The organism is Mesorhizobium sp. P3_A2 (assembly GCF_056403115.1).
The window spans coordinates 107821-161692 of record NZ_JBFUGC010000011.1; the positions used below are offsets into that span (position 1 = coordinate 107821).

The 53872-nt window shown below is 63.0% G+C and carries 57 protein-coding genes (1 of these 57 cut by a window edge); 33 read left to right on the plus strand and 24 right to left on the minus strand.

Features of this window, described 5'->3' with window-relative positions; translation table 11 throughout:
- Positions 1 to 131 precede the first annotated feature (131 nt).
- The gene (locus AC1DXM_RS24115; protein ID WP_477236846.1) at positions 132 to 989 is read right to left on the minus strand and encodes an alpha/beta fold hydrolase; all 858 of its coding nucleotides are present in this window, start codon (positions 987 to 989) and stop codon (positions 132 to 134) included.
- A 147-nt stretch (positions 990 to 1136) separates the two neighbouring features.
- Here AC1DXM_RS24115 and AC1DXM_RS24120 point away from each other — a divergent pair, with 147 nt between their 5' ends.
- Complete coding sequence (locus tag AC1DXM_RS24120; RefSeq protein ID WP_477236848.1) at positions 1137 to 1688, plus strand: methyltransferase family protein; 552 nt, start codon at positions 1137 to 1139, stop codon at positions 1686 to 1688.
- Positions 1689 to 1725: 37 nt separating this feature from the next.
- Entirely contained in the window at positions 1726 to 2121 is a 396-nt protein-coding gene (locus tag AC1DXM_RS24125; RefSeq protein WP_477236850.1) for a (R)-mandelonitrile lyase, read from the plus strand.
- Between the two features lie 124 nt (positions 2122 to 2245).
- Here AC1DXM_RS24125 and AC1DXM_RS24130 read toward each other — a convergent pair whose 3' ends face one another.
- A complete protein-coding gene (locus AC1DXM_RS24130; RefSeq protein ID WP_477236852.1) occupies positions 2246 to 3448 on the minus strand; it encodes a pyridoxal phosphate-dependent aminotransferase in 1203 nt (400 codons plus the stop codon).
- Positions 3449 to 3723: 275 nt separating this feature from the next.
- On the opposite strand from AC1DXM_RS24130, the gene AC1DXM_RS24135 reads away from it, so the two are divergent.
- Both AC1DXM_RS24135 and AC1DXM_RS24140 read left to right on the plus strand, forming a co-directional pair.
- Positions 3724 to 4617: an EAL domain-containing protein gene (locus AC1DXM_RS24135; protein WP_477236854.1), complete on the plus strand. Its 894-nt coding sequence runs from the start codon at positions 3724 to 3726 to the stop codon at positions 4615 to 4617.
- Positions 4614 to 5474 carry an EAL domain-containing protein gene (locus AC1DXM_RS24140; protein ID WP_477236856.1) on the plus strand — a complete coding sequence of 287 codons (861 nt, stop codon included), beginning with the start codon at positions 4614 to 4616 and terminating at the stop codon, positions 5472 to 5474. Before AC1DXM_RS24135 ends, AC1DXM_RS24140 begins: the two co-directional genes overlap by 4 nt.
- A 104-nt stretch (positions 5475 to 5578) precedes the next feature.
- On the opposite strand, the gene AC1DXM_RS24145 is transcribed toward AC1DXM_RS24140, so the two are convergent.
- Positions 5579 to 5779 carry a hypothetical protein gene (locus tag AC1DXM_RS24145; RefSeq protein ID WP_477236858.1) on the minus strand — a complete coding sequence of 67 codons (201 nt, stop codon included), beginning with the start codon at positions 5777 to 5779 and terminating at the stop codon, positions 5579 to 5581.
- Positions 5780 to 6025: 246 nt separating this feature from the next.
- Positions 6026 to 6238 (minus strand): cold-shock protein, encoded by a 213-nt coding sequence (locus AC1DXM_RS24150; protein WP_015316174.1) that lies wholly within the window; start codon positions 6236 to 6238, stop codon positions 6026 to 6028.
- Between the two features lie 275 nt (positions 6239 to 6513).
- Between AC1DXM_RS24150 and AC1DXM_RS24155 the strand changes: the two genes are divergently transcribed.
- Entirely contained in the window at positions 6514 to 6852 is a 339-nt protein-coding gene (locus AC1DXM_RS24155) for a hypothetical protein (RefSeq protein ID WP_477236861.1), read from the plus strand.
- A 169-nt stretch (positions 6853 to 7021) separates the two neighbouring features.
- On the opposite strand, the gene AC1DXM_RS24160 is transcribed toward AC1DXM_RS24155, so the two are convergent.
- Entirely contained in the window at positions 7022 to 7591 is a 570-nt protein-coding gene (locus tag AC1DXM_RS24160; protein WP_477236863.1) for a methylated-DNA--[protein]-cysteine S-methyltransferase, read from the minus strand.
- A gap of 178 nt (positions 7592 to 7769) precedes the next feature.
- Here AC1DXM_RS24160 and AC1DXM_RS24165 point away from each other — a divergent pair, with 178 nt between their 5' ends.
- Positions 7770 to 8699, plus strand: a complete 930-nt coding sequence (locus AC1DXM_RS24165) for a transglycosylase SLT domain-containing protein (protein WP_477236865.1) — start codon at positions 7770 to 7772, stop codon at positions 8697 to 8699.
- 5 nt (positions 8700 to 8704) lie between these two features.
- Positions 8705 to 9193: a GNAT family N-acetyltransferase gene (locus AC1DXM_RS24170; protein ID WP_477236867.1), complete on the plus strand. Its 489-nt coding sequence runs from the start codon at positions 8705 to 8707 to the stop codon at positions 9191 to 9193.
- Between the two features lie 287 nt (positions 9194 to 9480).
- Here the strand turns inward: AC1DXM_RS24170 and AC1DXM_RS24175 are convergent, their stop codons facing one another.
- Positions 9481 to 9825, minus strand: a complete 345-nt coding sequence (locus tag AC1DXM_RS24175) for a hypothetical protein (RefSeq protein WP_477236869.1) — start codon at positions 9823 to 9825, stop codon at positions 9481 to 9483.
- Positions 9826 to 9985: 160 nt separating this feature from the next.
- Between AC1DXM_RS24175 and AC1DXM_RS24180 the strand changes: the two genes are divergently transcribed.
- The 3 genes from AC1DXM_RS24180 to AC1DXM_RS24190 all read left to right on the plus strand — a co-directional run bounded on the left by AC1DXM_RS24180 (position 9986) and on the right by AC1DXM_RS24190 (position 11951).
- Positions 9986 to 10723 (plus strand): DUF899 family protein, encoded by a 738-nt coding sequence (locus AC1DXM_RS24180; protein WP_477236871.1) that lies wholly within the window; start codon positions 9986 to 9988, stop codon positions 10721 to 10723.
- A 304-nt stretch (positions 10724 to 11027) separates the two neighbouring features.
- Positions 11028 to 11492, plus strand: coding sequence for a cupin domain-containing protein (locus AC1DXM_RS24185; RefSeq protein WP_477236873.1), 465 nt, complete (start codon positions 11028 to 11030; stop codon positions 11490 to 11492).
- A gap of 66 nt (positions 11493 to 11558) precedes the next feature.
- On the plus strand, positions 11559 to 11951 hold the full coding sequence (locus tag AC1DXM_RS24190; protein WP_477236875.1) for a RidA family protein: 393 nt from the start codon (positions 11559 to 11561) through the stop codon (positions 11949 to 11951).
- A gap of 6 nt (positions 11952 to 11957) precedes the next feature.
- Here the strand turns inward: AC1DXM_RS24190 and AC1DXM_RS24195 are convergent, their stop codons facing one another.
- The 4 genes from AC1DXM_RS24195 to AC1DXM_RS24210 form a co-directional block, all read right to left on the minus strand.
- Entirely contained in the window at positions 11958 to 13724 is a 1767-nt protein-coding gene (locus AC1DXM_RS24195; RefSeq protein ID WP_477236877.1) for a GmrSD restriction endonuclease domain-containing protein, read from the minus strand.
- A 187-nt stretch (positions 13725 to 13911) separates the two neighbouring features.
- Positions 13912 to 17415 carry a carbamoyl-phosphate synthase large subunit gene (gene carB / locus AC1DXM_RS24200; protein WP_477236879.1) on the minus strand — a complete coding sequence of 1168 codons (3504 nt, stop codon included), beginning with the start codon at positions 17413 to 17415 and terminating at the stop codon, positions 13912 to 13914.
- A gap of 252 nt (positions 17416 to 17667) precedes the next feature.
- A complete protein-coding gene (locus tag AC1DXM_RS24205) occupies positions 17668 to 18465 on the minus strand; it encodes an SH3 domain-containing protein (protein WP_477236881.1) in 798 nt (265 codons plus the stop codon).
- A gap of 181 nt (positions 18466 to 18646) precedes the next feature.
- Positions 18647 to 19420 (minus strand): metallophosphoesterase family protein, encoded by a 774-nt coding sequence (locus AC1DXM_RS24210; protein WP_477236883.1) that lies wholly within the window; start codon positions 19418 to 19420, stop codon positions 18647 to 18649.
- A gap of 176 nt (positions 19421 to 19596) precedes the next feature.
- Here AC1DXM_RS24210 and AC1DXM_RS24215 point away from each other — a divergent pair, with 176 nt between their 5' ends.
- On the plus strand, positions 19597 to 20067 hold the full coding sequence (locus tag AC1DXM_RS24215; RefSeq protein WP_477236885.1) for a nucleoside deaminase: 471 nt from the start codon (positions 19597 to 19599) through the stop codon (positions 20065 to 20067).
- Positions 20068 to 20100: 33 nt separating this feature from the next.
- On the opposite strand, the gene AC1DXM_RS24220 is transcribed toward AC1DXM_RS24215, so the two are convergent.
- Positions 20101 to 20457: an ArsR/SmtB family transcription factor gene (locus tag AC1DXM_RS24220; protein ID WP_477236887.1), complete on the minus strand. Its 357-nt coding sequence runs from the start codon at positions 20455 to 20457 to the stop codon at positions 20101 to 20103.
- Between the two features lie 207 nt (positions 20458 to 20664).
- Here AC1DXM_RS24220 and AC1DXM_RS24225 point away from each other — a divergent pair, with 207 nt between their 5' ends.
- Positions 20665 to 21843, plus strand: coding sequence for an MFS transporter (locus tag AC1DXM_RS24225; protein ID WP_477236889.1), 1179 nt, complete (start codon positions 20665 to 20667; stop codon positions 21841 to 21843).
- Positions 21844 to 21876: 33 nt separating this feature from the next.
- Here the strand turns inward: AC1DXM_RS24225 and AC1DXM_RS24230 are convergent, their stop codons facing one another.
- Positions 21877 to 22341, minus strand: a complete 465-nt coding sequence (locus AC1DXM_RS24230) for a MarR family winged helix-turn-helix transcriptional regulator (protein WP_477236891.1) — start codon at positions 22339 to 22341, stop codon at positions 21877 to 21879.
- Between the two features lie 180 nt (positions 22342 to 22521).
- On the opposite strand from AC1DXM_RS24230, the gene AC1DXM_RS24235 reads away from it, so the two are divergent.
- Positions 22522 to 23316, plus strand: a complete 795-nt coding sequence (locus AC1DXM_RS24235; protein WP_477236893.1) for an SDR family NAD(P)-dependent oxidoreductase — start codon at positions 22522 to 22524, stop codon at positions 23314 to 23316.
- A gap of 156 nt (positions 23317 to 23472) precedes the next feature.
- Here the strand turns inward: AC1DXM_RS24235 and AC1DXM_RS24240 are convergent, their stop codons facing one another.
- Positions 23473 to 24072, minus strand: a complete 600-nt coding sequence (locus AC1DXM_RS24240; protein ID WP_477236895.1) for a LysE family translocator — start codon at positions 24070 to 24072, stop codon at positions 23473 to 23475.
- A gap of 87 nt (positions 24073 to 24159) precedes the next feature.
- Between AC1DXM_RS24240 and AC1DXM_RS24245 the strand changes: the two genes are divergently transcribed.
- Positions 24160 to 25038, plus strand: a complete 879-nt coding sequence (locus AC1DXM_RS24245; protein ID WP_477236897.1) for a LysR family transcriptional regulator — start codon at positions 24160 to 24162, stop codon at positions 25036 to 25038.
- Between the two features lie 59 nt (positions 25039 to 25097).
- On the opposite strand, the gene AC1DXM_RS24250 is transcribed toward AC1DXM_RS24245, so the two are convergent.
- The 3 genes from AC1DXM_RS24250 to AC1DXM_RS24260 form a co-directional block, all read right to left on the minus strand.
- Positions 25098 to 25748, minus strand: a complete 651-nt coding sequence (locus AC1DXM_RS24250; RefSeq protein WP_477236899.1) for a dihydrofolate reductase family protein — start codon at positions 25746 to 25748, stop codon at positions 25098 to 25100.
- Positions 25749 to 25865: 117 nt separating this feature from the next.
- Positions 25866 to 26726: a protein-L-isoaspartate O-methyltransferase family protein gene (locus AC1DXM_RS24255; protein WP_477236901.1), complete on the minus strand. Its 861-nt coding sequence runs from the start codon at positions 26724 to 26726 to the stop codon at positions 25866 to 25868.
- A gap of 179 nt (positions 26727 to 26905) precedes the next feature.
- Positions 26906 to 28264 carry an Nramp family divalent metal transporter gene (locus AC1DXM_RS24260; protein ID WP_477236903.1) on the minus strand — a complete coding sequence of 453 codons (1359 nt, stop codon included), beginning with the start codon at positions 28262 to 28264 and terminating at the stop codon, positions 26906 to 26908.
- A 241-nt stretch (positions 28265 to 28505) separates the two neighbouring features.
- Between AC1DXM_RS24260 and mntR the strand changes: the two genes are divergently transcribed.
- Together mntR and AC1DXM_RS24270 are read left to right on the plus strand one after the other, a co-directional pair.
- Entirely contained in the window at positions 28506 to 28961 is a 456-nt protein-coding gene (gene mntR, locus AC1DXM_RS24265; RefSeq protein WP_477236905.1) for a manganese-binding transcriptional regulator MntR, read from the plus strand.
- A gap of 99 nt (positions 28962 to 29060) precedes the next feature.
- On the plus strand, positions 29061 to 29249 hold the full coding sequence (locus AC1DXM_RS24270) for a hypothetical protein (RefSeq protein ID WP_477236907.1): 189 nt from the start codon (positions 29061 to 29063) through the stop codon (positions 29247 to 29249).
- 23 nt (positions 29250 to 29272) lie between these two features.
- Here the strand turns inward: AC1DXM_RS24270 and AC1DXM_RS24275 are convergent, their stop codons facing one another.
- The gene (locus tag AC1DXM_RS24275; RefSeq protein ID WP_477236909.1) at positions 29273 to 31342 is read right to left on the minus strand and encodes a hypothetical protein; all 2070 of its coding nucleotides are present in this window, start codon (positions 31340 to 31342) and stop codon (positions 29273 to 29275) included.
- A 186-nt stretch (positions 31343 to 31528) separates the two neighbouring features.
- Here AC1DXM_RS24275 and ypfJ point away from each other — a divergent pair, with 186 nt between their 5' ends.
- The 3 genes from ypfJ to AC1DXM_RS24290 all read left to right on the plus strand — a co-directional run bounded on the left by ypfJ (position 31529) and on the right by AC1DXM_RS24290 (position 34343).
- Positions 31529 to 32461: a KPN_02809 family neutral zinc metallopeptidase gene (gene ypfJ, locus AC1DXM_RS24280; protein ID WP_477236911.1), complete on the plus strand. Its 933-nt coding sequence runs from the start codon at positions 31529 to 31531 to the stop codon at positions 32459 to 32461.
- Positions 32462 to 32637: 176 nt separating this feature from the next.
- Positions 32638 to 33903: a TCR/Tet family MFS transporter gene (locus tag AC1DXM_RS24285; protein ID WP_477236913.1), complete on the plus strand. Its 1266-nt coding sequence runs from the start codon at positions 32638 to 32640 to the stop codon at positions 33901 to 33903.
- A complete protein-coding gene (locus AC1DXM_RS24290; RefSeq protein WP_477236915.1) occupies positions 33900 to 34343 on the plus strand; it encodes an aldo/keto reductase in 444 nt (147 codons plus the stop codon). The genes AC1DXM_RS24285 and AC1DXM_RS24290 overlap by 4 nt, the downstream gene beginning before the upstream one ends.
- 4 nt (positions 34344 to 34347) lie before the next feature.
- Here the strand turns inward: AC1DXM_RS24290 and carA are convergent, their stop codons facing one another.
- Positions 34348 to 35565, minus strand: a complete 1218-nt coding sequence (gene carA, locus AC1DXM_RS24295; RefSeq protein WP_477236917.1) for a glutamine-hydrolyzing carbamoyl-phosphate synthase small subunit — start codon at positions 35563 to 35565, stop codon at positions 34348 to 34350.
- Positions 35566 to 35874: 309 nt separating this feature from the next.
- On the opposite strand from carA, the gene AC1DXM_RS24300 reads away from it, so the two are divergent.
- From AC1DXM_RS24300 to AC1DXM_RS24310, 3 genes are all read left to right on the plus strand, one after another.
- On the plus strand, positions 35875 to 36324 hold the full coding sequence (locus AC1DXM_RS24300; RefSeq protein ID WP_477236919.1) for a GatB/YqeY domain-containing protein: 450 nt from the start codon (positions 35875 to 35877) through the stop codon (positions 36322 to 36324).
- Positions 36325 to 36541: 217 nt separating this feature from the next.
- Positions 36542 to 37261: a DNA helicase gene (locus AC1DXM_RS24305; RefSeq protein WP_477236921.1), complete on the plus strand. Its 720-nt coding sequence runs from the start codon at positions 36542 to 36544 to the stop codon at positions 37259 to 37261.
- Between the two features lie 42 nt (positions 37262 to 37303).
- On the plus strand, positions 37304 to 37861 hold the full coding sequence (locus AC1DXM_RS24310) for a GNAT family N-acetyltransferase (RefSeq protein WP_477236923.1): 558 nt from the start codon (positions 37304 to 37306) through the stop codon (positions 37859 to 37861).
- A gap of 16 nt (positions 37862 to 37877) precedes the next feature.
- Here AC1DXM_RS24310 and AC1DXM_RS24315 read toward each other — a convergent pair whose 3' ends face one another.
- Positions 37878 to 38264, minus strand: coding sequence for a DUF983 domain-containing protein (locus AC1DXM_RS24315; protein WP_477236925.1), 387 nt, complete (start codon positions 38262 to 38264; stop codon positions 37878 to 37880).
- A 133-nt stretch (positions 38265 to 38397) separates the two neighbouring features.
- Between AC1DXM_RS24315 and AC1DXM_RS24320 the strand changes: the two genes are divergently transcribed.
- Entirely contained in the window at positions 38398 to 39774 is a 1377-nt protein-coding gene (locus AC1DXM_RS24320) for an aminotransferase-like domain-containing protein (protein WP_477236927.1), read from the plus strand.
- 23 nt (positions 39775 to 39797) lie between these two features.
- Here the strand turns inward: AC1DXM_RS24320 and AC1DXM_RS24325 are convergent, their stop codons facing one another.
- The 3 genes from AC1DXM_RS24325 to AC1DXM_RS24335 all read right to left on the minus strand — a co-directional run bounded on the left by AC1DXM_RS24325 (position 39798) and on the right by AC1DXM_RS24335 (position 43076).
- The gene (locus AC1DXM_RS24325) at positions 39798 to 40979 is read right to left on the minus strand and encodes an MFS transporter (protein WP_477236929.1); all 1182 of its coding nucleotides are present in this window, start codon (positions 40977 to 40979) and stop codon (positions 39798 to 39800) included.
- 129 nt (positions 40980 to 41108) lie between these two features.
- Positions 41109 to 41318, minus strand: coding sequence for a DUF2061 domain-containing protein (locus AC1DXM_RS24330; protein ID WP_477236931.1), 210 nt, complete (start codon positions 41316 to 41318; stop codon positions 41109 to 41111).
- 93 nt (positions 41319 to 41411) lie between these two features.
- Positions 41412 to 43076, minus strand: coding sequence for a Na/Pi cotransporter family protein (locus tag AC1DXM_RS24335; RefSeq protein ID WP_477236933.1), 1665 nt, complete (start codon positions 43074 to 43076; stop codon positions 41412 to 41414).
- 290 nt (positions 43077 to 43366) lie between these two features.
- On the opposite strand from AC1DXM_RS24335, the gene dnaG reads away from it, so the two are divergent.
- The 7 genes from dnaG (at position 43367) to AC1DXM_RS24370 (ending at position 50857) form a co-directional block, all read left to right on the plus strand.
- A complete protein-coding gene (dnaG, locus tag AC1DXM_RS24340; protein WP_477236935.1) occupies positions 43367 to 45307 on the plus strand; it encodes a DNA primase in 1941 nt (646 codons plus the stop codon).
- 418 nt (positions 45308 to 45725) lie between these two features.
- On the plus strand, positions 45726 to 47753 hold the full coding sequence (gene rpoD, locus AC1DXM_RS24345) for an RNA polymerase sigma factor RpoD (protein WP_352589682.1): 2028 nt from the start codon (positions 45726 to 45728) through the stop codon (positions 47751 to 47753).
- A 337-nt stretch (positions 47754 to 48090) separates the two neighbouring features.
- Positions 48091 to 48384 (plus strand): GYD domain-containing protein, encoded by a 294-nt coding sequence (locus tag AC1DXM_RS24350; RefSeq protein WP_112563285.1) that lies wholly within the window; start codon positions 48091 to 48093, stop codon positions 48382 to 48384.
- Positions 48385 to 48479: 95 nt separating this feature from the next.
- A complete protein-coding gene (locus AC1DXM_RS24355; protein WP_477236938.1) occupies positions 48480 to 49109 on the plus strand; it encodes a sulfotransferase family 2 domain-containing protein in 630 nt (209 codons plus the stop codon).
- Between the two features lie 84 nt (positions 49110 to 49193).
- Complete coding sequence (locus AC1DXM_RS24360) at positions 49194 to 49574, plus strand: thiol-disulfide oxidoreductase DCC family protein (protein ID WP_477236940.1); 381 nt, start codon at positions 49194 to 49196, stop codon at positions 49572 to 49574.
- Positions 49575 to 49720: 146 nt separating this feature from the next.
- Positions 49721 to 50395, plus strand: coding sequence for a PadR family transcriptional regulator (locus tag AC1DXM_RS24365; RefSeq protein ID WP_477236942.1), 675 nt, complete (start codon positions 49721 to 49723; stop codon positions 50393 to 50395).
- Between the two features lie 165 nt (positions 50396 to 50560).
- Positions 50561 to 50857 (plus strand): HlyU family transcriptional regulator, encoded by a 297-nt coding sequence (locus AC1DXM_RS24370; protein WP_477236944.1) that lies wholly within the window; start codon positions 50561 to 50563, stop codon positions 50855 to 50857.
- Positions 50858 to 51000: 143 nt separating this feature from the next.
- Here AC1DXM_RS24370 and AC1DXM_RS24375 read toward each other — a convergent pair whose 3' ends face one another.
- Entirely contained in the window at positions 51001 to 51642 is a 642-nt protein-coding gene (locus AC1DXM_RS24375) for an FMN-dependent NADH-azoreductase (RefSeq protein WP_477236946.1), read from the minus strand.
- A gap of 109 nt (positions 51643 to 51751) precedes the next feature.
- On the opposite strand from AC1DXM_RS24375, the gene AC1DXM_RS24380 reads away from it, so the two are divergent.
- Positions 51752 to 52708, plus strand: a complete 957-nt coding sequence (locus AC1DXM_RS24380) for a LysR family transcriptional regulator (protein WP_477236948.1) — start codon at positions 51752 to 51754, stop codon at positions 52706 to 52708.
- Here the strand turns inward: AC1DXM_RS24380 and AC1DXM_RS24385 are convergent.
- Positions 52641 to 53267, minus strand: coding sequence for a TetR/AcrR family transcriptional regulator (locus tag AC1DXM_RS24385; RefSeq protein ID WP_477236950.1), 627 nt, complete (start codon positions 53265 to 53267; stop codon positions 52641 to 52643). The genes AC1DXM_RS24380 and AC1DXM_RS24385 overlap by 68 nt on opposite strands.
- 66 nt (positions 53268 to 53333) lie before the next feature.
- On the opposite strand from AC1DXM_RS24385, the gene AC1DXM_RS24390 reads away from it, so the two are divergent.
- Positions 53334 to 53756: a VOC family protein gene (locus tag AC1DXM_RS24390; protein ID WP_477236952.1), complete on the plus strand. Its 423-nt coding sequence runs from the start codon at positions 53334 to 53336 to the stop codon at positions 53754 to 53756.
- Positions 53757 to 53859: 103 nt separating this feature from the next.
- Positions 53860 to 53872 carry the 5' portion of an arginase family protein gene (locus AC1DXM_RS24395; protein WP_477236954.1) on the plus strand. 899 nt of this gene lie beyond the right edge of the window, so the window shows 13 of its 912 coding nt (coding positions 1-13); its start codon is at positions 53860 to 53862; its stop codon lies off the right edge, out of view.

Genomic DNA, 53872 nt, shown 5'->3' on the forward strand with positions numbered 1-53872 from the left:
TTTCATTTTGCCACCTGCCCAAACCCATCGTCCCACGGGTTAGGCGGCAGGGCAAGGAAAATAGAAATCGGCGTGCGCCGCCGTCAGGCGGAGAGGGCGAGAAGCGGGATTAGAAACATGTCGGGAAGTTTTCAGCGGCCCTGGCTTCGCCGCGCCGGCGTGGCTGCACTCTGCTTCACCACCGTTTCGGCGTAGCGCGACAACAGCGGGTTGAACAGGTTTGGGCGTTCCCAGAAAGGTGCATGGCCGGCGTCCGGGATGACATGGCACTGTTCCCATAGCGAGGCGTAGGCCACCGTCTCGAAGTAGCTCAGCCGCACCAGCGGATCATGCTCTCCATTGATCACCGCGACCGGGAACGGAGCGTGTTCCACCACCTGTTTCTGGTCGGCGCCCTTGCCGGCAAACATGCTGCGCGCCACGCCGGCGCGCAGCCTGCCGTCGGTGCGCCTTATGGCTTCACGGAATGACGGACTGGCGGTGTCGCCGAAGCAAAGCGCCTCAAAGCGCTCGATGTCGCGTTCGGAGTAGACCTTCTTGGAGGCGAGCAGCATGTCCCAATTGGCGTGAAAGCCGCGCAGCATGCCGAGCGGTCCTCTCGGCACCGGCGGTGCCCCGGTCAGAACCAGGCCGTTCACCGCATGGTGGAAGCTGGCAAGTTCGATCGCCACATGGCCGCCGAGCGACCAGCCGAAGATGATGGCGCGGTCGATGCCCAGGGCGTCGAGAAGGCGGGCGGTGGTCTGGGCCAGGCCGGTAATCGTGTAGGCGGTTGCCGGATCGCGGGCATCCGATGACTCGCCATGGCCGGGAAGGTCGAAGGCGATCAGCCGATGGGCATCGGCGAGCGGACTGTCGAACTGACGGGCAAACACGGCGCGCGAGGAACCTGAGCCATGGATCATGACGATGGGCATGCCGGATCCCGACGACTGGCTGAGGCGCAAATCGGCCTGCGGCGTGCGGATGGTGCGGTCAGTGATGCTCATGCTGGATTAGACCTTCAGATTGCCTGAAGGCCAACATCGCATCGCGGGCTCTATATGTTCTTTAAACATGTGGTTAAGAAAGGATTTCCAGAAATCGACCATCGGCGTGCCCACCGGCTCCATGGCAACCACCGCGGAATCCCGACAATGGAACCAGTTCTCGATCTTCTTGTCTCGATCTGCAGCATCGCGACGCTTGGCCAGTATGTCTGGTCGATGCGGGCGCATTTCCAACCGCAGGCCATGTCTCCAGGCGCCATGGCAATATCGGCGGCGGTCATCGCCACTGCGCTGTTCTTTCTCGCCATACTGTGGATCCAGTCGCAGCCGGTTTCGGCAAAGCTCACCGGACTTGCCGTCGAACTGGCGAGCTCTGCCCTGTTCTGGTGGGCGATTGCCACGTCGCGCAAGGCGCGGCTGCGCTTCGCCTTCGCGCCCGACGATCCGCACAGCCTGCTGACCGACGGCCCCTACGGCTATGTCCGCCACCCGTTCTATACGTCCTACATCATCTTCTGGATCGGATGGGGGATCGCGACGTGGTCGATCTGGGCGGTGGTGCCGGTCGCAGGGATCGCCATCCTTTACGTGTTTGCGGCGCTCGACGAAGAGAAGAAATTTTCGCGCACGCCGCTGGCTGGCGACTATCAGGCCTATCGAGGCCGAGCCGGCCTGTTCTGGCCGCGGCTGGGGTGGTAGGCAGGGGGGTAGGGTTTGCCGGATTGAGGATCGCCAGATGAAGATAATCTCCTGCGGCAGCGTGCCGACCATCATCGCGCCGGAGAAGTATTTCACCGGCCGCGTGTTGCAGACGCCGATCATCGAGAGGCAAGCGCCGGCGCGGCTGCGCGCCACGCTGGTCAGCTTCGAGCCCGGCGCGCGCACCCACTGGCACACGCATCCGCTCGGACAGACACTCTATGTCACCGCGGGCGCCGGCCTTGCGCAGACATGGGGCGGCCCGATCCAGGAGATCAGGGCCGGCGACGTCATCTCGTTCGAGCCCGGCGAAAAACACTGGCACGGAGCGGGTCCGAAAACGACGATGAGCCATGTCGCCATGCAGGAGGCGCTTGACGGCGTCCATGCCGATTGGATGGAAGCGGTAACCTCTGAACAATATGGCGGCTGAGCGCATGGCGAGCGAAATCGCATGCGCCAACGCTTCGCTACCGCCTATGCCGGAACTAGAGGCATGAGGCGCCAACAGAAAAACCGGCGGTGACGCCGGGTTTTTCTGTTTCAGGCTGGCCTGATCAGGTCAGCGATGCCGTAAAGCGCTGGATGCGTGTGCAGGCTTCCTCCAGCAGCGTCTCCGACGTCGCGTAGGAGATGCGGAAGTTGGGGCCGAGGCCGAAGGCCAAGCCGAACACCACCGCGACACCCTCGGCCTCGAGCAGTTCGGAGCAGAAGGCCTCGTCGGTGTCGATCACCTTGCCGGCCTTGGTCTTCTTGCCGATCAGCTGGGCGCAGGACGGATAGACGTAGAAGGCGCCTTCGGGCGACGGGCAGCTTATGCCGCGCGCCTGGTTGAGCATCGACACGACGAGATCGCGCCTCCCTTGAAAAATCGCCTTGTTCTTGGCGACGAAATCCTGCGGACCGTTGAGTGCCTCGACCGAGGCCCACTGTGCGATGGTGCAGGCGCCGGAGGTCTGCTGGCCCTGGATCATGTCCATCGCCTTGATCAGCTGGACGGGACCCGCCGCATAGCCGATGCGCCAGCCGGTCATGGCATAGGCTTTCGACACGCCATTCATGGTCAGCGTGCGCTCATAAAGCTTCGGCTCGACCTCGGCGATCGTCTTGAAGACGAAATCGCCATAGGTCAGGTGCTCATACATGTCGTCGGTCAGCGTCCAGACATGCGGATGTTTCAAGAGCACGTCGGCCAGCGCGCGCAGCTCGGCCTCCGTATAGGCGGCGCCCGACGGGTTCGACGGCGAGTTCATCAGCAGCCATTTGGTCTTCGGCGTAATCGCCTTTTCCAGCACGGCTGGCGTCAGCTTGAAACCATTGTCGATCGAGGTGTCGGCAAACACCGAGGTGCCGCCGCAGATCGCCACCATTTCGGGGTAGCTGACCCAGTAGGGGCGGGGGATGATGACCTCGTCGCCCGGGTTCAGCGTCGCCATGAAAGCGTTGAACAGGATCTGCTTGCCGCCGGTGCCGACAATGGTCTGCTCGGGCTTGTAGTCAAGATTGTTCTCGCGCTTGAACTTTTTGGCGATCGCCTCGCGCAGCGGCACGATGCCCGATACCGGCGGGTACTTGGTCTCGCCACGGCGGATCGCCTCGATCGCCGCATTCTTGATGTTGTCGGGCGTATCGAAATCCGGTTCGCCGGCGCCGAGGCCGATAATGTCACGGCCGGCATTTTTCAGCTCGCGGGCTTTCTGCGTCACCGCGATGGTGGCGGAAGGCTTCACGCGGGAAAGGGCGTCGGCAAGAAAGGCCATGACCAGATATCTCCAGAGGGGTCGGCGCAGCGGGAACAGCTGCGGCGCTTCTCATGTCGCATCAACCCGCCAAGTGCAAGCATTGTCGGATGAGCCAGGGCTCAAGGAGGTGTGAAGATCGGCTTTGGGACGCCGCCTGCGCCAAGTTTACACCCGGGTTGTGTGAAGCAATCCATGGAGCGCATCCCCGGCAAGAATAAATTCATCAACGGCCGCTAAAACCTTTGACGGCAGGATCGCCAGCCATTTCGCCTGTCTCGCGGAGCGAGGGACCCTTGTCACGCAGCATCGGGCTTGCCCATCTCATCCGTAATGATGACGGCACCTCGTCGGGTGTCTGGGGTATCTATACGCTGCAAAGCGCCTTCCAGCCGATCTTCGCCTTCAAAGAGGGCAAATTGTCGGTGGCGGCGTTCGAGGGGCTGATCCGGCCGTTTCGCGGCGGCGAGCCGCAATCGCCGATGAGTTTCTTCTCGACCTGTCCGGCCGGCGACCGCCTGCATATCGAGGCGTTGACGCGCACGCTGCATTTGCTCAACGCCGGCGCCTGCCTGCCGCAAGAGGCCTCGATCTTCGTCAATTTCGACCCGTCGGTGTTCACCGAGCGCTCCATCGTCGACAACGCGCTGCGCGACATGCGCCTGGTGCTGCACGAGGCGGGGATCGATCCGCGCCGCATCGTGTGCGAGGTGACCGAGCAGAGGTCGGCGTCGCAGGAAACGCTTTACAGCTTCGTCGAGGCGCTGCGGGCCAATGGCTTCCGCATCGCCGTTGACGACTATGGCGCCGATGAATCCGACATCAATCGCATCAAGGAACTCAAGCCGGACATCGTCAAATTCGATGCGCACTGGATTACGCAGCTGATGGAGTCAGGCGCCGGCTTCGCCCTGTTGACCACCATGGTGACGAACTTCGAACAGCAAGGCATCCGCACCGTGTTCGAGGGCATCGAGGAGGGCTGGCAACTTGAACTCGCCGAGAAATCGGGCGCCTCGATGGTGCAAGGTTTCGTGCTGGCGAAGCCGGAACTGGCGCCGACCAGTTTTCGCGTTTTCGGCAAGGATGCGCAGCCACCTGTCGCGGCGGTCGAGCCAGTCAAGGCGCCTGCCGGCCGAACCGCTTCAGCACGGCCGGGCCGGGTGTTCGGGCGCAGGACCGGGCCATGACCGGGCAGCGCGAGCGGCGGCGCGATGTCGGCGAAGCGATCTTCGCCGACGAGGTTGGCATCGAATACGGCGTCTATGGCGCGTTCCGGCTGAAGAGCGCCTACCAGCCGATCTTTGCGCCACGCGGCGGCGCTCTGGCGGCGGTCGCGGTCGAGGCCCTGGTCGAACCGCACCGAGCGGCCATGCCGGTTGCGCCGGCCGTGTTCTTCGACAGCATCGCAGCGGGCGACCGCCTGTTTGTCGAGACGATGTGCCGGATGCTGCATCTGAGAAACTTCCGCAACATCGGCGTCGATGGGCTCGACCTGTTCTTCAACTACAACCCGATGATCAACGATCATCTCGGGCGGGCGCTGGCTGAGATCCGGCTGATGACCCGGCATCTCGGCGATCTCGACCTGCATGCCGGCATGCTGGTCTGCGAAATCACCGAGCAGGCCGCCGACGATCATGTGCTGGCCCCGCTGGTGCGCGAGATACGGCGCCACGGCGTTCGCGTCGCCATCGATGATTTCGGCACCGGCCATTCGACCGCCGAGCGGATGAGCCTGCTTCAACCTAACATCGTGAAGATCGACGGCGGCTGGTTCGCCGAGTTCTGCCGCCACGCTGCCGCCGAGCGCTTCTTCCGGCCGCTCGTCTCGTCGCTGCACGATCGCGGTGCCAAGGTGCTGGTCGAAGGCATCGAGCAATCCGTGCATCTGCGCGTCGCGCTGGATGGCGGTGTCGACCTGCTGCAGGGGTATCACCTTGGCCGCCCGGCGCTGGCCGGCACGATCTTCAACCAGCAGCCGCTGTCGATCGAGGCGCTGCTGGGTGCTGACAACAAGGTGGTGCCGTTGCATCTGCGGAGGTGATTTTGTCCTCACGCTTGCCGCCGCTTCGCGGCTCGCTCCGGACGGGGCGCGCCAACGGGCGCGACGCCCGGTCGGGCTTGCGGCCTTCGGCCGGTAGCGCGAATTCAGAGAGGGCGAACTCGGCCCGCGCGAAGTTCGGCAAACGCCTGCTCGGCAAGCTTATCCAGTCTGCCAGCCTTGGCGTCGGTCTCGATCTGCATATCCCACACATCTGCCTGAAACGCCTCGAACCATGCGGCAAAGGCCTTCAATTCCTCGGGGCTTAGCGCTGCGACGGATTTTTCGATCTGTTCAAGCTTGGTCATGAGCCGAAATAGCATGGCCGACGTTGCAGAGTGAAATGGCTTAACCCCAGACAAACAAAAAGGCGGGATAAATCCCGCCTTCCCATTTTCGGTAGCCTGATCGGGAGCTTTAAGTCCGGGCTGGCAGCTATCTGCTGATCCAGCTGGTCGGGTCTTTCCACTCCAGCGCGCTTCTCGCGCGACTGTCAGTACATCCGTGACTTGCCGCGCGCCCCGAACTCTCGTCCGGCGCGCGCTATCGCAAAATCAGGCTGCCTTGCTCAGAGAACCAGCGGACGACTTGCCAGTGCGGCGGTCCTGCTCGATCTCGAAGTTGATTTTCTGGCCTTCGACCAGGGTCGACAGTCCAGCGCGCTCGACAGCGGAGATGTGGACGAAAACGTCCGCGCCGCCCGAATCAGGCTGAATGAAGCCGAAGCCCTTGGTGGCATTGAACCACTTGACCGTACCAGTTGCCATATAAATAGTCCTCGCATTTGCTTTGGTTTGACCGAACCGAGGTTCAGCCGGTGTGTATCGAGATTTTGGAGATAGACGTCAGCAAACGCGAAGATCGCGAGGCCCGGATCGATCGGCCGAAATATCAATGGACCTGATATAGGCGGGTTTTACACCAAAAACAAGATGGGTCGAAAAATGGCGCCGCCCAAAGGCCGCCCCAATCGCATGAAAGCGTTGAGCAATCGGGAAGATCGGGGCGCCCCACGGCGTTAGTCCGGTTTTGGGAGGCAACCATGAAAACCGTCGCGAAAACCATTCTGCTGGCTGTCTGCCTGACGCTGGCGGCCGCCGAAGCGCAGGCGATTTCGCGCTACGACCCCACTCGTATGAGCTGCGACAGGGTGCAGGGCACGATCGCCCGCCAGGGCGCGGTGATCCTGCGCTATCAGTCCAGGCGCGTACCGGGGCTGCCGCTCTTCGACCGCTACGTGCAGAGCCAGCAATTCTGCAATATCGGCGAGGTCAGGAAACGCGCCTATGTGCCGAGCGCCGATACCGAATCCTGCCCGGTCTATCTCTGCAAGCGGATCGAGAACGACCATTTTCATCGCCGCTTTCTGCGCCGTCATTAGGGCACGTCGATATTCAGGTGATGCGGGCCTGCAAATGGCTGATACCTGCGCTTCCGGTGCTCACGTACGAAAAGTACGCTCCGCTCCGGTTCTCGATATCAGCCATTTTCGACTCGGCCTGACCTGAATCTCAACGTACCCTGGGTGGCATGCGATGATGGTTAGCGCCTTAGAACCCGAACGAGACCTGTGCCGGGGGCGGCGGGCCGACGCGTACGCCTTCCATGGCCAGCATCTTTTCCTTGGTGGCCGAGCCGCCCGGGGCCGAGAAGCCGCCGATCTTGCCGCCCGCGGCCAGGATGCGATGGCAGGGGATGACCAGCGGCACGGGATTGGCGCCGAGCGCGGCGCCGGTTTCGCGCGGCAGGCCGGGTTGGCCGGCGCGCTTGGCCAGTTCGCCATAGGTGGTGGTTTCGCCATAACCAAGCTTTCGCGCCGCGTCGTAGATGGCGAGGCGGAAGTCGTCGACGCCGTCAAGATCGACCGGCACGCCGGAGAAATCGACGTCCTCGCCTGAGGCATAGGCCTTGATCGAGGCGATCAGTTCGACGACCCATTGCGGCTGCGCGGTATTGGCTGAGACACCGGCATGGCGCATCAGCCGGCGCTCCACCGCTTCGCGGCTCTTTTCGGGCAGGCAGAGCCGGATCAGGCCCCTTTCGCTCCAGGCGATGCCCATGAAGCCGATCACTGTTTCTAACACTGCGTGACCGGCTGTGATCGAAGATGTCGTTTCCATGATGCGCTCCTTTCCGCAAAGTGGCGAAAACCGGCATACCGACCGGTACATATGCAGAACAATATGGCATCTGGCCCCAGCTCTCGCCACCCGAAAACCACCGGATGGCCCCGATTGCTCACCAGGAATCGCTGGTGTAAGGACTTCTTAACAACCCGACAAACCGGACCCGCGCGGCTTGCCAGCAAAATTCAACTTTATTGCGATCTGCGTGATCGTCGGTGCCGCCGCACTCAGCGGCTGCCAATCGACCTCGCAGATGAAGGCTACGCCTGCGTTGACCGAAACGGCGACCGCCGCTGGCAGCGATGCCGGCTTCACCGTGCCGCTGCCCGACACGGTTTCAGTGCTGCCGCAATCCTCAGGGGTTACACCCGTTCAGGCGGCCGAAGCGGCGCCCGTAACCCCAGCGCTCGATTCCGCTACGCAGCCGACCGCCGCGACAGCGGCTTTTGCCGGCGCGACGCCGACAGTGGCAGCCATGCCCGCCGTCATGACCGCCAATGCCTGGCAGGCGCCGGCGCCTGGCAAAGCCGGGCAGCCAGTTGCCGCTGAGACGTATACGACCGCCGGGCTTGTCATGCCGGCGACTGCCGCAGGTGGCCAGAAAACCTTGCCCGGCGTGCAGCAGGTCGCCTATGTCGGGCCGCAGAATCCGGCTGCCCTGGTGCAGTTCCCCGCCGCGCCGCTCAGCCCCGCGCCGGCAGAAGCCACCGGCATGCGCGGCGACATCGACCAGCTGATCCAGAAATATGCCGCGCTCTACGAGGTGCCTGTCGATCTGGTGCGCCATGTCGTCAACCGCGAAAGCACCTACAATCCCAAGGCCTACAACAACGGCCATTGGGGGCTGATGCAGATCAAGCACACGACGGCGCGCGGCATGGGCTATGACGGCCCGGCCAAGGGCCTGTTCGATGCTGAGACCAATCTGAAATACGCGGTCAAATATCTGCGCGGCGCCTGGCTGTGTGCCGACGGCAACGCCAAGAAGGCCGACTGGCTCTACCAGACCGGCTATTATTTCGACGCCAAGCGCAAAGGCCTGCTCGAGGCCACCGGCCTCGGTGTCGACCGCAAGCGCCGCCGGCTGCAGCCCGACGCCTGAGCGCCATGCCTGAACCGCGCCCGCCGGCTCCAAACGACATCCGGCTGCGCAAGATCCTCGACGAGACGCTCGTTGCACCGCACTGGCCGGACGGCTTTGCCATGCGCTGCTTCGAACATGGTGACGCGCAACCCCTGCATGCGCTGCTGAGCGAGGTGTTCGATGACGGCACCGACGGACCCTTCGACGAATGGTGGCCGCGTATCTCAGGCGATGCCGAATTCGACCCGGCGCTGTGTTTCCTGGTCATCGACGCCAAAGGACGGCTGGCTGCGGCAGCGCTGTGCTGGACGAGGGCCTTCGTGAAGGACCTCGCCGTTCATCCCGAGGCGCGCGGCAAAGGCATTGGCGAAGCGCTGATGTGGCAGGCTTTCAACGCCTTTCGCGATCGAGGCGCGCCCCATGTCGACCTCAAGACCAACACGGTCGAGAACGCCGCAGCGCTCAGGCTCTACGAGCGGCTGGGAATGATTCAAGTCGCTTGGGAAGGCTAAGGCTTCTGTTTTGACGCAATTCCCAAGGGAAAGCGCTACGCGCTTTTCCCGGGAAAACCGGTTCCCACTTTTCCTGGAATTGCTCGCGAGCTGTTGAAATCCTTCGGATTGTGAACTGTTTCACATAGGCCGCTGCAACCGGATGCTACCTCACCATCCGTGCCTTTCGTCCGATGGCGGATCGACGACTGGCAGATGTGGAGGCGGCTGCACCGGCATGTGTTCAGCCACTCCTTGGCGGGTCCCAGGCGGGGGTTTGGGGCCCGCCAGTCGTCTGCAGCCAGCCTTCAAATATCAGGCGCATTGCCGATCTTCTTCTTGAGCTCGAGCGCCCAGGCGCGGCCCTCGTCGCCGCCCCACAATAGCCAGGCGATGGTGCCTGCCGACGGATTGTCTTCATTGCCGTAATTCTTGCCGCGCTTGTCGACCTCGTGGCGAGCGAAATAGCTGACCATGCGGCGGATGGTGGACGGCGCGAGTTTTTCGCGGTTCTTCAATTCGGTGGCGCGGGCGACGCCGATCTCGGTGCCGCCGCGCCCGAACTGCTTGCGCAGTCGCAGCCCCTTGGCTGCGTTGTCGGCGACGATCTGCGGGCAACGCAGGTCGATCTCTTCGGTGGTCTGCTCGTGCATGTGTGCTCCCCTGATCTCCAGAGATCTAGCCGACAGGAACAATACGGCAAGGCGAGCCCGTTTCCCGGATCAAAAATGTCGGAACCGATCGCCGTGAAACGTCCTCAGGCCGTAGAGCAATCCGCGCCGGGACGCCGGCGCGACGGCCAAGGAGACGACCATGATCACCTTCCCCAACGAATCCGCCAGATATCGCACCGCGCGTGAAAAACTCCTGCAGAAGGAAATCGAGTTGCGCCGCGCCATGGAGGCCGTGGCTGTCGCCAGACGCGCTTTGCCGCCAGGCGGGCTGGTGCCGCAGGATTATGTCTTCGACGGGCTTGGCCCGGACGGCAAGCCGGCGCGGATAAAACTGTCGGAACTGTTTGCGCCGGGCAAGGATTCGCTGATCCTCTACAACATGATGTTTCCGCGCCATCCGCAGGAAACGCGCGATGTGGCGGCCAGCGGCGAGACCGCGAAGCTGGCGAGGCAGGACCAGCCATGCCCGTCCTGCACGGCGCTGCTCGACCAGTTCGACGGCGCCGTCGGGCATCTCGAAGCCGCCGGCTTCAATTTCGCTGTGGTCGGCAAGACCGCGCTCGAAAACATGATCGCGCTTGGCCGCGACCGCGGCTGGAAGAACATCCGGCTCGTTTCCTCAGCCGGCAATACCTTCAAGCGCGACTACCACGCCGAGGCCGATGACGGCGCGCAATTGCCGCTGATGTCGGTGTTTCACCGCGACGGAGACGGCATCAGGCATTTCTGGTCGTCCGAGCTCGGCTTCGCGCCAACGGACCCCGGCCAGGACCCACGCGCCATCGGGACCTGCGAGATCCTGTGGAACCTGATGGATTTCACGCCGGAGGGCCGGCCGGATTGGAATGAGCAGCTGCAGTATGGGTGTTGTCACTGAGGGTGGCGCGGGGCGCTCCTGCCCCGGCATCGTTTCAGCTCACCAGGCGCCGGCGCTGCCCCTCATCTGCCTGTCGGCATCTTCTCCCCGTATTGTGACGGGGAGAAGGGGGCTGGCCGCAACGCCGGCACCCTTCCTGCAACGCTGGCAGTTGGCGAAATCTTGGACGCAAGCCTCTTTCTCCCCGTCACTATACGGGGAGAAATGCCCGGCAGGGCAATGAGGGGCAGCGCTGACATCTGTTGGCCCGCCCTGTGCGCGGGCGATTGTGACGTAGATTCGATGCGGAATCGAGGAGGAGTGAATGCCCAGGATCGACATCTCAGCCGTGCCCGTCCGCAAAGGCTCCGGCTACCCCGCGCCCTTCGACGCCCCTTGCCTCGAGCGCACGCGGCGGCGGCTCGGCGATGCCGGCGGCCTCACCGACTTTGGCGTCAACCTGATGACCCTGCCGCCCGGCGGCTGGTCGAGCCAGCGGCACTGGCACAGCCATGAGGACGAGCTCGTCTATGTGCTGGAAGGCGAGTTGGTGCTGGTCGAGGATGGCGGCGAGACGCTGCTCAGGGCAGGCGACTGCGCGACCTTTGCGAAGAACAGCGGCAACGGGCATCACATGATCAACCGCTCGTCGACGACGGCGCGCTATCTCGAAGTCGGCTCGCGCTCTCTAGACGATGTCATAACCTGCTCCGACATCGACATGATGAGCCCGAGTTCGGACGGCCGGTTCCTGCACAAGGACGGCACGCCGTATCCGGGGCAGGGGTAAGTACTGGACGGCGCTGGCGTTCCGTCCGCGCCGGGATAAGCTCCCTGCAAACAAAGGGAGATCACAGTGAAAAAAGAAATCATCGAAGTGCCGGTGCTGTCGGCGGCGGTGCGGGCGCTGGGCGTGCCGCTGTCGCTGGTGACCAAGGGCGCGGGACAGGTCTTCGTCTCCGGCATGCCACCGCTCGATCTCTCAACCGGCAGACTGGTCAAGGGCGACATCGAGGTGCAGACCGAGGCGTCGCTCAGGGCGTTGCGCCATTGCCTGGAAGCGGCGGGAAGCTCGCTGGAGAACGTGCTGATGGTGCGTATCTACGCCGCCAATGCCGGCTTCTACAACGCCATCAACCGCGTCTACGGCCGGCACTTTCCCGAAAACCCGCCATCGCGAACCTTCGTGCCGGTGGCGTCCTGGCCGATGGAGTTCGATATCGAGATCGAGTGCGTGGCGGTGGGGTGAGGAGAATCAGAATCTCTTGGCTATATCCGCGACTGCTAGAGGGCTTGCCTTGACCGTCTGGTCCCCGCTTCGAAAAAATATCTCCTCGCCAACGCTGGAGATGGCTTTCTGCGAGGGAACCGAGATTACAACAACTCCCAAATCGTAGTAATTGTTAAGATCAATATGCGCGAGAACGGCTTGCTTAAGCGGCTCTGACAGGTGCGAGTTGGCGATGGCATCCCGCCATTGTCTTAGGTAGTCCTCCCGGGATATTCCGAGTACATCTGATTCTCGAAAAACACCCACAATGGATCTTCCGCCGATTTCGCGGGGCTTAATTTTGTCGAGCTCAACGATCCGTCTCGTGTCAGCATCTTTATCGGAAACACCAATAAGTACTTTGCCAGATGAGGTTGGGCCGATGTTTGCGATGGCGCAAATCGTGTGAATGACTTGATCAAATACACTCAGGTCAACGTCTCTTTTATCATTGAGGCGAACAAAGCCTTGCTTAAGTTCGTAGTTTGGCAATTCTATGATCGAGCGCCTAACGATATTCTCAATGTCCACAACGCTATGATCGTTGTATATAATTTTCTTCAGCTCATCCCCTTTGGCGTTGACAAGGTGCTTTTCTATCATTCCAACGACCACGTCGACGTTTTCCTGCCTCTCCTTTGGAGATGTCGCTTTCCGACCTGTGTTTAACCTGTCGACGATATTAATGATTGATTTATTTATACCTTTATAGTCGGCAATTATCTTGCTTCGGTTAATAAATATATCATGGAAAGCTAAAAATATTACGGCAAATACACTAGGAAAGGCGTTAGTGTTTTTCTGAGAAAAAATGATCGATCGCAATTTTTGATCAGACGAAGCGCATACCTTTTTTATTTCGTCGATGCAGTATTTAAATTCATCGGACAGGCGCTCTTTCCCGTAGACGCCCAGCGCTGCCTCTATGGCCTTTGATTCCTCACTTTCTGAATCGTAAACTTGATCAAGTGCGTCCTTGGATCGATCAATTGGTTCGCCGTTGACGACGCAAGCTGAGATGTCGGCGACGCATTGTTCGTCTAAACTGTCTCTAAGGTCTGTGGATCGAAGAATCCCTTGATCGACCCAAAACACATCTTCAGCTTGAACCGAGTAGCCATACTTCGATTTTGGCAAATCAATACTAATTGATGGCATGTCGAATAATTCTAAGGTTTGCTTGGAAACGTCTCCACGAATTTCGCAGGAAAGCTCACGAACAAACTTTGAGAACTCGGTTTCAACCCCCGCCTGCCGTCTTTCTTGGTCGCTTAGGCGGTGGCCGTAAGTATTGATTCGATCAAAGACGTCCGTGATTTCTTTCTCCGTAGCGTTTCTCATAATTGACATAGGCAATGCATAGTCAAGTATAACTGAAACTTCCTTGGGAGATATTTTCTTTACGCCATCGAGTACGTCAAATAAATCCGAGTATCTCTTGGCTGACGCGAATTCCTGTACGTCAAAATAAGAGCCATCGATTGTAGCGTAGGCGTGCTCGATGAATGAGACGATGCTGTGGAGCCGCTGTAGCCCGTCGATAATCTCAAATTTCCCAACAGTTTCTTGGCGTTCTGCGAGTAATATTGCTGGGAGCGGATATTTTCTCAGAAGAGAGTCAATTAACTTCTGTTTCTCTTCGAGGGTCCAGACCAACTTTCTCTGGTAACGTCTATTAACCTCAAGCTTCCCTTCTCTGTACCAATTATATACCGTCTGAACTGACGTCGGCTGCGAAGCAAGATCGGCCATGATTCATCCTTGGTGTTAGGGCATCATAGTTAACCCAACGCATAACTTGGCGCTAGGTGGATGTAGAGAGATATACGTCGGCAAGCCGGCGGCTCTAACGCCTCACGGCAATTGCTAGGTCATCGATTTAACAGCCCTACTGCCCGCCATTGATCTTCCCCACGAGGGAGGAGATCAGCTAATCCGCTCAGGCAAAATACTCCTGCAGCGGCCTGACCTCCAGGCTCCCCGCCTTCAACGCCGCAATCGCCTCAGCCACCGCGGCAGCCCCCGACAGCGTGGTGTAATACGGAACCTTCTGCATCAGCGTGGCGCGGCGCAGTGACTTGGAGTCCGACACCGCCTTCTGGCCATCCGTCGTGTTGAAGACGATCTGGACCTGGCGGTTGCGGATGGCGTCTTCGATGTGGGGGCGTCCCTCGAGCACCTTGTTGATCTTCTCGGCGACCACGCCGTTTTCGGCGAGGAAGCGCTGGGTGCCGGACGTCGCGAGCACTTTGAAGCCCTGGCCGGCGAGGCGCTTGACCGCCGGCAGGATGCCCTTCTTGTCCTCGTCGCGGACCGAGACGAACAGCGTGCCGGAGCGTGGCAGGTCGACGCCGGCGCCGAGCTGGCTCTTGGCGAAGGCCAGCGCAAAGTCGCGGTCGAGGCCCATGACCTCACCGGTCGAGCGCATTTCCGGGCCGAGCAGGATGTCGACGCCGGGGAAGCGGGCGAAGGGGAAGACGGCTTCCTTGACCGCGATGTGGCCGGGGTTGCGGGGATCGGGCATGGCGCCGTAATGGGCGAAGGCGTCTTCCAGCTTCTCGCCGGCCATGATGCGGGCGGCGATCTTGGCGATGGGCCGGCCGATGGTCTTGGCGACGAAGGGCACGGTGCGCGATGCCCGCGGGTTGACCTCCAGCACATAGACCGTGCCGTCCTTGATCGCATACTGCACGTTCATCAACCCGCCGACATTCAGCGCGCGGGCAAGCGCCGCCGTCTGGCGCTCCAGCTCGTCGACTAGCTCCGAAGGCAGCGAGTGAACGGGGAGCGAGCAGGCCGAGTCGCCCGAATGGATGCCGGCCTCCTCGATATGCTCCAGGATACCCGACACGAACGTGTCCGTGCCGTCGCAGAGGCAGTCGACATCGACCTCGATGGCGCCGGAGAGATAGGTGTCGAACAAAAGCGGATTCTTGCCCAGCAGCGTGTTGATCTGGCCGGTCTTGTCGTTGGGGTATTTCTGCTTGATGTCCTCCGGCACCAGGCCAGGCACGGTGTCGAGCAGGTAGCTCTGCAACATGCCCTCGTCATGGATGATCTGCATGGCGCGGCCGCCGAGCACATAGGAGGGGCGCACCACCAGCGGGAAGCCGAGCTCGCCGGCAACGAGGCGGGCCTGCTCGACCGAATAGGCGATGCCGTTCTTCGGCTGGGTCAGGTTCAGCTTGTGAAGCAGCTTCTGGAAGCGGTCGCGGTCTTCGGCGAGATCGATCATGTCAGGTGACGTTCCGAGGATCGGGATGCCGGCCTTCTCCAGCGCGTCGGCGAGCTTCAGCGGCGTCTGGCCGCCGAACTGGACGATGACGCCGACCAGCTCGCCCGACGCCTGTTCGGCGCGCAGGATCTCAAGCACGTCCTCGGCCGTCAGCGGCTCGAAATAGAGCCGGTCGGAGGTGTCGTAATCGGTCGACACCGTCTCCGGGTTGCAGTTGATCATGATCGCTTCATAGCCGGCGTCGCGTAGCGCAAAGGCGGCATGGCAGCAGCAATAGTCGAACTCGATGCCCTGGCCGATTCGGTTCGGACCGCCGCCGAGGATGACGACCTTCTTGCGCGACGAGACCTGCGCCTCGTTGGCGAGTGCGCCGGCGAAGGGCACTTCGTAGGTGGAATACATGTAGGCGGTGGGTGAGGCGAACTCGGCGGCGCAGGTATCGATGCGCTTATAAACCGGATGAACCTCGAGCTTTTCGCGAGTCTTCGCAATCACTTCGGCGTCGGTCTTCGTCAGCGACGCGAGGCGGGCGTCGGAGAAGCCCATCGCCTTCAGCATGCGCAGATTGACGGCGTCTTGCGGAATGCCGTGCTCGCGGATGCGGGCTTCCATGGCGAGAATGCCGGCGATCTGTTCGAGGAACCACGGGTCGATCTTGCACATGGCGTGCACGTCTTCCAACGAGGTACCCATGCGGATCGCCTGCGCCACCATGCGCAGCCGGTCGGGGGTGGGGGTGCCGAGTGCAGCGCGGATGGCGTTGCGGTCGTCGACGTGGCTGGCGGGCGCAGTGCCATGACCAAGGCCGGGAATCTCGATCTCGTCGAGTCCGGTCAGGCCGGTTTCCAGGCCACGCAGCGCCTTCTGCAAAGACTCCTGAAAAGTGCGGCCGATGGCCATGACTTCGCCGACCGACTTCATGGCTGTGGTCAGCACCGGTTCGGCGCCGGGGAATTTCTCGAAGGCAAAGCGCGGAATCTTGGTGACGACGTAGTCGATCGACGGCTCGAAGGACGCGGGGGTGGCGCCGCCGGTGATGTCGTTCTCCAACTCGTCCAGCGTGTAGCCGACGGCGAGCTTGGCCGCGATCTTGGCGATGGGGAAGCCGGTCGCCTTGGAGGCCAGCGCCGACGAGCGCGAGACGCGCGGGTTCATCTCGATAACGACGAGGCGGCCGTCGGCCGGGTTGACGGCGAACTGGACGTTGGAGCCGCCGGTCTCGACGCCGATCTCGCGCAGCACCGCGATCGAGGCGTTGCGCATCATCTGATATTCTTTGTCGGTGAGCGTCAGGGCAGGGGCGACTGTGATCGAGTCGCCGGTGTGCACGCCCATCGGGTCGATGTTCTCGATCGAGCAGACGATGATGCAATTGTCCGCCTTGTCGCGGACAACCTCCATCTCATACTCCTTCCAGCCGAGCACGCTTTCCTCGATGAGCACTTCGGTGGTCGGCGAGGCGTCGAGGCCGGACTGGACGATGTCGTAGAATTCGGCCCTGTTATAGGCGATGCCGCCGCCGGTGCCGCCCATGGTGAAGGATGGGCGGATGATGGCGGGCAGGCCGACATGGTCGAGCGCCTGGGCGGCGATCGCCATGCCATGGCTGATGTAGCGCTGCTTGCGGTCGCCTTCGCCGAGATTCCAGCGTGTTTCCAGCGCGTCGAGCGCAGCATCAAGATCGGCAGGCGCCTCGGCCTTCAGCGCGGCGCGCTCGGCCTCATGCGTCTTGCGGTCGGTGTTCTTGACGTCGGTGGCGTTGGCCAGCATCGACTTCGGCGTTTCCAGGCCGATCTTCTTCATCGCCTCGCGAAACAAAGCGCGGTCCTCGGCCTTGTCGATGGCCGTGGCGTCGGCGCCGATCATCTCGACATTGTAACGGTCGAGCACGCCCATGCGGCGCAGCGACAAAGCGGTGTTGAGCGCGGTCTGGCCGCCCATGGTCGGCAGCAGCGCGTCGGGCCGCTCCTTGGCGATGATCTTGGCCACCACTTCCGGTGTGATCGGTTCGATATAGGTGGCGTCGGCCAGTTCCGGGTCGGTCATGATGGTGGCCGGATTGGAATTGACCAGGATGACGCGGAAACCTTCCTCCTTCAGCGCCTTGCAGGCCTGGGTGCCGGAATAGTCGAACTCGCAGGCCTGGCCGATGACGATGGGGCCGGCCCCGATGATCAGGATCGACTTGATGTCGGTGCGTCTTGGCATCGTTATGAGTTCCGTTCGGCGAGCGGCTTGCACGAAAAACCGGGACGGGAAGACCCGGCCGGTTGTGCTTGCGATTCTGGTATCAGGCTAGGAGGGCCTTATAGGGAAGAGTTTTGGCGGATGTAACCCCGAAAATGAGGGATTGCGCGCGGCTTCACAACCGGGCAATCGCTTCAAGTTTGAAATCGCATCTTGGCGGGCGTCGACAAATGGTCAGTCGTGGCAGAATCCATTTTGCGACGGCGCCGAACCCTAATCCCCGGTCGCCACGGCGTCGGTGATCTCGAAGCGCTCGGAGGTGCCGATGCGGATCATGTTCAAGCTGCCTTCGCGGGTGAAGCGGAATTCGTCGGCAGAGTCGGAGCCGACTGGCAAGCCGCCATGGAAGCTGATGATGCGCGCGCCGCCGTCCGGCCAGGTCACGGTCACGGCGCTGTCGCCGCCGGTATGGGCGACGCTTATTTGGCACTGGGTCATCGGCTCGCCGACATGGCGCGCGCAGGGGATGCCGGGCGCGGGCGGAGCAGGGGAGGGCTCGATCGCCGCGAATGCCATGCCATAGGCATCGTCCATCGCGGTCCTGCCGATCGCGGCGATGGATTTCGGTGCGTCTTGGTCCGTGCCGCCGAGACGCTCGGTAAGGTCGGGCGGGACCGGCGGTGGCGACGTCGTGGCGTCCGGCGTCTGACCGGCATCGTTGGTCGTGGCGACAGTGGACGCATCCGCCGGCTGGTCGGATTCAGGCACAGTCGCCGGATTGACCGGAACAAGATAGCGCGCCGGCGCCCAGCCGGTGACTTTGGGATTGTCTGACACGACCTTGCACCAGGGATGTCCGTCAATGTCGTTGCAGCCGAGGTTGCGCACGCTTGCACCGGCAGCCACCCGCGCCTCGGTCTTGCCCATCGGCGATGGCTTGGCGCGGATGTTGAGCAGATCGTCGGGGGCAAGCCCTGTGACGATGGAGATGAAGGGCACCTCTTCGGCGTGGGCCGGGACAACTGCCAGCCACGCCGCCGTCAGCAGCGGAGCGGCAATCAGCGCATGCAAACTTGTTCGGAGCGTAACGATGCGCCTCATCATTGGCCGTGCACTGATACTCTGTACCTTTGCCGCGGCAGGTCCTGCGCATGCCGAGGCGGTTTTATAAGGGACGATACGGCGCCATGTAAGTCCGAAAATGCGTCCGATGTTTGGTGCCGGGAGGGCGGCGCAGGGCACGGCTGTGCCGTCAAACGGAGCCTTGCCCAGAGGATTTTGGCATGAAGCCGGTTCTGAGCGCATGCGCCCATTCCGGCCGCCCCGCCTGTTCAGCCTGAATGGCCGCCGCTTCGTGGTCGTAGTCGACGGCGATGGTCTCGAAACGGTCGGGTCCATCGCCGAGCGTGACGATACCGTAGCGCGCATGCGGGCTGCCTTGCTCCGAAACATGCGCCGGCGGCGTGTCGTCGTCATAGGCAGGGGCGCCGACACTGCCGGGGTTGAAGAGGACGGGGCCGCCGGGGATGCGGATCAGCTCTGGGCGATGGCTGTGGCCGCACAGCACGATGCGGCAAGTGGGGTCGAGCGGCCTCAGCCGCCGCTGAATAGTCGCAAGCGGTGCGCGCACCAGTTGGCCATCGACGATCGCGTCGAGCAGATATTTCTCGTCATGGTCGGGCCTGGCATGAAAGGCGACCACGCCCGGAATGATCTCCAACATGAAAGGCAGGGCGAACAGCGCCTCGCGCCGCGCTGATGTCAGCCGCTCCTGCCCGTAGCGGTCGGAAGCCCACATCGTAGCGTCGGCCGGATCGACGGCGACGCGGCGGTCGTGATTGCCGCGCACGGTCGGCAGGTCGAGCGCTTCGAGCCGCTCGAACGTCTCGCGCGGCCAGAGCGGGCCGGAGACGCAATCGCCGAGATTAACGGTGAGATCGGCGCCACCGCGCCGCTCGAGATCGTCGAGCACGGCATCCAGCGCCAGCACGTTGCCGTGGATGTCGGCGAGGACGGCGATGCGCATGCGGCGAGCTCCCTGATGCAGCCGCGTTGGAGGCTTTGCGGCCCGTCTTCGTTATCAAGCCCGTGCCTTCGGTATCAAGCCCTTGAGATCGTTCGCGACATCCGGCAGCCCCACCCTCGGCTTTCGCGGAAGCACTCCATCTGCTACCTTTCCAAGCCGTTGGGAGGGACCAGGCGATGACCCGCGACCAGATGGTTGCCCACCTCCGCGCCGCCAATGACGTCGCGCGCGAGACTGCCGCGCACGGGCATCATCCTTTCGGCTGCGTGCTCGTCGGTCCCGACGATCGCATCCTGATGCGGCAAGGCAACATCAACACCGTGCGCCACGCCGAAACCGAACTCTCCCGGCGTGCGGCGGACGCCTATCCGCCGGAATTCCTGTGGTCCTGCACGCTGGTCACTACCGGCGAGCCCTGTGCGATGTGCACCGGAACGCTCTACTGGGCCAATATCGGCCGGCTGGTCTACGGCTATGAGGAGACCAAGCTTCTCGCGCTGACTGGCGACCACTCCGAGAATCCGACGATGAACCTATCGTCGCGAACGGTCCTCGCCTCCGGGCAGAAGCCGGTCGAGGTCCACGGTCCATTCCCCGAGATGGACGAGGAACTTCTCGCCCCGCATATCGGTTTTTGGCAGCGCTAGAGCGACAGAAACCTTGCTTCCGAACCTGCCGCCTCAGGCCGGCAGTTCGATGTCGTGGCCGCCGACCGCGGGCAGGCCAGGGTCGTCGCCAGCCGCGGCGATGACGCTGTCGAGCAGGCCGGGGAAGCGGGCGTCGAGATCGGCGCGGCGCAACGTGATCATGCGGTTGGTGCCGACCACTTCGGCGCGGGTGACGCCGGCTTCGCGCAGTTTGGCCAGATGATAGCTGAGATTGGTCTTCGAGCCGAGGTCGAGGAACTGGCTGCAGTTCAACGCCACGCCTTCCTTGCTGGCGAGATAGCGAACGATGGCGAGCCGGGTCGGGTCGCCAAGCACGCCGAGCACGATCGGCAGGCTGATCTGGTCTGTGTTGGGGTGCGGCAAGGTCATGGCCCGAAACTAAGCACAGTCACTGGCGATTTCAACGCGTCCATCTTTCCCCGGGGCATGCACAGTGTTTCTCCGTTTCGCGAATGGCCCAATGGCTGTCCTGACACAGGGCTGTCAGCAGGGTTCAGCTATTTTTGCCTGGCTTCATTGACATCATGCCCTGTTATGTCCAATTGTTCAATAAGTTTTGAACTAAGGACACCCCCAATGGACAAGCGCCTCTTCTGGCTTGCGCTCGGATCGTTCACGATCTCGACCGAAGGCTTTGTCATTTCCAGCCTGCTGCCCGATATCGCCGGCGATGCCGGCATCTCCATTCCGCTCGCCGGCACGCTGATCACCGCCTTTGCGCTCGCCTATGCCATCGGCACGCCGATCCTGGCGACGCTGACCGGCGAATGGGACCGGCGCCGCGTCATCCTGTGGACGCTGGTGTTCTTCGTCATCGGCAATCTGGTGGCAGCACTAAGCTCGTCCTTCGAATTGCTGCTCATCGCCCGCATCATCATGGCACTGTCGTCGGGCCTGTTTGCGGCAACCGCGCAAGGCACGGCGGTGGCGCTGGTCGATGACCATCACCGGGCGCGCGCCATTGCCGTCGTCGTCGGCGGCACCACCGTGGCGGTTGCGCTCGGCGCACCGCTCGGCGCGCTGGTCGCTGCCTTTGCCGGCTGGCGCGGCACCTTCTTTGCCATTGCCGGGCTCGGCGCGCTGGTCGGCGCCATCCTGTGGTACCGGCTGCCGCGTGGCATCATCGGCACCAAGCTGCCGCTGCGCCGGCGGCTGGCCGCGGCGCTGCGCCCCGGTGTCATGCCGATCCTCTTGACCACGGCGCTCGCCCTGATCGGCGCCTTCTCGGTCTTTTCCTATATCGCTCCGCTTGCCATCCAGAGCGGCGGCCTGAACCCGATTGCGCTGCCCGGCATGCTGCTCGCCTTCGGCGTCGGCGCCGTCATCGGCAACATTGCCGGCGGCCAGGCGGCTGACCGGTTCGGCGCGACGCGCACCGTCGGCTGGTCGCTGGCGCTCAGCGCGGCCATGCTGGTCATGCTTTCTGTCGTGCCGACCTTCCTGCCGCAGCACATCGCCGGGCCGGTGCTGATGGCCCTGATGGTGCCGTGGGGCATGGTAGGCTGGGCGTTCCCGCCGGCGCAGGCCAGCCGCATCATCAAGCTGGCGCCCGACGCCGCACCGATCGTACTGTCGCTCAACGCCTCGGCGCTCTATCTCGGCGTGGCGCTGGGTGCCGTGGTCGGCGGTGCGGTGCTGCGCTACGGCGTGCCGGCCGATCTCGGCCTCATCGCTGCAATCTTCCCGCTGATCGGGCTTGGTGTGGTGCTGGCCGGCCGCTGGGCGGCCCGGCCGGTCGCCGTGCCGGCGGAGTAACGCTGTTTCCAAATATGATCGCCGGCCGCTCTTTCAGCTTGAAGGGGCGGCCGGCGGTACTTCGTAATCCAGCTCCGCGACTTCATCCAGCATGGCGCGCAGATCGGCCGCCCGTTGCCTGCCGACCATGTCCTCGAAGCGCTGCTGGGCAGTGCTCCACAGTTTCGTCGCCTCTTCGAGCTTGGCGAGGCCTTGGGTTGTCAGCCGCACCCGCTTGATGCGGCGATCGTCCTTGTCGGCGAAGGTCTCGATATAGCCGTCGCGGATCAGCGGCTTCAGCGTGTGGCCGAGCGCCGACAGATCCATGACCATCTCTTCGGCAATGGTGCCCATCGCCGGCTCGCTGCCGACATAGATCTGGTAGAGCAGGCCGTATTGCGTGCCCTTCAGGCCAGAAGGCGCGATCACATCGTCATAGAAGCGGCTGAGCTTGCGCGCGGCGCGCCGCAGCGTGGCATTGTTGCAAGGGCTGAATCCCGGCATCGCAATCTTGGTCATCACGGCTCCTCGCCGGCAAAGGCGTCTGCCGGCCTGCCGCAGAAATAGTTTCTGCCGTCACCGTTGACAAGATAGTGGCATATACCTACTTCCCGGATAGTGGTATATGCCACTAATTGAAAATCAGGCGGCGAGCGGGGGACATCCCATCTCGCCGGGCAGCTAAAAAGGAACACAACAATGAGTGGACAGGACAACAAGGGCACCGCAGTCATCACCGGCGCATCGGCGGGCATAGGCGCGGTCTATGCAGACCGGCTGGCAGGGCAGGGCTATGATCTGGTGCTGGTGGCGCGGCGCGCCGACCGGCTCGAGGAATTGGCTGAAAAGCTGCGTTATGCCTACAAGCGCAAGGTCAGCGTGATTGCCGCAGATCTCGCCGACGACAATGATGTGCGCCGCGTCGAGCAGGCGATCGCGGCCGACGACAGCGTGACGCTGCTGGTCAACAATGCCGGTATTGGCGGCCAGCAGGTGGTGGCAACCGCCGACGCCGACGAGGCCGAGCGCATGATCAAGGTCAATGTCATTGCCTTGACCCGCCTGACCCGCGCCGTGCTGCCGGGGCTTTTGGCGCGCAACCGCGGCGCCATCGTCAACATCGCCTCGGTGCTCGCCTATGAGACCTCGTTCGGCGGCATCTACAGCGGCACCAAGGCCTATGTCGTCAACTTCACCGAAGGGCTGCACCGCGAGGTCGCCGGCACCAATGTGAAGGTACAGGCGGTGCTGCCGGGCGCGACCCGCACCGATTTCTGGGAGCTTGCCGGCAGCGATATCGACCAGCTGCCGAAGGAAATCATCATGAGCGCCGACGATATGGTCGATGCGGCCCTTGTGGGTCTCGCCAGGGGTGAAGCCGTCACCGTGCCGGCGCTTGCCGATGCGGCCAAGCTCGACACCTTCCTCGGCGCCCGGCAAGCCTTCTACGGCAGCCTGCACGCCGACAAGCCGGCGGCCCGCTACGCGGCTTGAGGAGGCTGGTTCGCTTTCGCGAACCAGGACCCCCACCCCGCTCACTTCGTTCGCGACCCTCCCCGCAAGGGGGAGGGTGAAGTGCGCTCCCTACCTCCCCCTTGTGGGGAGGTCGGACCGAGGGTCCGGGTGGGGGTGCTGGCGCGACTTCTACGGCTAAGCCCCTCGCCACATCGGAATGATCGAGGCCGCCAGCACCAGCGCCAGCACGATGTTGAGCGCGCGCCATTGCCATTCGGTCTTGAGCAGCCGTGCCAGCACCATGCCGGCGACGCACCAGATGGACAACATCACAGCGGCCGCCAGGCCAAAGGTCGAGCCGAGCAGCAGTGCGAGTTGTCCCGGTCCGTCGGCAAGTGCTGCGAACGATGCCGCTGCGCCCAGACCCATCGCCCAGCCCTTTGGGTTCAACCATTGGATGCCGGCGCCGCTGAGGAAACTGGTGGGCTTGGCCATCGTGACATCGAGATTGGGCGGCCCGGCGCGGCCGATCTTGATCGCCAGCCAGACGAGATAGAGCGAGCCGACAAGTTTCATCGCCAGCTGTAATGATGGCACTGCGAGCAGCAGGCCGGCGAGCCCGGCGGCCGCGGCTCCCGTCACCGTGGCAAGACCGGTGGCGCTGCCCGTCATCAGCGGGACGGAACGGCGGAAGCCGAATTGTGCACCGGAGGCCGTCGACAGTGTGGTCGCAATGCCAGGCGTGCCGGTCGCGATGATCGCAAAAACGACAAGGGGAATGATGGGCTCGAGCATACGGGCTCCCTCGGTGAGGGCTCCATCGTAGCGGCGTGCCTACTTCAGTAAATGCAATGTTTGCGATGCCCGGCATTAGCAGATATAATGCAGGCCATGATCCGAAACCTCGACACGGCGCTGATCCGCACCTTCGTCACCGTCGCCGACAAGGCCAGCATGACGGCGGCGGCGAACGCGCTGCACCTGACGCAAGGCGCCGTCAGTCAGCAGATCAAGCGGCTGGAGGAGGCGCTGGGCTGCAGCCTGTTCGAGCGCGACCGGCGCGGCTTGCGGCTGACACGGCCAGGTGAGCGATTGCTCGGCAAGGCAAAGCGGTTGCTTGGCCTCAATGACGAAATCTGGACCGAGATGGCGGGCACGGAAGTTGCCGGCCAGGTGCGGCTCGGTGTGCCCTATGACCTTGTCGGCACCTTGCTGGCGCCGGTGCTGAAGGCCTATGCCGAGGCCTATCCGCGGGTCGAGATATCGCTGCTCTGTGCTGCCTCGCCGGACCTTACTGCTGCCCTTGCGGCCGGCACCATCGATCTTGCCGTCATCGAGGAACGGGTCGGTTCGTCGGCCGGCGAATGTCTGGTCATCGACCGGCTGGTCTGGGTCGGGGCGAAGGGCGGCGTTGCCCGCGCCAAGCGACCGCTGCCGGTGTCGATCGTCGCCGACACCTGCGCCTTCCGCCCGGTGGTGCTGTCGGCGCTGAACGAACACGGGCTGGAATGGCGCACGGTGTTCGAAAACGGTAACATCGACGCCACGACCGCGACGGTGCGCTCCGACCTCGCCGTCACCGCCTGGCTCGCCTCCACCGTGCCTGCCGACCTCGACATTCTGCCTTTCGATTCAGGGCTGCCGCCGCTGCCGAATTTCGCGATCAATTTGCACCTGCCCAAGTACGGCGCAGCGCCGGCCGCGCAGGAATTCGCGCGGTATATCAGGGATGGGCTGGCACGGCGGGCGGTGGCGGCTTGAACCTCTCCGAACTCAGGTTTCCTCTCCCTCACGATGTGGGGGAGAGGAAATAGGCCCAGCTACTTCCAGTTCTTGCGCCGCTCGAGCTCGGCGTCGGACGGCTCCTGTGTGGCAAACGACCCGACCTTGATCTCGCCTGATCGTTCGTAGGTTGCCATGATGACGCCGGTGGTCGTCGCCTGCGACTTGACAAGCTTGAAGGCGGCCGGCATCGCACTATCGCCGAACAGCCGCTTGCCCTTGCCCAGCAATAACGGGAAGATCATCAGCCGGATTTCATCGATCAGCCCGTTGGCCAGCAAAGTCTGGATCAACTCGCCCGAACCCTGGATGAGCAGGTCAGGCCCATCTTCCTGCTTTAGGCGGCGCAACGCCGCGACGATGTCTTCCCCAAGCCATTGTGTGTTCTCCCAGATCAGGCTGTCCGGTCGATGTGTCGCCACATATTTGGTCGCAGGGTTGAAGGCATCTCCGATCGGATCTTTCTGGTAAGGCCAGTACGCGGCGAAGATGTCGTAGGTTCTGCGGCCGAGCAGCAGCGCGAAGGGTTTGGAGAAGAGTTCTTCCATGGCCACGCCGGCCACCTCGTCAAAATAATGGAAGGTCCAGCCGCCGAACTTGAAGCCGCCAACCGGATCCTCTTCCGGACCGCCTGGCGCTTGCATGACGCCGTCTAGGCTGACGAAGGTGGCGGCGATGATCTTCCTCATTGGATTTTTCCTTCTCTTTGGTCCGCGCCGTCGGGCCGGACTTCGATCCAAGGACGGACGGGCAGGCGGCAGTCCGACAGGCCCGGGTAAAAATCGCTGCTCGCCGATGCAAAATACCTATTGCCGCTGTCGCCTGCCGCCAAGCGCCTGCGATGAAAACCAGACGTCGCCGATGACAGCGGTGGCGGTGCGGTCCGGCGCCCTGTCTGATGTCAGCCAGATGGAGCGGCTTCGCGCCGCTTGCTGGAGGTCGGGGATTTTCGCCGCCGAGTTGGCGACCGAGGCGCCGACGCAAGGGATGAACCATGAGCGCATGAACGGGTCGCAGGCAAAGCCCTTGTCGGTGCGGGTCACCGTCACGGCAAGGCCGACGCTCTGGGCCGGGCGCCAGGGAAAGATCATGCGGCCGCCGGGCTTTAGCGCTCGCAGCCAGGCAACCGGCGGGGCGATGACGCCAGCGTTGACATAGATGATGTCGGAAGGCGGCAGACTGCTCGTGACGGCATCACCGTGAATGACGCTGACATTGTCATAGGTTTCGAGGTTCTTTGTCGCTTTGGCGGCAAGGTCGGCCTCCAGTTCGAAGGCGGTGACCAAGCCTGGCGAAACCAGCCGTGCCAGCAAGGCGGTGTAGTAGCCGGTGCCGGCGCCGACATGGGTGACGGCCTCACCCGGTCTGGGGGCGATCCGGCCGATCCACATAGCGTGCAGGGAGGGCTCGCCATTGTTGATGCCCTTGTCGGCATCGAGCGCCACCAGCACGTCCTGATAGATGTGAACCGGATCGGCGCTCGGCGTCATGATCTTGCCGTTGCCGGTGATCAGCGCCCTGCCAGCGACCACCGTCCACGGTCCGGGGCCGAGAAAGGCCTCGCGCGGCACCGTGGCGAAAGCCTGTTCGAGACGCGGATCGGCCGAGCCGGCACTGGCCGCCATCAACTGCGCATAGAATTTCCTGGCGTCTTCGACACTTGTCATGATGGCGAACAAGATAGCGCAAGTCGCCAGTTTGTCGCGGTCTGGAGCAATTCCAGGAAAAGTGTGAAGCGGTTTTCCCGGGAAAAGCGCGTAGCGCTTTCCCTTGGGGAATTGCGTTAAAACAAAGAGATAGAGCAGGTCGCGATTTCCGCGAAACGGCGAACTACTCGAGAAGAAACTCAGCCGACGCCGAAGACGGTGTCGTAGAGCAGCTTGAAGTTGAGCACCAGGATGATCGCGGCGACCACCCAGGCGAGGGCGGCCACGCCGCGCGGAATGGCAAGGTTGCCCATCTTCTTCTTGTCGGAGACGAACTGCACCAGCGGGATGACCGCGAAGGGCAGCTGCATCGACAGGATCACCTGGCTGAAGACCAGCAGCTGGCCGGTGCCCTTTTCACCGTAGAGCGCGGTGACCGCCACCACCGGGACGATGGCGATGCCGCGCGTCACCAGCCGGCGAGCCCATTGCGGAATGCGCAGGCGCAGAAAACCTTCCATGACAATCTGGCCGGCCAGTGTGGCCGTCACCGTCGAGTTGAGGCCTGAAGCCAGCAGCGCCACCGCAAACAGGATCGAGGCGATGCCGAGGCCAAGCAGCGGCGACAGCAGTTCGAAGGCCTGTCCGATTTCGGCGACATCCTGGTGGCCGGTGCCGTGGAAGGCGACAGCCGAGACGATCAGGATCGAAGCGTTGACGAACAGCGCCAGGATCAGCGCGATGGTCGAGTCGGTCGTTGCCCATTTGATGGCGTCGCGCTTGCCCTTTTCGGTCCGCTCATAAGCGCGTGTCTGCACGATCGAGGAGTGCAGATAGAGATTGTGCGGCATCACCGTGGCACCGATGATGCCGATGGCGATGTAGAGCATGGCCGGGTTGGTGACGATCTCCGTCGACGGCACGAACATCGAATGCAGGATCGAGCCGACCGGCGGCGCCGCGGCAAAGATCTGGATGGCAAAGCAGCCGAAGATGATGATCAAAAGCGCGATGACGAAGGCTTCGAGATAGCGGAAACCCTTGTTCATCAACAACAGCACGATGAAGGCGTCGAGCGCCGTCAGCATGGCGCCGCCGATGAGCGGAATGCCGAACAGAAGCTGCAGCGCAATCGCCGTGCCGATGACTTCGGCGAGGTCGCAGGCGATGATGGCGAGTTCGCAGGCGATCCACAGCACGAAACTGACCGGCCGCGGGTAGTAGGCGCGGCAAGCCTGGGCGAGGTCGCGGCCGGTGGCGATGCCAAGCCGGGCGGCGAGCGCCTGCAGCAGGATCGCCATCAGGTTGGACAGCATGATGATGAACAAAAGCGTGTAGCCGAACTGCGCGCCGCCGGCGAGGTCGGTCGCCCAGTTGCCTGGGTCCATATAGCCCACCGAAACCATGTAGCCTGGCCCCATGAAGGCGAACAGACGGCGGAACCAGACGCCGGATTGCGGCACCGCGATCGTGGAATTGACCTCGCGCAGGCTGGGCGGATTGTCCTCAGGCCTGTCAAATCGCCAGGCTGATCCCACGGTTGCGTCGGCTTCGGACATAGGGGGCTTTCCACTGGATGGATGGTTGACGTCACCCTATCTATGCCAGGGCTCAACATTATGCAATATGCTATATTTCATTGTATGTGCTTCTTATGAGGTAACCGATGGACGTGCAGGGGGTGATCGCAAACGCCGGTTGCGCCTGCCATGGAATGCAAATACACGGCTGGAACAGTTAAGCCTGTGCTATGAATGGCAAAGGCGGATTGATTTGTCGAAAGCCAAGAGGAAACACGTATTGGCGCTGAAGCACAAACCGGTTCGACGCGAAGAGCCGCTTCCGGATGCCGATGTCCATTCCGCAGGCTTCCGGCAGACGCGCGAAGCGCGCCGCAGCGCGCTGGTCGAGGACTATGTCGAGCTGATCGCCGACCTTATCGAGGACGGCAATGAGGCGCGTCAGGTCGATATCGCGGCAAGGCTTGGTGTCGCCCAGCCGACGGTGGCCAAGATGCTGACCAGGCTGTGCGCCGATGGGCTCGTCTCCAGAAAACCGTATCGCGGCGTGTTCCTGACCGATGCTGGCCGCAAGGTGGCGGAGGAAAGCCGCATCCGTCACCAAACGGTGGAGGCGTTTTTGCGCTCGCTGGGCGTCAGCGCCGAGACGGCGCGCATCGATGCCGAAGGCATCGAGCATCATGTCAGCGCCGAGACGCTGGAAGCGTTTCGCAAGGCGATGATCGCGCCACGCTAAGGCTTGCGTGCCTCGGACCAAAGTCCACCGGAACCTCTGCAGCTCAGGCTCGTTGCTCCTGACGTCGCGCGCGATTGTTGCGCGTCAAGGGAGGAAACCATGGGCGTTGAACAAGCACCGACCGCAAAGGGCAAGCAGGCTGCAAAAGGATTGAAGCAGGCTGCCGCAAAAGACGAGCGCAAGACCGAGGCCGAAACCGGCCGGCCGCTGAAGAAGGGCGCAGCGCGTTTCGAGGAACGGTCCAAAAGCTCCGATGGCAAAAGTGCGGGCGCCAAGCAGAAGAGCTGAGATCGCAAGCGGCAACGCGCGGCCTATTCTTCGCTCACATCCTGTACCCAGCTGCGCGGGTGGCCGTCGACGCGGAACTGGAAGATGAAATAGGGCGGAATGCAGGTGCCCTTGCCAGGCTTGGCCTCGGCCAGATCGTCATAGCCGGCGGTGCAGATATAGTCCTCGCGGCAGGGATGCGCCTTGTCGCAGGCGCGCAGGCCGGCGGTCTTGGTGAATTCCTTGGTACAGAATTTGTGGTCCTTGCCCGAGGCGATGCAGTCGTTGAAGCCGGTCTTGGCCAGCCGCCCGCAGCTTGCCTCGTCGGGCAGCTTTTCGCAGCTGGCCTTGCGCAGCATGCCGCCGGGAAAGCCGCCGGTCTTCTGCTCGGGATTGTCGTAGCGCTGGCGCGCCGCGCCATAGCCGGCGAGCTTGATTACCGGTTTCTTGTCGCGCGCAGGATCGATGGCGCAAGCCTTTGCGGTGGCTGGCGACAAGCGGCAATACTGGTCGCTGCCCCATTTTGACATCTTGATCTCGCCGAACTCGACGGGATCGCCGACGGCGGTGCCCTTCTCGCTGACGCAGGTGCCGAAGCCAGGATGGATGGCGCTTTCATGGACGCCGGCGCAGCGCAGGCCTTGGCCGCAGCTCCAGTCCTTGAAGCTTGGGTCTTCGCCGCTGTAGCAGATCGAGCCCCAGCCATTGTAGAGATCGGTGTCTTTCAGCGCCTCGGCATATTTGGCATCGGGACGAGCGGCGAAGCCGCGGGAGAAATCCGGATGGCCGCCGGCAGCGAAGTCTTCGACGATGGCGCGCCGGCGCGGCAGGTCGGCGAAGAACACAGCCGAGCCCGGTACGAAGACGGCGTTGCGGCGCGGCTCGCTAGCCGGATCGGCGCCGGTATAGTGGAAGCCGGCAATACCATGGGTCTGGTGGCAGCCGGTGCAGGTCATTTCGTTCAGGCGCAGATTGAAGCCGGTCACCGATTTCACGCTGTGCAGTGCGTTGCCCCTGGCGACATAGTCCTGCAGCGCCTTGTCGATATCGGAATCGTCGAGCAGCCCATAGGCGATGTTGTTCTGTGATCGGCTCATGCCGCCGGGCGCGACGGAGACGGCGCTGGTTGCCAGGAATTTGTCGTCGATGATCAGCCGGCCGCGATCGAGATCGTAGATGTTGCGGTCGGTGAGCAACCATTTGGCGAAGGCCGGCCGGTTGGCCAGCACGACCTTCCTGTCTATCTGGTTCTCCATCTTCGATTCCTGGAAGGTGGACGTCGCCGGGTCCCATTTGAAAATCTTCAGGAGATATTCGGCGTGGCCGCCGAAGTCGCGGCGGCTCGAGGCCGACAGCCGGAGAACCTGCATGTTGAGTTCGAGCCGCATGATCTGCGATGAATTCAGCATGGCGTTGGACAGCGGACCTTCATCGGAGCGCAGCCAGGCCGCCAGCTGATCGGGTGGAAGGTCTTTTTGCCCGGCGGCCAGCCAGCGCTTGGCGACATCGGCACACGACACGGCGGTGGCGCTTGGACGGTCTCTCGAAGCGCGGGCGCGAGCCTCGCCGGGCTTGGCGTCGAAGACCAGGCTCATGGTCAGCGGCAGGCGCGACGAAATGCGTTGTGCCGTCTTCCCTTTCGCCGGCTTCTCCGCCACCGAATAATGGAAACGGTAGATCAGCCTGATCTCGCCGCATTCGGTGTGGCCGAGATAGCCTCGGTCCATGCGGTTGACGACGCCGGTCAGGTCCAGCGTCGAACCGTCATCGTCGATGTATTTCGGGTTGAATTTCTGGCTGGGGTCCTTCGACTTTGCCAGCGCGGCGACATAGGGGTCGGGACTGCCGGCGGGCTCGTCGGCGATCTCCTGCTTGACGGCATTGCGGACCGGGGTCAGCGCGCGCACCGAAAACAGGCCGCGATTGTCGACCTCACGCGTGAGACCCAGCGCCGGGCCGAGCAGGCGGCTGATGGAAAGACCACCACGCTCGAGCGCCTGCAATGTGTCGGGGTCGGTGACGGCGACGCTGGAATCGAGCGTCACGGCGCGCGCCGGCCACGGGCCGAGGCACAGCAGCGCCGCCAGCAACAGAAATCGGCCGATCGTCCGCAAGCCCCTGATACCCCCGTTCGAACCGGATGCTACAGCGCGCAAGCCGCCTCGACCAGAGCGCGAAGCCGCGATGCCGGCGGCGCGAAAAATACTGTGACTTGGTGCAACCATTGGGATATTCGTTTGTTGGGTCGGACCGGGCCATATCATCGGCCTGCCGGGAATTTTGCATCACGGGGAGTTGCCATGCTCTGGAAGGGCCGCCGTCAGAGTGACAATGTCGAGGACGAGCGCAGCGACAGCGGCGGCGGTGGTTTCGGCGGCGGCAGCCCTGGCCAGTTTCGCGTCCCGATCGGCGGCCGCACCGGTGGAGGCGGCAGCATCCTGCTCGTCATCCTCGTGGTGCTGGCCGGATGGTATTTCGGCTTCGATCCATCGCAGATCCTGGGTACAGGCGACAGCGGCGGCGTGCTGCCGGGTGGCGGCGGCCAGATCACCGACAACAGCGGCGGCCAGGACGAGGGTGCCGGCACGCCTGCTTCCGACGAGATGAAGCAGTTCGTGGCGACGGTGCTGGCCGAGACCGAAGAGACCTGGACCGGCATTTTCCAGTCACAGGGCCTGAAATACGAGGATCCGAAGCTTGTGCTGTTCAGCGGGCAAATCCGCTCGGCCTGCGGCTCCGCCTCGACGGCAGCCGGCCCGTTCTACTGTCCCGGCGACCACAAGGTCTATCTCGACACCACCTTCTTCCAGCAGCTCGACCAGCAGTTCGGCGCTTCGGGCGATTTCGCCCAGGCCTATGTGATCGCGCACGAGGTCGGGCACCATGTGCAGAACCTCACCGGCATCCTGCCCAAGTTCAACCAGATGCGGCAGTCCATGGGCGAGGCGGAAGCCAACCAGATGTCGGTGCGGATCGAGTTGCAGGCCGACTGCTTCGCCGGCGTGTGGGCGCACTTCACCGGGCAGAAGGGCATTCTGGAGCAGGGCGATATCGAAGAGGCGCTGAACGCCGCCAAGCAGATCGGCGACGACACGCTGCAGAAGAAGATGCAGGGCTATGTCGTTCCGGAAAGCTTCAACCACGGCACTTCGCAACAGCGGCAGACCTGGCTGGCGCGGGGCTACAAGAGCGGCAAGCTGTCGGATTGCAATACCCTGACCGGTCCGATCTGAGGCACTCGCAAGTTTCAGCCGACAGTGGTTGAAAGCGTATCCGTCGACGGGCCGATTAATCACCGGCAACAGATGTCAGCAGGAGAACGCCTGAGGCGTTCTCCTATTGTTCCAGCGTGACGCCTCGCTTATAACGGGCGCCCGCCCAAGGGCGGTCCCAGGGAGCAGACGCCATCATGATCGACCCCAAAACCGCCAGGCGGGGCCTTGCGCTCGTCTTCACCACGCTGCTGCTCGACATTATCGGCTTCGGCATGATCATGCCGGTGCTGCCGGCTTTCTTGAGGGAACTGAGCGGCGTCGGCATCAGCGAAGCGGCGATCGAGGGCGGCTGGCTGTTCTTCGTCTATGCGGCGATGCAGTTCTTCTTCGCGCCGATCATGGGCGGCTTGAGCGATCGCTTTGGGCGGCGGCCGATCCTGCTTGCCTCCGTGCTTACCTTCTCCATCGACAATCTGATCTGCGCCATCGCCTGGTCCTATCCGATGCTGTTCATCGGCCGCGTGCTGGCTGGTATTTCGGGCGCCAGCTATTCGACGACATCGGCCTTCATTGCCGACATTTCGAACGACGAGAACCGGGCGAAGAATTTCGGCCTGCTCGGCATCGCCTTCGGCGTCGGCTTCGTCATCGGGCCGGTGCTGGGCGGGCTGCTCGGCACGTTCGGGCCGCGCGTGCCGTTCTATTTCGCCGCCGGGCTTGCCTCCGTGAATTTTTTGATCGCGCTGTTCTTCCTGCCGGAAACGCTCGATGAAAAGCACCGCCGGCGCTTCGAGTGGAAACGCGCCAACCCGGTCGGCACGCTCATGCAGATGCGTCAATACCAGGGCATCGGCTGGATCGGCCTCGCCTTCTTCCTGATGACGCTCGGCCACATGATGTATCCGGCGGTGTGGTCGTTCGTCTCCAATTACCGCTATGGCTGGAGCGAGCAGCAGATCGGCTTCTCGCTTGGCGCCTTCGGCCTGTGCGGGGCGATCGTCATGGCGACGGTGCTGCCGCGCGTGATCCCAAAACTTGGCGAATGGAGGACGGCGGTGATCGGCCTGACATTCACCGCGGCCAGCGCCTTTGGCTATGCCTTCGCCTCACAAGGCTGGATGATCTATGCGGTGATCGTTGTCGGCTGCCTCGAAGCGCTGGCCGATCCGCCGCTGAGGAGCCTCGCCGCCGCCAAGGTGCCGCCTTCGGCGCAGGGCGAATTGCAGGGCGCGATGACCTCGATCTTCTCGATCACCTCGATCATCACGCCGCTGCTCTACACGGCGATCTTTTCCTGGTTCACCGGGCCGAATGCACCGGTGACCTTTGGCGGCGCGCCCTATCTGCTAGGCGCATGTTTCCTCACGCTTGCAGTCATCGTCTTTGTCACCAAAGTTGCACGGCCGACGGCGGTGAGAAGCGCCGCCACCGGCGTCGCTGAAGATGGAGCGCAGGTATGAGCCATGACAGCCGCATAAAGCTGACCAAGGGCGGAGTGTCGCTGTCGCGGCTGCCGTCTCCCTTGGCCACCAACCAGATCGAAATGTCGGTACTGAAGACCAATGCGCTGGCCGATGGCAGCCTCGATCATGCGCAGCGCCTTGGCTATGCGCCGATGATCTGGTCACCGCTCGGCGGCGGCTCGCTGTTCACCGGCAAGGAAGGGCGCGAGGCGCGGGTCAGGGCAGCGCTTGCCAGCGTTGCGGCTGAAACCGGCGCGAGCGATCTCGCGGCAATGGCCATCGCCTGGCTGTTGCGCCACCCGGCCCGGCTGGTGCCGGTGCTGGGCACGATGAAGCCGGAGCGGCTGTCAGCCATGGTCAGGGCGCTGGAGATCAACCTCGACCGCCAGCAATGGTTCGCCATTCTGGAGGCAAGCGAAGGCCGGCCGGTGGCGTAGAGGCTCAAGCCCGCTCGGCCAGCAATTCCTCGCCACGCTTTTCGCGGATCAAATTGACGAAGCGGCGGAACAGGTAGTGCGAGTCCTGTGGGCCTGGCGAAGCCTCGGGATGATGCTGGACCGAGAACACCGGGCGTCCCGTCAACGCGATGCCGCAATTCGAGCCGTCGAACAGCGAGACATGGGTTTCCTCGACGCCTTCCGGCAGCGAGTCGGCATCGACGGCAAAGCCGTGGTTCATCGAGACGATCTCGACCTTGCCGGTGGTATGATCCTTGACCGGGTGGTTGGCGCCGTGGTGGCCCTGGTGCATCTTGGCGGTCTTGCCGCCCAGCGCCAGCGCCAGCATCTGGTGGCCGAGGCAGATGCCGAACACCGGTATGTCAGTCTTGAGCAGGTCCTGGATGACCGGCACGGCGTAGTCGCCGGTGGCTTCCGGATCGCCGGGGCCGTTGGAGAGGAAGATGCCGTCCGGCTGCATGGCCAGGATCTCTTCCGAACCGGTGCTGGCGGGCACCACGGTGACCTTGGCGCCGAGGCCCGAAAGCAGGCGCAGGATGTTGCGCTTGACGCCGTAGTCGATGGCGACGACGTGCATGGACGGTTCGGCCTGTTCGCCAAAGCCTTCGTTCCAGACCCAGGGCGTTTCGCGCCAGACCGAGGACTGGCCGGAGGTGACCTCCTTGGCGAGGTCGAGCCCGATCAGGCCCGACCAGGCGGCGGCGCGGCGCTTGAGGTCGTCGAGGTCGAAGACGCCGTCGGGCGCATGCGCGATGACGGCGTTGGGCATGCCCTTTTCGCGGATCAGCGCGGTCAGCGCGCGGGTGTCGATGCCGGACAGCGCGACGATGCCGCGCTTCTTCAGCCACTGGTCGAGATGGCCGGCTGCACGGTAGTTGGACGGGTTGGTGACATCGGCCTTGAACACCGCGCCGACTGCGCCGGCACGGGCGACTGGGTTCAAGTCCTCGATGTCTTCGTCATTGGTGCCGATATTGCCGATATGCGGGAAGGTGAAGGTGACGATCTGGCCGGCATAGGACGGGTCGGTGAGGATTTCCTGGTAGCCGGTCAGCGCGGTGTTGAAGCAGACCTCGGCAACGGCGGAGCCGGCGGCGCCAAGACCGCGACCCTCGATGACGGTGCCGTCGGCCAGCACCAGAAGGGCGGTCGGCTTTTCGGTGGCCCAAGGCGGGGTTAGTCCGGGCGTCATCTCGGCCATGGCGGCGCTCCTGTCAGGTTGCGCGCTTCGATGGTTCTGCGCAGCAAACGGCGCGGCCGATCTCTCGAGCCTGCGCGCATCATTCTTTGCCTGTTCATGTCGTTGTCCCAAAACCGCTAGGCACTTTTGGGCGACATGAACTCATTGTCTTATGCAAGGCCGAGTACATAGGGGAAGGCGCCAGAGTGGTCAATGATGCCGGGCCAAATCGGCAGGCATTTGTTTCGTTGAACGATATCAGGGGCTTGGCGCGTTTGCTTTACGAGTTCGCCGCGGTTATTGTCCGCGCCGTTCGAAGGAGAAAGCATCATGCGCGCAAAAATCGCCGAATCCCTGAAGATCGCGATGAAGGCGCAGGACAAGCACCGGCTGCCGACATTGCGGCTGATCCAGGCCGCCATCCACGACCGTGACATTGCCAATCGCGGTTCGGGCAAGGAGCCGGCCAGCGACGAGGAGATCCTGCAGATACTGGCCAAGATGGTGAAGCAGCGCGAGGAGTCGGCCAAGGCGTTCGAAGACGGCAAGCGGCCGGAACTGGCGGCGCAGGAGCGCGGCGAGATGGAGATCATCCGCGGTTTCCTGCCGACGCAGCTGGACGATGCCGCGGTGAATGCGGCAGCGCGCGAAGCGATCGCAGCCACGGGCGCGACCAGCCAGAAGGACATGGGCAAGGTGATCGCCGTGCTGAAGCAGAAATATGCCGGCCAGATGGATTTCGGCAAGGCCAGCGGCATCGTCAAAGGCCTGCTGCAGTAGCAGCCGGACTTCAAGGCGTCTTGCAGCGTCTTGCCGTGTGGCGACGCATTTTCGATCGGCAAAGATTCAGCTATGATCTGATTCCGGCGCGCCCACGCCTCCTCCCTCCAGCGGGGAAGCATTGTTCATGCGGGGCCATGCGATCATCAAAACCGACTGTTCGAGCACCAAGCATAAGGAGGGGTTGCGAAGATTGCTCGCAATAGGAGGTTTTTCGATGAGGCTGTCAGCGCCGGTCTACCATATGAAGCGTGAAGCCAAACTCTTGGCGCGCAAAGACAATATTCCCCTTCACCAGGCGCTTGACCGCATTGCAGCCAGGGAAGGTTTCGACAACTGGAGCTTGCTTGCGAGCAAAGCCTCCGCAGCGACGCCTGCCGGCAAATTGTTTGCGCAAATGACGCCCGGTGACCTGGTTCTGGTGGGGGCGCGGCCGGGCCAGGGCAAGACCCTGATGAGCCTCAAGCTCGCGTTGGAGGCCATGGGGTCGGGCAATCGCGGCGTATTCTTCACCTTGGAGTACAGCGAGCGAGACGTTTTGGACCGATTTCGCGCCATTGGGGCGGACCCGGCGCAGTTCGGCGGCCTGTTCGAATTCGACAATTCCGACTCCATCAGCGCCGACTACATCATAGGCAAACTGGGATCGGCGCCGCGGGGCACGCTGGTGGTCATAGACTATCTGCAACTGCTCGATCAGAAACGTGAAAACCCCGACCTGATGGCCCAGGTTCGGACGCTGAAGTCATTTGCCCGGGAACGAGGGCTGATCCTGGTCTTCATCTCCCAGATCGATCGATCATACGATCCGCGGATCAAGTCCTGTCCAGATATCAGCGACGTCCGCTTGCCGAACCCGCTGGATCTGTCGCTGTTCGACAAGGCATGTTTTCTCAACAAGGGCGAAGTTCGTTTCCAGGCGGCAGGCCTTGCCTAGTCTCGGTTTCGCCCTGCTTCCCGGTTCCATGCATTGAGCGTCATGATCGAAATCGTCAAACCCGCGCTCGAACATCTGCCGTCCTACAAGGCGGCGCTCGAGCGCGGCTGGTCGCCGGATAATGTACGGCTTGAGGAAGCGACGCGCGAGCAGCTTGCCGCCATCGAGGCGGATCCGGTGGCGTTCCTTGCCAGCCTCGACGATCCCGAGGCGAGGGGGCCGCCGATCGCCTTGCCCGATGGCACGACCGTGCCGCGGCTGCCCAGCTTCCGGCGCTGGATCTGGGACGGCGAGGCCGCAGGCTCGATCGGCTTGCGCTGGCAGCCTGGCACGGCCGCGCTCCCCTCGCATGTGCTCGGCCATATCGGCTATGCCGTGGTGCCGTGGAAGCGCGGCCGCGGCTATGCCACCGAAGCGCTGCGGCTGATGCTCCCCGAGGCGAGGGCAGTCGGCTTGTCATATGTCGAGCTCACCACCGACCTCGACAATCCTGCCTCGCAGAAGGTGGTGCTGGCCAATGGCGGCCGGTTGGTTGGCCCGTTCATCAAGGACGCCGTATATGGCGGCGCCGAGAGCTTGTTGTTCCGGATCGATTTGTAGGGGCGCGGGTCAGACGTTATTCGCCGGGTCTGGCCAGCCTGCCCTCTTCCGCCTTGTGGTAAAACTGACTTGCCACGAGCCAGCCTTTGAGCGGCCTCAGGGGCGGGATGCATGTGGCAAAAACGATCGGCAACGAAACGAAGACATGGAACCACATGGACGGCTCAAAGGTCACTTGTGCCCAGACGGCGAAAAGCACAGAGGGGACGCAGGCAAAGCAGATCACGAAGAAGGCAGGGCCGTCGGCCGGATCTGCGAAAGAGTAGTCTAGCCCGCAAACCTCGCATTTTGGCGCGAGCGTCAGAAATCCGTTGAACAGCCGGCCTTCTCCGCAACGCGGGCAGCGGCCGCGAATTCCGACTTGCCATGGCACAAGCGGGGGATAGTGCGCGTGATCGTGCATGATGGTCACTCCAACCGACCTCATCAAAGGGCCCTCTCATCCGGCCTTGAGGTTCGTGATACATACTAGTATCATAGTTGTATGCATACAATGCGACAAAATGTATGGATACGAGAATGAAGGCGGTAGCAGGATGATTGGCGACGGCGAGCTCGGATGGCTTTCCGTATTGGGAGAGGGGCCAGGGCCGATCTATCTCAGGATCGTCGACGCGCTTGCCGTCGCCCGCTCCAGCGGGCGCCTGCAGCCGGGCGACAGATTGCCGCCGCAGCGTGAATTGGCCCGGCTGCTGGGGGTCGATCTGACCACAGTCACCAGAGCGTTCACCGAGGCCCGCCGCCGCAATCTCATCGACGCCGCCGCGGGGCGGGGCACCTTCGTCACGCCGGGAGAGGCCGAGGAACCGATCCTGGATCTGAGCATGAACATCCCGCCGGCACCCGCAGGCCTCAGCCTGCCGGCATTGATCCGAAGCGGCATAGACGGATTGCTGCGCCGTTCGAGCGCGGAGGCGCTTTTGTCCTACCATCCCGGGCCCGGCTCGCCCGCCGAGCGCGCCGCGGGTTCCGCGTGGCTCGCCGCAACGGGTGACAGGCTGCCGGTCGATCGTGTGGTTGTCGGTTCAGGCGCGCAGGCTTTGCTCGCAGCCGTTGTTCTGTCGCAAACCCGCGAGGGTGACACCGTCGTCACCGATGCGCTGACCTATCCGGGCCTGAAAGCGCTTGCCAGGACAACGAAGCGTGAGCTGGCCGGTGTGGGATGTGACGATCAAGGAATGCGCCCGGACTATCTCGAGGAGGCGGTGCGCCGGCACGGCGCCCGAATCCTCTATCTCAATCCAACGATGCACAATCCGTCCGCGCTGGTCATGCCGGAGGGTCGACGCCGCGATCTGGCGCGGGTGGCGGGGAGGCTGGGTCTGACCATCATCGAGGACGACCCGTACAGCCCGCTGGTTGCAGCACCTCCGCCTTCCTTTCTCAGCCTGGCGCCCGAGTGGACCATTCATGTCGCGACGATGGCGAAATGTGTCTCGCCGTTCCTGCGCACCGCGTTCCTCGTCGGATCGGGCACTGACGCCATCGAGCCGATTGCCGAAGCTATCCGCGGGACCACGATGATGGCCCCGCCGTTGATGACGGGCCTCGCCTGCGAATGGATACGCAACGGCCTCGCCGGTGAGATCACCACCGCAGTGAGCGCCGAAGCGCAAGCGAGACTGGAGGCGGCGCGGATGATTCTGCCCCGAGGCTTCGCCTCGGCGCCATCCAGCCTGCATCTTTGGTATCCTCTCGAAGGGGAGCTGAGTTCCTTGGAACTCGCCGATCTCGCACGACGCCGAGGATTGGCCCTCAGTCCGGCGGAGGAGTTTACCGTTGTGCCGGATGCAGCCAAAGGCGTGCGCCTGGCGCTCGGGGCAGCATCCAGCCGGGAAAGGCTTGAACAGGGCCTGCGCAGCCTCGTCTCGATCCTTGCGGGCAGCTCCGGATACGCGCCCGCTCCGGTCTGATGCCGCCAATGGCGGCTGGTGCGCTACTCGGCCGCGGCCGGCAGCGGCGGGGCTGCCCGGCTGCGCCCTTCCCAGATGTAGGAGGCAAGCGCCACCGCGACCGCGACCAGCATCGCAGCAGCGCCCACCACCGGCAGGCTGCGATAGCCGTAACCGGCGTTGAGCATGGCGGCGCCCAGCGATGCGGCGAGCGCGATGCCGACATTGAAGCCGGACGGGATGAGCGATGAGGCGAGATTGGAGGCGTCCGCCGTCCAGGCCAGGATGCGGGTCTGGATCGGCGTGCCAATGGCGAAGTTGAGGCCACCCCAAATGACGATGGCGATGATCATCGGCAGAGGGTAGGGGCTGACGGCATAGATCACGCCAAGCATCACCGCCTGCAGGGCAAGCATGGTGATCAGCGACGGCATCAGCTTCCAGTCGGAAAGCTTGCCGCCGAGGAAGACACCGACGGTGGCGCCGACGCCGTTGAGCAGCAGCACCCAGGGGATCAGGTCTTCGTCGAGATGGGTCACTTCAAGCAGCGTCGGGGTGATGTAGGTGAACAGGCCGAACTGCCCGATCATCAGCATCAGCATCAGGATCAGCGAGGTCCAGACCTGCTGGCGCGCCAGCACGCGCACCTCGTGGCCAAGGTTGGCTGGCGGGCTCGACGCGCCCGTTTTGCGCGGCAAGAGGGCGGCCATCGCAGCAAACGCCACCACGCCAAGCGCGCACATCACCCAGAAGGTGGCGCGCCAGCCCCAGAGATTGCCGATCGCGGTGCCGGCCGGCACGCCGATGACGTTGGAAACGGTGAGGCCGGAGAGGATGACGGCGACAGCCATGCCGCGCTTGTCCTCGGGCACAAGGCCGACGGCCACCACCATGGCGACGCCGAAATAGGCTCCGTGCGCTACGGCGACCGCAATGCGCAGGAGCAGCATCGAGGCAAAGTCGGGCGCCAGCGCGCAAGCGGCCTGGCCGATGGTGAAGGCGACGGTCAGGCAAAGCAGCAGGGTTTTGCGGGAAATGCCTTTGGTGGCGAGCGCCAGCAACGGCCCGCCAACCGCGATGCCGCCGGCATAGCCGGAGACGAGATAGCCGGAGGTCGGGATCGAAACGCCGAGGCCATCGGCCACTTGCGGCAATACACCGGCGATGACGAATTCGGTGGTGCCGAAAGCGAAGGCGGCGATGAACAGGGCAATGAGCGGAAGCATGGCGCGGAAGCGATCCTGAGACGAGGTCGCCTCAAATCATGGATGGCGCTTGCCGGCAATGCAGAAATTGTCGACGCCGCTTTAGGTTTTCTTGATCCGGCGCATCCCAGCTGGCGGCACCCGCCAAGTCTAAGCGACGTTTTTCCTGCCGTAGGGGATTTTCAGCCACGCCCGCTCATGAAGGTAATACAGCAAGGATTTGGTGACGACCTCGGTGGCGCCGATGGCCGCGGCAAGCTTGATGCTGCCGGTGATGACGAGCGAGATGATCATCGTGTCGATGGTGCCGGTGGCGCGCCACGATAGCGCCTTGGCAAAGCTGCGCGAATGGGTATCCAAAGACTATCCTCCCGGTAGACTGACCTGATGCTTAGCCGAGGGAGGGCTGGGCGCGCAAAGACTAATTTCGCCGCAGCAGGCGCTTGTTCGTGCTCAGCTGGCCTTCAGCCTCGACCCACCGAGCAGGCCGCGCTCTTCCAGCACCGGGTAGGCCATCGACGCCAGCAGCGAGTTGATCTGTTTCAGGTCGCGGATGGTGTCGAGGTGGATGGAGCTGGTCTCGACGCTTTTGGCGGTGCCGTCGCGCAGGCGCACGAAATGGCTGGCGCTGGTTTCCTTCTCGCGGTCGCGCAGTCGGTCCTTTTCCAGCACCAGCTGGCGCGCGGCCTCGGGGTCGCGGGACACCAGCACATTGAAGGCGAGCCTGGCATTGGCCAGCACCGAGGCATGGAAGGCGCTGAGTTCGCGCCAGCCTTCGGGCGTGAACTCCAGCCCGCGCTCAAGCTTCTTCTTCACATGCACCAGCATGTTGCGCACGATGATGTCGCCGACCTGCTCGAGCTTGACGCAGGCACCGATCAATTCCTGGCAGCGGAGGGCCTCGTCCTCTGTGAGCGAGTTCCTGGTCAGTTTGGCCAGATAGAGCTTGATCGCCGCGTGCTTCCTGTCGACACGGTCGTCAAGTGCGGCCAGCGCCTTGATCTTGTCGGCGTCGGCGCTCTCGTAGAGTTCGATGATGCGCTTCAGCATGATCTCGACCGTTTCGCAGACCCGCACCACCTCGCGGGTGGCATTGGCCAGCGCCTGGCTCGGCACGTCCAGCGCGCTGTCGTTGAGCGCGGAAAGCTCGATGACGTCGAGAGCTGCGGCCGGTTCGGACTTGGTGCCCATCGCCACGATCTTCTCCGAAACGCGATAGACCAAACTGGCCAGCGGCAGGCCGGCGAGCAGGATCAGCACATTGAACAGAATGTGGGCGTTGACGATCTGGTCCGGTACGGTGGTGCCGAGGAAGGCGACCGGCGGCTTCAGCGTCATAAACAGGATCAGCATCACCAGCGAGCCCATGCCGCGCATCAACAGATTGCCGATCGGCACGACGCGCACGCCAGGCTCGGCGTTGCGGGTGAGCAGCGGCGCGATGATCGACGAGCCGAGATTGACGCCGAGCACCAGCACGATGCCGAGTTCCGGCGGGATGAAACCGCGGCCGGCCAGCGTCACCAAAAGCAGCACCGCGGCGATCGAGGAGTGGAACAGCCAGGTGATGAGGGCTGCAAGCAGATAGGCGGTGACGAAATCGCCTGAGAAATAGTTGACGATCAGCGGCATCAGCGTGCTCTGGCGCAGCGGCTCGGACGCCTGGCCGATCATCTCCAGCGACAGAAGCAAAAGGCCGATGCCGACCAGAATGCGGCCGGACTGGCGCCAGTCGCGCCGCTCGGTGGCCATGAACATGACGGTGCCGGCGACAAGGCAGATCGGCACCAGCAGCGTGAGATCGAAGGTCAAGAGCTTGACCACCAGCGCCGAGCCGATCTCGGCGCCGCGCACCGCAAGCTGGCCCGATATGCCGGAGACGATGCCGGCGCCGGCGAAGGAGCCGACGAGAAGCGTGACGGCGGTGGAGCTTTGCAGTGCGATCGACAGGCCACAGCCGGCCAGAACCGCCATGATCGGATTGCGCATGGTGGCGCGCAGTTTGTGGCGCAGCACGTCGCCATAGGCACGTTCCACGCCTGTTTTCACCATGCGGGTGGCAAACAGCATCAGCGCCACGGCGCCGGCCAGATGCAGGAGAACGACCGAACCGCTCATGTCGACGCCCGCATTCGACGAGCAGCGGCGACGCGAACAGCAGTGAACGTGGAGGTGCGAATCATGATCATAGCTGCAGTTGACAATAGCTCGATTAGTTTAGCCGGGTAATAAAATATTGTCGATTTCAAGGGCGCGTTGGCGCGCGACAGAGCGTGTCGGAAATGAGGGAATTGGAGGCGGCCGGTAACGGCCGCCTTTCTTTTTGCCTGTGGAAACCGGGTATGGCCGGTATTCGGGGTCGTCGGATTTCGTCGGCATGATTATATGGTGGGGAAACGAGTTCCCCGATGCGCTTTCCGCCCGCCTTTCTCGACGAGATACGCGACCGTGTGCCGATTTCATCGGTTATCGGCCAGCGCGTCGCGTGGGACAGGAAGAAGACCAACGCGTCGCGCGGCGATTACTGGGCATGCTGCCCCTTCCATGGCGAGAAGAGCCCGTCCTTTCACTGCGAGGACAAGAAGGGCCGCTACCACTGTTTCGGCTGTTCGGTGTCAGGCGATCATTTCAAATTCCTGACCGAGCTCGACGGATTGAGCTTTCCCGAAGCGGTCGAGAAGATCGCCGAGATGGCCGGCGTGCCGATGCCGGTGCGCGACGAACGGGAGGAGCAGCGCGAGAAGGAACGCGCCAGCCTCACCGACGTCATGGAGATGGCGACTGCCTTCTTTCAGGAGCGGCTGCAGGGACCGGAAGGCGCCAAGGCGCGCGCCTATCTCAGGGACCGCGGACTCACACCGGCGACGCAGCAATCGTTCCGGCTGGGCTATGCGCCGGACAGCCGCAACGCGCTGAAGGAGCATCTCGCCGCCAAGGGCGTGCCCAAGGCCGACATCGAGGCCTGCGGGCTGGTGCGCCATGGCGACGACATTCCGGTCTCCTACGACTGGTTCCGGAACCGCATCATGTTTCCGATCCCGGATTCGCGCGGCAAGATCATCGCCTTCGGCGGCCGCGCGCTGGCGCCCGATGCGCTGGCCAAATACATGAACTCGCCCGATACCGAGCTCTTTCACAAAGGCAATGTGCTCTACAATTTCGCCCGCGCCCGCAAAGCGCTGGCCAAGGGCGGCACGGTGATTGCCGTCGAAGGCTATATGGACGTCATCGCGCTGGCGCAGGCCGGTTTCGAAAATGCCGTGGCGCCGCTCGGCACCGCGCTCACCGAAAACCAGCTCGAACTTCTGTGGCGCATGGCGCCGGAGCCGATGTTGTGCTTCGACGGCGACCAGGCTGGGCTGAAGGCGGCGTGGCGCGCCGCAGATCTTGTGCTGCCGTCGGTCCAGTCGGGGCGCACGGTGCACTTTGCCCTGTTGCCCGAGGGCAAGGACCCCGACGATCTGGTCAAGGCTGAAGGGCCGGACGCCTTTCGCGCCGTGCTCGCCGAAGCGCGGCCGCTGGCCGATCTTTTGTGGATGCGCGAGACTGCAGGCGGCGTCTTCGACACGCCCGAGCGGCGAGATGGGTTGGAAAAGACTCTGCGCGACCTGACCAGCCGCATCCGCGACGAGGGGCAGCGCTACCACTACCAGCAGTGGATGCGCGAGCGCATGCTGAACTTCTTCAGCGCCCAGCGCACTGTTCGGCAGGGCCGTCAGGATTGGAAACCGGGGCAGGGCAAAACGGCCGCACCCGGCGGGCAGTTCGCGAAAGGCGGCGGCGTCGGCGCGCGCGCCGCGATCACTGAAAGCCTCGGCCGCTCCGCCATGGTCAAGCGCGGCGGCGAGATGATGTCGGTGCGCGAGGCGACGATCATCGTGGCGCTGGTCAACCATCCCGCGCTGATCGACGAGAATTTCGCCCATGTCGAGTTCCTCGATCTCGCCAACACCGATCTGCAGCGGCTGCACGCCGCCATCCTCGATGCCATGGCGCATGACATGGCCAATGACCGCGACGCGGTGATCGCCACGATCGAGCGCGCCGGCTGCAGCGATATCTGGGAGCGGGCGGTGACGCTGATCAAACGCGCCCGGCAATGGCCGGCGCTGGAAACCGCCGCCCTTGATGATGCCCGTGACGCCTTCAACCAGGCACTGCACTTGCAGCGCAGCGCGCGCACCTTACATAAGGAGCTCAAGCAGGCGGAAGCAGCGCTCGCCAGCGATCCCACAGACGAAAACTACCGGCATCTCGTCGAGATTCAGGCGCAATTTCGTGATGTGCAGGCAACGGAAGCGCTGATCGAAGGGTTCGGCGTGTCCTCGGGCAAGGCTGGACGCGTGTAGGTTGAAACCTGCGCAAGAGTGAAGTTGAAACGTGCTGCGCGTCGAATCGACGCCTCTAAGTCGGGTAATTGATTCGCTTTTTTGATGCGAATCATGCGAGAGGCGCTTGACCTTCTGGCAGAATGACGGAATCAGGACGATTCGAAACCTTAACCCGTGCCGGCGTCGATGGGAAATGCAGCGATGTGAGGTGCTGATCACTGGACAGGCTGTTAGCCTGCCACAGATATCAGGGTTAATCTGGACTTAATGCATGTCGCCCAAAAGTGAAAACCGGTTTTGGGGCACGATATGAACCAAACAAAAGAGTTGATGCGGTTGCCGGCCGGTGAAGCGCGTTTCGTCACGAGCGCATAATTTGACCGGTGCGGCAGCTTACGCGGCTTCGATGTTCGGCCGCTAGGAGAAGATAAAGACTATGGCGACAAAGGAAAAGGAAGAGGTCGAGACCGAACGTGAAGGCGCCACCGATGGCCCGCTGCTCGACCTTTCCGATGATGCTGTCAAGAAGATGATCAAGGCCGCCAAGAAGCGCGGCTATGTGACCCTTGACGAGCTGAATGCGGTGCTGCCGTCGGAAGAGACCGATCCGGATCGCATCGAAGACATCAATGCGATGCTGTCCGACATGGGCATCAACGTGGTCGAGGACGACGACCAGGGCGAGGAGCCCGAGGCCGCCGACAGCAATGCCGATGCCGAGGAAGACGCCAACGAACTGGCCGAGCAGACCGGCACCGCCGTCGCCGCCACGACCACCAAGAAAGAGCCGACCGACCGCACCGATGATCCGGTGCGCATGTATCTGCGCGAAATGGGTTCCGTCGAGCTTTTGTCGCGCGAGGGCGAAATCGCGATCGCCAAGCGCATCGAGGCCGGCCGCGAGACGATGATCGCGGGCCTCTGCGAAAGCCCTCTGACCTTCCAGGCCATCATCATCTGGCGTGACGAGCTCAACGAATCCAAGATCCTGCTGCGCGAGATCATCGACCTCGAAGCCACCTATGCCGGCCCCGAAGCCAAACAGGCGCCGGTGGTGGAGCGCATCGAGGAGGCCCCGAAGCCCGAGGAAAAGCCACGCCGCGGCAGCCGTGAAGACGAAGACGACATCACCAATGTCGGCACCGACACGCGCGGCCTGGTCGATGACGACGAGGAAGATGAGGACGAGGCCAGCCTGTCGCTGGCGGCGATGGAAGCGGAACTGCGTCCGCAGGTGATGGAGACGCTCGACGTCATCGCCGACACCTACAAGAAGCTGCGCAAGCTGCAGGACCAGCAGGTCGAGAACCGGCTGGCCGCGGCCGGCACGCTGTCGCCCAGCCAGGACCGCCGGCTGAAGGAGCTGAAGGACCAACTGATCAAGGCGGTGAAGTCGCTGTCGCTCAACACCGCGCGCATCGAGGCGCTGGTCGAGCAGCTCTACGACATCAACAAGCGCCTGGTGCAGAACGAAGGCAAGCTCTTGCGCCTCGCCGAAAGCTATGGCGTGCGCCGCGAGGAGTTCCTCAAGGAATATCAGGGTTCCGAGCTCGATCCGAACTGGACGCGCTCGATCGGCAATCTGACCTCGCGCGGTTGGAAGGAATTCACCAAGAACGAGAAGGACGCGATCAAGGAGCTGCGTTCGGAGATCCAGAACCTCGCCACCGAAACGGCGATCTCGATCCTGGAATTCCGCAAGATCGTCAACCAGGTGCAGAAAGGCGAGCGCGAAGCCGCGATCGCCAAGAAGGAAATGGTCGAGGCCAATCTGCGCCTCGTCATCTCCATCGCCAAGAAGTACACCAATCGCGGCCTGCAGTTCCTCGACCTGATCCAGGAAGGCAATATCGGCCTGATGAAGGCGGTCGACAAATTCGAATACCGCCGCGGTTACAAGTTCTCGACCTACGCGACATGGTGGATCCGGCAGGCGATCACGCGTTCGATCGCCGACCAGGCGCGCACCATCCGCATTCCGGTGCACATGATCGAAACGATCAACAAGATCGTGCGGACCTCGCGCCAGATGCTGCACGAGATCGGCCGCGAGCCGACGCCTGAGGAACTGGCCGAAAAGCTCGCAATGCCGCTCGAAAAAGTCCGCAAGGTGCTGAAGATCGCCAAGGAGCCGATCTCGCTCGAAACCCCGGTGGGCGACGAGGAGGATTCGCATCTGGGCGATTTCATCGAGGACAAGATGGCGATCCTGCCGATCGATGCGGCGATCCAGGCCAATCTGCGCGAGACCACCACGCGCGTGCTCGCCTCGCTGACGCCGCGCGAAGAGCGCGTGCTGCGCATGCGCTTCGGCATCGGCATGAACACCGATCATACGCTGGAAGAAGTCGGCCAGCAGTTCTCGGTCACCCGCGAGCGTATCCGCCAGATCGAAGCCAAGGCACTGCGCAAGCTCAAGCACCCGAGCAGGTCGCGCAAGCTGCGCAGCTTCCTCGACAGCTGACATTCGCCGATTGCAAAGAAATTAAGGGCGCCCATCGAGGCGCCCTTTTCGTTTCAGGTGGTTCATCGAATTGCTCTACAACGGCACGTTCAGCCGCGTCCCCTTGATGATGATGCCGCCGCGGTCGCCGACAGTTTTGCGGTCGTCGCTATGCCGCCGCCCTGGCGCTTGGAGAAATCGCCTTCAGGCATCAATGGGGCTGGCGCGGCAGTCCTTGCACGAAGCTCGCTGCGGGCGGATACTTCGGAGGTCGGATGCATATTCTGGGCGACAAACCGGATGCCCGCCCCGGCTGAGGTCCTCAGCCGTGCTCCCTGGCGCCGGAGGGAGGTGTTCCGTGACAACCTACATCCTGCTAATGAACTGGACCGAACAGGGCGCCAGGAACGTGCGCGAGTCGCCGAAGCGGCTTGATGCCGCCAAGAAGCAACTGGCCGACATGGGCGGATCGTTCAAGGCGTTTTACCTCACCATGGGCGAATGCGACATGGTGGCCGTGGTCGAGGCGCCCGACGATGCAGTGTTGGCGCGTTTTGCGCTGATGCTGGGGGCGGGCGGCAGCGTCAGGACGCGAACGCTCAAGGCTTTCCCCGAATTTGCGTATCGCGAGATCGTCACCTCGCTCGGGTAGTTACCGGCAACTTGAAGTGACGAGATCAGACGCATTTCCGGGTGATCAATGCGGGTGCCGCTTGACGGCACCCAAGCTGCCGATATTGAGGAGAAATGCTCCTCTCGCTCGAGAAGAACTTCATTTTCATCCACATCCCGAAGACGGCCGGGACCTCGATCACCCGTGCGCTGCGGCCATGGTGCCTGAAGCCGAAGCCGACGCCATGGCGGCGTCTGCTGTCGCGGCTGCCGGTGCCGGAGGCGCCGGAGAAGGCCAATTTCAAGCAGCATGACAGAGCCGCCTGGCTGCGGCGCAAATTGCCGGCCCAGCTCTATGACGGCGCCTACAAATTCGCCGTTGTGCGCAACCCTTTTGAGCTGGCGGTTTCCAACTACCAGCATCTGCGCCGGAAAACCTCGCGGCGCCGGCATCGCCAGGCGCAGCGCTGGGACTTCAAGGCGTTCCTACGCTATCTTGAACGCAAGAACCGACTGGCGCGCGTGGACCAGACAAGCTGGATTTCGGACAGGAATGGAAAGCTCATCGTCGACGAAGTCCTGCGCTTCGAAACACTGGCCGAACAGTTCAATGTCCTGGCCGAGCGGCTTGGGCTTCCCGGCGAGCTTCCCCGATCGAATGTCGGGGCGCCGGTCGACTATCGCGCCCTCTACGACGAGGAGGCGAAAGCGATCGTGCGGCGGCTCTATGTCAGAGACTTCGAGCGCTTCGGCTACGAGTTCTGATCAAGCGCGGCGCTTCGCCATGTTGCGGGCCGATAGCATTATCGGGATAGTCGGTTCCGTCCCTCAGGTCGCGGTCTGAAAGCCATGCCCAAGCCTGCGCTTACCGTCTGGTACAACACGCGCTGCCCCGTCTGCGATGGCGGCATCACCCGGCAGAAACGGCGGCTGCTCGAGGCGATCAAGGCCGGGCGGATCGAATTCCGTGACATCAACCTCGAACCGGCGGCGCTCGCCGGCCACGGCGCCTCGCTGGAGGACATCCGTCGCCGGCTGCATGCCACCGATGCTGAGGGCAGGCTGCTGGTCGGCGCCGACGTCGCGGTTGCCGTCTGGAGGGTGACGCCGCGCGAGGGCTGGCTGGCGACGCTGTTCGGCAATCCGGTCGGGCTGGTGCTGACGCGCTTTGTCTATGATCGCTTCGCCAATCTTCTCTATGCCTGGAACCGGCGCAAGGGCCGCTGGTAGTCGGAAAGACCCGCAGACATCTCCGAACCTAAGCCGGTGACACGCCGCTGGCGCTGCCTTTAGATACATCGTAAGATATATCTTGACTCGTTGAGCGCACGCGCTTAATTAAGATATATCGTAAGATAGAACTCAAGGAGCAATCCATGCACAGACATCATCCCTTTGGCGAGCGCGCCGAGCGCGCTTTCCTGCATATGGCCGGCAAGTTCGGTGGTCGTGGCGGCGGCTTTGGCCCATTCGGGCATGGTGGTCGTGGCGGCGGACGCGGCGGCCCGGGCGACATATTTCGCGCGGGACGCATGCTGGCCGACGGCGATCTCAAGCTGATCACGCTGTCGCTGCTGGCCGAGGCGCCGCGCCACGGCTACGACATCATCAAGGCGTTGGAAGAGCGCACCAGCGGCATCTACAGCCCGAGCCCGGGCGTCGTTTATCCGACGCTGACCTTCCTCGAAGAGGCCGGCTATGCCGCCTCGGCCGCGGACGGCAACAAGAAGGTGTTTTCGATCACCGAGGCGGGCCAGGCGCATCTCGCCGAAAACCGCGAAATGATCGACGGCGTGCTCGAGCATCTCGAGCGCTTCGGCCGCAAGATGGCCAAGGCACGCGAGTGGTTCGGCTGGAACGACGACAGCGAGGAAGGCGGACGGCGTGGCCGCGGCGGCCGTTCGGAAGCCCGCGACGAGTTCCGCGCCGTGCGCCACCGGCTGCGTGCAGCACTCGGCGAAATCGTCGATGCACCGGCCGAAAAGCAGGCCGAAGCGATCGCCATACTGGAAGGCGCGGCCGAAGCTCTTGAGGCGCTGTCGCGCGGCTGAGCTGGGTTGTGTGCATGTCGCTATCCCAAAACCGCAGGGCACTTTTGGGCGACATGCATTAGCGGCCAGCACAGCCGCGGCCCTTGCCGATTGAGCCGATGACCGCTAGTGAAAATCATCTCGCATCACCATGTGATGCGGGATGATTGCGGTTGGAGGCTGCTCATGTCTTTTCTGAAACGTCTTTTCGGCGGCGGAGGCGGCGGTGACGCAGGCGAGCCAAAGAGCGCGGCTGCGGCAAAGCAGATCGAGCACAAGGGATTCCTGATCAGCGCCACGCCTTACAAGGCTGACGGCCAGTACCAGACCTGCGGCGTGGTTTCGAAGGAAGTCGGCGGCGTGATGAAGGAGCACCGCTTCATCCGCGCCGACCGTTTCGCCGGGCTCGACGACGCTGTCGACATCTCGATCAAGAAGGGCATCCAGCTCGTCGACGAGCAGGGCGAGAAGATTTTCGGCTAGAGGCGGTTCAAAGATTGAATCGCTAGGTTGCTCTAGCCTGTTGTTTTTCAAGCAATTCCAATGGGAAAGTTGCTGCACAATGCAAAAAAGGTAGGCGCCTCGGCGCCTGCCTTTTTCAATTTAGGTGGATAAGCGCCGGCGCGTTACGCCGCCGCTGCGATCTGCCGGCTGGCGGTTGCGGCCACCACCGCGTCGACCTTGGCGGTCGCCTTGGCAAGCGCCGCAGTAACAGCATCGGCGCCCATGCCGACGCCTTCGATGCGGATGACTTCGACATCGGTCATGCCGAGGAAGCCGAGCACCGAGCGCAGATAGGGGACAGCGTGATCAAGCTGCACGGCCGCGCCTTCGGAATAGATGCCGCCGGAGGCAAGTACGATGTAGACCTTCTTGCCGGTGACGAGGCCCTTCGGGCCGCCCTCACCATAGGAGAAGCTCCTGCCGGACCGGGCGATGTGGTCGACCCACGACTTCAGCGTCGAAGAGATGTTGAAGTTGATGAAGCCGGTGGCCAGGATCACGGTGTCGGCGGCGAACAACTCGTCAAGCGCGACATCGGAAACGCCGACGACTTCGGCCTGGCGCGGGGTGCGGGCTTCGGCCGGCGTGTAGATGCCGGTCGAATAGTCGGCGTCGATGTGCGGCAGCGGGTTGGCAACGAGATCACGCACGACAAGCTCGGCCGACGGGTCGGCGGCGACAAGCTTCTGCGCGAATTCGGTGGCGATGCGGGTCGAGTGCGAAGCAGAGCCACGCGGGCTCGAGGTTACAAGAAGGATGGACATAGCGGTTCTCTCCAGTGGGAATTGAATTGTCCCGCTTGATATGGGCCTACCAACCCATTCAAAAAACTGGTATATTTTCTATATAATCCATCTATAAAGTAGATATGCCATGCAACCCAATCCGACGCTCGACCAATTGCAGATCCTGGTAGCGGTGGCCGACACCGGCAGCTTCTCTGCTGCCGGGCGCAAGCTCAACCGGGCGCAGTCCGTCATCAGCTACGGCATCGCCAATCTCGAGGCGCAGCTGGGCTTAAAACTGTTCGAGCGCGAGGGCACGCGCGAGCCGCAGCTGACCGAAATCGGCCGGGCGATGCTGGAGGATGCGCGGCGCATGGTCGGCGTGCTGCAGCGCATCCGTTCGCGTGCCGACGGCTACCATCAGGGATTGGAGGCGGAAGTCGCGCTTTCGGTCGATGCGGCACTGCCGTCGCCGGTGCTGGTGCGGGTGCTGAAGGCATTCGAGGCGCAGTTTCCAACCGTGATGCTGCGCCTGCATATCGGTTCGCTCGGCCTGATCCCCGATCATGTCGTCAGCGGACACTCCGATCTTGGCATTGGCGGCCTGCTGGGCGAGGTCGACGTGCGTCTCGTGCGTATCGGCTTCATGTCGATCGTGCTGGCTGCCGCTCCCAGCCATCCGCTGGCGCTGCTGCCGAAACCGGTGGCGATCGAAGATGCGCGCGAACACACTCAACTCGTTGTCACCGACCAGTCCGAACGCACTAAGGGACGCGACTTTGGTGTCTTTGCCTATCGTACATGGCGGCTGACGGATGTGCGCATTAAACATACGTTGATGCGCGAAGGGCTGGGCTGGGGCGGGCTGCCGCGCTGGCTTATCGCCGACGATTTGGCGAGCGGCAGACTGGTGGAACTCGATCTTAAACCCTTCAGCGAGGTACGCTCGTCGCTCTATGCCATGCACCGCGCCGACCGCAGCCCGAAACCGGCTGCGGCCTGGTTGATCGACCAGTTCAAACGCCAACTCGGCTGCTTCAACGAGTTCGAGCCGGGGCAGGTCCCTGAGGAAGGGCCGGAGACAGCCCATCAATCAGCGCCATGAGAACGGTGCGGTAGTCCTCGGCTGAGGCGCCGGCCTCGATGGCCAGTGCCGCCCGATCGAAGGCCGCGGCGAACAAGGCGGTCAGCGCGTCGACCGGCAGCCTGATCAACGACTGCTCGCGCATCGCCGCGACCAGACCCTCACGCAATGAACGGTTGCCGTGGCGGTTGTCGATCGCATCCATGGCGGCGCGGCCGAGAACGGCCGGCCCGTCGAGCAGCAACAGCCGGGTGCGGCCGGGGAGGCGCATGGCGGCCAGATAGGCGTCCGATCCGGCAATCAGTGCGTCGCGGGCAAACAGCGATGGCGGCGAGGCACGATCGATCTCAGCGGCGACAGCTTCTGCCTCCTGCTCGACCACGGCGGCAAACAGCGCCTGCTTGTCGGCGAAATGGTGGTAGAGCGCGCCGCGGGTGACGCCGGCGGCCGCTACGATCTCCGGCGTGCCGGTCTCGGCATAGGATTTTTCAATGAACAGTTTGCGCGCCGCGGCGATCAGGTCGGCGCGCGTCGCCTCGGTGCGGTCGCGATTGGAGCGGCGCGCGGTTTCTCGTTGCATACATGCAGCCTGTATGTTATTTCAATTTACATGCAGACTGTATGTTAACTGACGGGAGAAAGAAAGATGAAGACGACGAGCTATTATCCGGTATTGATGACAGGCGATGTGGCCGGCACGAAAGCCTTCTATATCAACCACTTCCGCTTCAAGCCGCTGTTTGCGAGCGACTGGTATGTGCATCTGCAGTCGGCCGAGGATCGGCGCGTCAATCTCGGCATCGTCCACGGCGACCACGAAACGATCCCGGAAGAGGGGCGCGGCCGCACGTCGGGCCTGTTGATCAATTTCGAAGTCAGGGACCCGGACGCTGTCTATGAGCGGATCGTTGCGGCTGGATTGCCGATCCTGCGCTCGCTGCGCGACGAACCCTTCGGCCAGCGCCATTTCATCACCAGGGATCCCAATGGCGTGCTGATCGACGTCATCAAGCCAATCCCGCTCAGCCCGGAGTTTCAGGCGCAATTCGTGGAGGGCGCCGCAGCCTGAACCTGTGCCCGATGGCAGCAAATGTCGGCAGCGGCTCCAGGCCATGTGGCCGGGGTCCTGCCATGCGGTCTATGCTGGATGATGCTGAAGCTGGTCCTGTTGCATGCGTGACATCT

What these genes read in the sequence shown, in the direction of transcription:
- AC1DXM_RS24230 (WP_477236891.1), bottom strand. Translation starts at nt 22,341, where the DNA reads ATGACCAAGATTGCGATGCCGGGATTCAGCCCTTGCAACAATGCCACG.
- AC1DXM_RS24125 (WP_477236850.1), top strand. Translation starts at nt 1,726, where the DNA reads ATGAAGATAATCTCCTGCGGCAGCGTGCCGACCATCATCGCGCCGGAG.
- AC1DXM_RS24335 (WP_477236933.1), bottom strand. Translation starts at nt 43,076, where the DNA reads ATGAGCGGTTCGGTCGTTCTCCTGCATCTGGCCGGCGCCGTGGCGCTG.
- AC1DXM_RS24170 (WP_477236867.1), top strand. Translation starts at nt 8,705, where the DNA reads ATGCCTGAACCGCGCCCGCCGGCTCCAAACGACATCCGGCTGCGCAAG.
- AC1DXM_RS24290 (WP_477236915.1), top strand. Translation starts at nt 33,900, where the DNA reads ATGAGCCATGACAGCCGCATAAAGCTGACCAAGGGCGGAGTGTCGCTG.
- AC1DXM_RS24185 (WP_477236873.1), top strand. Translation starts at nt 11,028, where the DNA reads ATGCCCAGGATCGACATCTCAGCCGTGCCCGTCCGCAAAGGCTCCGGC.
- AC1DXM_RS24215 (WP_477236885.1), top strand. Translation starts at nt 19,597, where the DNA reads ATGACCCGCGACCAGATGGTTGCCCACCTCCGCGCCGCCAATGACGTC.
- AC1DXM_RS24315 (WP_477236925.1), bottom strand. Translation starts at nt 38,264, where the DNA reads ATGCACGATCACGCGCACTATCCCCCGCTTGTGCCATGGCAAGTCGGA.
- AC1DXM_RS24270 (WP_477236907.1), top strand. Translation starts at nt 29,061, where the DNA reads ATGGGCGTTGAACAAGCACCGACCGCAAAGGGCAAGCAGGCTGCAAAA.
- AC1DXM_RS24130 (WP_477236852.1), bottom strand. Translation starts at nt 3,448, where the DNA reads ATGGCCTTTCTTGCCGACGCCCTTTCCCGCGTGAAGCCTTCCGCCACC.
- AC1DXM_RS24160 (WP_477236863.1), bottom strand. Translation starts at nt 7,591, where the DNA reads ATGGAAACGACATCTTCGATCACAGCCGGTCACGCAGTGTTAGAAACA.
- AC1DXM_RS24355 (WP_477236938.1), top strand. Translation starts at nt 48,480, where the DNA reads ATGCTCCTCTCGCTCGAGAAGAACTTCATTTTCATCCACATCCCGAAG.
- AC1DXM_RS24155 (WP_477236861.1), top strand. Translation starts at nt 6,514, where the DNA reads ATGAAAACCGTCGCGAAAACCATTCTGCTGGCTGTCTGCCTGACGCTG.
- carB (WP_477236879.1), bottom strand. Translation starts at nt 17,415, where the DNA reads ATGCCAAGACGCACCGACATCAAGTCGATCCTGATCATCGGGGCCGGC.
- AC1DXM_RS24390 (WP_477236952.1), top strand. Translation starts at nt 53,334, where the DNA reads ATGAAGACGACGAGCTATTATCCGGTATTGATGACAGGCGATGTGGCC.
- AC1DXM_RS24140 (WP_477236856.1), top strand. Translation starts at nt 4,614, where the DNA reads ATGACCGGGCAGCGCGAGCGGCGGCGCGATGTCGGCGAAGCGATCTTC.
- AC1DXM_RS24120 (WP_477236848.1), top strand. Translation starts at nt 1,137, where the DNA reads ATGGAACCAGTTCTCGATCTTCTTGTCTCGATCTGCAGCATCGCGACG.
- AC1DXM_RS24250 (WP_477236899.1), bottom strand. Translation starts at nt 25,748, where the DNA reads ATGAGGAAGATCATCGCCGCCACCTTCGTCAGCCTAGACGGCGTCATG.
- dnaG (WP_477236935.1), top strand. Translation starts at nt 43,367, where the DNA reads ATGCGCTTTCCGCCCGCCTTTCTCGACGAGATACGCGACCGTGTGCCG.
- AC1DXM_RS24325 (WP_477236929.1), bottom strand. Translation starts at nt 40,979, where the DNA reads ATGCTTCCGCTCATTGCCCTGTTCATCGCCGCCTTCGCTTTCGGCACC.
- AC1DXM_RS24305 (WP_477236921.1), top strand. Translation starts at nt 36,542, where the DNA reads ATGAGGCTGTCAGCGCCGGTCTACCATATGAAGCGTGAAGCCAAACTC.
- AC1DXM_RS24255 (WP_477236901.1), bottom strand. Translation starts at nt 26,726, where the DNA reads ATGACAAGTGTCGAAGACGCCAGGAAATTCTATGCGCAGTTGATGGCG.
- AC1DXM_RS24375 (WP_477236946.1), bottom strand. Translation starts at nt 51,642, where the DNA reads ATGTCCATCCTTCTTGTAACCTCGAGCCCGCGTGGCTCTGCTTCGCAC.
- AC1DXM_RS24380 (WP_477236948.1), top strand. Translation starts at nt 51,752, where the DNA reads ATGCAACCCAATCCGACGCTCGACCAATTGCAGATCCTGGTAGCGGTG.
- AC1DXM_RS24365 (WP_477236942.1), top strand. Translation starts at nt 49,721, where the DNA reads ATGCACAGACATCATCCCTTTGGCGAGCGCGCCGAGCGCGCTTTCCTG.
- AC1DXM_RS24385 (WP_477236950.1), bottom strand. Translation starts at nt 53,267, where the DNA reads ATGCAACGAGAAACCGCGCGCCGCTCCAATCGCGACCGCACCGAGGCG.
- AC1DXM_RS24180 (WP_477236871.1), top strand. Translation starts at nt 9,986, where the DNA reads ATGATCACCTTCCCCAACGAATCCGCCAGATATCGCACCGCGCGTGAA.
- AC1DXM_RS24220 (WP_477236887.1), bottom strand. Translation starts at nt 20,457, where the DNA reads ATGACCTTGCCGCACCCCAACACAGACCAGATCAGCCTGCCGATCGTG.
- AC1DXM_RS24175 (WP_477236869.1), bottom strand. Translation starts at nt 9,825, where the DNA reads ATGCACGAGCAGACCACCGAAGAGATCGACCTGCGTTGCCCGCAGATC.
- AC1DXM_RS24370 (WP_477236944.1), top strand. Translation starts at nt 50,561, where the DNA reads ATGTCTTTTCTGAAACGTCTTTTCGGCGGCGGAGGCGGCGGTGACGCA.
- carA (WP_477236917.1), bottom strand. Translation starts at nt 35,565, where the DNA reads ATGGCCGAGATGACGCCCGGACTAACCCCGCCTTGGGCCACCGAAAAG.
- AC1DXM_RS24145 (WP_477236858.1), bottom strand. Translation starts at nt 5,779, where the DNA reads ATGACCAAGCTTGAACAGATCGAAAAATCCGTCGCAGCGCTAAGCCCC.
- AC1DXM_RS24245 (WP_477236897.1), top strand. Translation starts at nt 24,160, where the DNA reads ATGCAGGCCATGATCCGAAACCTCGACACGGCGCTGATCCGCACCTTC.
- AC1DXM_RS24115 (WP_477236846.1), bottom strand. Translation starts at nt 989, where the DNA reads ATGAGCATCACTGACCGCACCATCCGCACGCCGCAGGCCGATTTGCGC.
- AC1DXM_RS24225 (WP_477236889.1), top strand. Translation starts at nt 20,665, where the DNA reads ATGGACAAGCGCCTCTTCTGGCTTGCGCTCGGATCGTTCACGATCTCG.
- ypfJ (WP_477236911.1), top strand. Translation starts at nt 31,529, where the DNA reads ATGCTCTGGAAGGGCCGCCGTCAGAGTGACAATGTCGAGGACGAGCGC.
- AC1DXM_RS24240 (WP_477236895.1), bottom strand. Translation starts at nt 24,072, where the DNA reads ATGCTCGAGCCCATCATTCCCCTTGTCGTTTTTGCGATCATCGCGACC.
- AC1DXM_RS24195 (WP_477236877.1), bottom strand. Translation starts at nt 13,724, where the DNA reads ATGGCCGATCTTGCTTCGCAGCCGACGTCAGTTCAGACGGTATATAAT.
- AC1DXM_RS24210 (WP_477236883.1), bottom strand. Translation starts at nt 19,420, where the DNA reads ATGCGCATCGCCGTCCTCGCCGACATCCACGGCAACGTGCTGGCGCTG.
- AC1DXM_RS24285 (WP_477236913.1), top strand. Translation starts at nt 32,638, where the DNA reads ATGATCGACCCCAAAACCGCCAGGCGGGGCCTTGCGCTCGTCTTCACC.
- AC1DXM_RS24300 (WP_477236919.1), top strand. Translation starts at nt 35,875, where the DNA reads ATGCGCGCAAAAATCGCCGAATCCCTGAAGATCGCGATGAAGGCGCAG.
- AC1DXM_RS24260 (WP_477236903.1), bottom strand. Translation starts at nt 28,264, where the DNA reads ATGTCCGAAGCCGACGCAACCGTGGGATCAGCCTGGCGATTTGACAGG.
- AC1DXM_RS24310 (WP_477236923.1), top strand. Translation starts at nt 37,304, where the DNA reads ATGATCGAAATCGTCAAACCCGCGCTCGAACATCTGCCGTCCTACAAG.
- AC1DXM_RS24235 (WP_477236893.1), top strand. Translation starts at nt 22,522, where the DNA reads ATGAGTGGACAGGACAACAAGGGCACCGCAGTCATCACCGGCGCATCG.
- AC1DXM_RS24360 (WP_477236940.1), top strand. Translation starts at nt 49,194, where the DNA reads ATGCCCAAGCCTGCGCTTACCGTCTGGTACAACACGCGCTGCCCCGTC.
- AC1DXM_RS24320 (WP_477236927.1), top strand. Translation starts at nt 38,398, where the DNA reads ATGATTGGCGACGGCGAGCTCGGATGGCTTTCCGTATTGGGAGAGGGG.
- AC1DXM_RS24150 (WP_015316174.1), bottom strand. Translation starts at nt 6,238, where the DNA reads ATGGCAACTGGTACGGTCAAGTGGTTCAATGCCACCAAGGGCTTCGGC.
- rpoD (WP_352589682.1), top strand. Translation starts at nt 45,726, where the DNA reads ATGGCGACAAAGGAAAAGGAAGAGGTCGAGACCGAACGTGAAGGCGCC.